The 57671-nt window shown below is 40.6% G+C and carries 42 protein-coding genes and 1 tRNA gene (2 of these 43 cut by a window edge); 31 read left to right on the top strand and 12 right to left on the bottom strand.

The window, feature by feature from the left end; genetic code table 11:
• Window positions 1–530, top strand: the 3' end of a protein-coding gene (locus N3A72_01480) for a DUF1343 domain-containing protein (GenBank protein MCX7918281.1). 634 nt of this gene lie to the left of the window's left edge; the window shows 530 of its 1164 coding nt (coding positions 635–1164); the start codon falls outside the window, past its left edge; it ends in the stop codon at window positions 528–530.
• A gap of 43 nt (window positions 531–573) precedes the next feature.
• Here N3A72_01480 and N3A72_01475 read toward each other — a convergent pair whose 3' ends face one another.
• Complete coding sequence (locus tag N3A72_01475) at window positions 574–1755, bottom strand: MFS transporter (GenBank protein ID MCX7918280.1); 1182 nt, start codon at window positions 1753–1755, stop codon at window positions 574–576.
• 448 nt (window positions 1756–2203) lie between these two features.
• Here N3A72_01475 and N3A72_01470 point away from each other — a divergent pair, with 448 nt between their 5' ends.
• Window positions 2204–3910 (top strand): NAD+ synthase, encoded by a 1707-nt coding sequence (locus N3A72_01470; protein MCX7918279.1) that lies wholly within the window; start codon window positions 2204–2206, stop codon window positions 3908–3910.
• A gap of 319 nt (window positions 3911–4229) precedes the next feature.
• On the top strand, window positions 4230–5645 hold the full coding sequence (gene glnA / locus N3A72_01465; protein MCX7918278.1) for a type I glutamate--ammonia ligase: 1416 nt from the start codon (window positions 4230–4232) through the stop codon (window positions 5643–5645).
• Window positions 5646–5923: 278 nt separating this feature from the next.
• Here glnA and N3A72_01460 read toward each other — a convergent pair whose 3' ends face one another.
• On the bottom strand, window positions 5924–6874 hold the full coding sequence (locus tag N3A72_01460; GenBank protein ID MCX7918277.1) for an HD domain-containing protein: 951 nt from the start codon (window positions 6872–6874) through the stop codon (window positions 5924–5926).
• A 328-nt stretch (window positions 6875–7202) separates the two neighbouring features.
• Between N3A72_01460 and N3A72_01455 the strand changes: the two genes are divergently transcribed.
• Together N3A72_01455 and N3A72_01450 are read left to right on the top strand one after the other, a co-directional pair.
• Window positions 7203–8648, top strand: coding sequence for a hypothetical protein (locus N3A72_01455; GenBank protein ID MCX7918276.1), 1446 nt, complete (start codon window positions 7203–7205; stop codon window positions 8646–8648).
• 299 nt (window positions 8649–8947) lie between these two features.
• On the top strand, window positions 8948–9877 hold the full coding sequence (locus N3A72_01450) for an HD domain-containing protein (GenBank protein MCX7918275.1): 930 nt from the start codon (window positions 8948–8950) through the stop codon (window positions 9875–9877).
• 14 nt (window positions 9878–9891) lie between these two features.
• On the opposite strand, the gene N3A72_01445 is transcribed toward N3A72_01450, so the two are convergent.
• Window positions 9892–12723 (bottom strand): glycosyl hydrolase-related protein, encoded by a 2832-nt coding sequence (locus N3A72_01445; protein MCX7918274.1) that lies wholly within the window; start codon window positions 12721–12723, stop codon window positions 9892–9894.
• Window positions 12724–12838: 115 nt separating this feature from the next.
• On the opposite strand from N3A72_01445, the gene N3A72_01440 reads away from it, so the two are divergent.
• A complete protein-coding gene (locus N3A72_01440; protein ID MCX7918273.1) occupies window positions 12839–14518 on the top strand; it encodes a zinc metalloprotease HtpX in 1680 nt (559 codons plus the stop codon).
• Between the two features lie 110 nt (window positions 14519–14628).
• Here the strand turns inward: N3A72_01440 and N3A72_01435 are convergent, their stop codons facing one another.
• Window positions 14629–18543 (bottom strand): SBBP repeat-containing protein, encoded by a 3915-nt coding sequence (locus N3A72_01435; protein ID MCX7918272.1) that lies wholly within the window; start codon window positions 18541–18543, stop codon window positions 14629–14631.
• 274 nt (window positions 18544–18817) lie between these two features.
• Between N3A72_01435 and N3A72_01430 the strand changes: the two genes are divergently transcribed.
• The 15 genes from N3A72_01430 to N3A72_01360 all read left to right on the top strand — a co-directional run bounded on the left by N3A72_01430 (window position 18818) and on the right by N3A72_01360 (window position 38059).
• Window positions 18818–19060 carry a hydrogenase/urease maturation nickel metallochaperone HypA gene (locus tag N3A72_01430; GenBank protein ID MCX7918271.1) on the top strand — a complete coding sequence of 81 codons (243 nt, stop codon included), beginning with the start codon at window positions 18818–18820 and terminating at the stop codon, window positions 19058–19060.
• 72 nt (window positions 19061–19132) lie between these two features.
• Window positions 19133–21472, top strand: coding sequence for a carbamoyltransferase HypF (gene hypF, locus N3A72_01425; protein ID MCX7918270.1), 2340 nt, complete (start codon window positions 19133–19135; stop codon window positions 21470–21472).
• A 32-nt stretch (window positions 21473–21504) separates the two neighbouring features.
• Window positions 21505–21732 carry a HypC/HybG/HupF family hydrogenase formation chaperone gene (locus tag N3A72_01420; protein MCX7918269.1) on the top strand — a complete coding sequence of 76 codons (228 nt, stop codon included), beginning with the start codon at window positions 21505–21507 and terminating at the stop codon, window positions 21730–21732.
• 145 nt (window positions 21733–21877) lie between these two features.
• The gene (gene hypD / locus N3A72_01415) at window positions 21878–22978 is read left to right on the top strand and encodes a hydrogenase formation protein HypD (protein MCX7918268.1); all 1101 of its coding nucleotides are present in this window, start codon (window positions 21878–21880) and stop codon (window positions 22976–22978) included.
• Between the two features lie 387 nt (window positions 22979–23365).
• Entirely contained in the window at window positions 23366–25027 is a 1662-nt protein-coding gene (locus N3A72_01410) for a ribonuclease J (GenBank protein ID MCX7918267.1), read from the top strand.
• Between the two features lie 90 nt (window positions 25028–25117).
• On the top strand, window positions 25118–27334 hold the full coding sequence (locus N3A72_01405; GenBank protein MCX7918266.1) for a DNA translocase FtsK 4TM domain-containing protein: 2217 nt from the start codon (window positions 25118–25120) through the stop codon (window positions 27332–27334).
• A gap of 163 nt (window positions 27335–27497) precedes the next feature.
• Window positions 27498–27788 (top strand): hypothetical protein, encoded by a 291-nt coding sequence (locus N3A72_01400; protein ID MCX7918265.1) that lies wholly within the window; start codon window positions 27498–27500, stop codon window positions 27786–27788.
• Between the two features lie 44 nt (window positions 27789–27832).
• Complete coding sequence (locus N3A72_01395) at window positions 27833–28177, top strand: hypothetical protein (GenBank protein MCX7918264.1); 345 nt, start codon at window positions 27833–27835, stop codon at window positions 28175–28177.
• 106 nt (window positions 28178–28283) lie between these two features.
• A complete protein-coding gene (gene hisS, locus N3A72_01390) occupies window positions 28284–29540 on the top strand; it encodes a histidine--tRNA ligase (protein MCX7918263.1) in 1257 nt (418 codons plus the stop codon).
• Window positions 29541–29753: 213 nt separating this feature from the next.
• Window positions 29754–30479: an amidohydrolase family protein gene (locus tag N3A72_01385; protein ID MCX7918262.1), complete on the top strand. Its 726-nt coding sequence runs from the start codon at window positions 29754–29756 to the stop codon at window positions 30477–30479.
• 61 nt (window positions 30480–30540) lie between these two features.
• On the top strand, window positions 30541–31284 hold the full coding sequence (locus N3A72_01380; GenBank protein ID MCX7918261.1) for an amidohydrolase family protein: 744 nt from the start codon (window positions 30541–30543) through the stop codon (window positions 31282–31284).
• Between the two features lie 183 nt (window positions 31285–31467).
• Window positions 31468–31558: transfer RNA gene (locus N3A72_01375), tRNA-Ser, on the top strand.
• Between the two features lie 211 nt (window positions 31559–31769).
• Window positions 31770–35882, top strand: a complete 4113-nt coding sequence (locus N3A72_01370) for a PAS domain S-box protein (GenBank protein MCX7918260.1) — start codon at window positions 31770–31772, stop codon at window positions 35880–35882.
• 66 nt (window positions 35883–35948) lie between these two features.
• On the top strand, window positions 35949–36602 hold the full coding sequence (locus tag N3A72_01365; protein MCX7918259.1) for a response regulator transcription factor: 654 nt from the start codon (window positions 35949–35951) through the stop codon (window positions 36600–36602).
• A 314-nt stretch (window positions 36603–36916) separates the two neighbouring features.
• Entirely contained in the window at window positions 36917–38059 is a 1143-nt protein-coding gene (locus N3A72_01360) for a PAS domain S-box protein (protein ID MCX7918258.1), read from the top strand.
• Window positions 38060–38084: 25 nt separating this feature from the next.
• Here N3A72_01360 and N3A72_01355 read toward each other — a convergent pair whose 3' ends face one another.
• Complete coding sequence (locus N3A72_01355; protein MCX7918257.1) at window positions 38085–39038, bottom strand: sugar phosphate isomerase/epimerase; 954 nt, start codon at window positions 39036–39038, stop codon at window positions 38085–38087.
• 474 nt (window positions 39039–39512) lie between these two features.
• On the opposite strand from N3A72_01355, the gene N3A72_01350 reads away from it, so the two are divergent.
• From N3A72_01350 to N3A72_01335, 4 genes are all read left to right on the top strand, one after another.
• The gene (locus N3A72_01350; GenBank protein ID MCX7918256.1) at window positions 39513–40514 is read left to right on the top strand and encodes a DUF362 domain-containing protein; all 1002 of its coding nucleotides are present in this window, start codon (window positions 39513–39515) and stop codon (window positions 40512–40514) included.
• A gap of 78 nt (window positions 40515–40592) precedes the next feature.
• Window positions 40593–41729, top strand: coding sequence for an AmmeMemoRadiSam system radical SAM enzyme (gene amrS / locus N3A72_01345; GenBank protein MCX7918255.1), 1137 nt, complete (start codon window positions 40593–40595; stop codon window positions 41727–41729).
• A gap of 200 nt (window positions 41730–41929) precedes the next feature.
• Window positions 41930–43039 (top strand): SpoIID/LytB domain-containing protein, encoded by a 1110-nt coding sequence (locus N3A72_01340; GenBank protein ID MCX7918254.1) that lies wholly within the window; start codon window positions 41930–41932, stop codon window positions 43037–43039.
• 58 nt (window positions 43040–43097) lie between these two features.
• Entirely contained in the window at window positions 43098–43592 is a 495-nt protein-coding gene (locus N3A72_01335) for a nitroreductase family protein (GenBank protein ID MCX7918253.1), read from the top strand.
• A gap of 44 nt (window positions 43593–43636) precedes the next feature.
• On the opposite strand, the gene N3A72_01330 is transcribed toward N3A72_01335, so the two are convergent.
• Window positions 43637–43822 (bottom strand): NUMOD3 domain-containing DNA-binding protein, encoded by a 186-nt coding sequence (locus N3A72_01330; protein MCX7918252.1) that lies wholly within the window; start codon window positions 43820–43822, stop codon window positions 43637–43639.
• A 366-nt stretch (window positions 43823–44188) separates the two neighbouring features.
• Between N3A72_01330 and N3A72_01325 the strand changes: the two genes are divergently transcribed.
• Together N3A72_01325 and N3A72_01320 are read left to right on the top strand one after the other, a co-directional pair.
• A complete protein-coding gene (locus tag N3A72_01325) occupies window positions 44189–46822 on the top strand; it encodes a glycosyl hydrolase-related protein (GenBank protein ID MCX7918251.1) in 2634 nt (877 codons plus the stop codon).
• A 96-nt stretch (window positions 46823–46918) separates the two neighbouring features.
• Window positions 46919–47842 (top strand): lysine exporter LysO family protein, encoded by a 924-nt coding sequence (locus N3A72_01320; protein ID MCX7918250.1) that lies wholly within the window; start codon window positions 46919–46921, stop codon window positions 47840–47842.
• Between the two features lie 105 nt (window positions 47843–47947).
• Here the strand turns inward: N3A72_01320 and rplL are convergent, their stop codons facing one another.
• Entirely contained in the window at window positions 47948–48325 is a 378-nt protein-coding gene (gene rplL / locus N3A72_01315; GenBank protein ID MCX7918249.1) for a 50S ribosomal protein L7/L12, read from the bottom strand.
• 47 nt (window positions 48326–48372) lie between these two features.
• The gene (gene rplJ / locus N3A72_01310; GenBank protein ID MCX7918248.1) at window positions 48373–48909 is read right to left on the bottom strand and encodes a 50S ribosomal protein L10; all 537 of its coding nucleotides are present in this window, start codon (window positions 48907–48909) and stop codon (window positions 48373–48375) included.
• A 420-nt stretch (window positions 48910–49329) separates the two neighbouring features.
• Here rplJ and N3A72_01305 point away from each other — a divergent pair, with 420 nt between their 5' ends.
• From N3A72_01305 to N3A72_01290, 4 genes are all read left to right on the top strand, one after another.
• Window positions 49330–50775: a radical SAM protein gene (locus tag N3A72_01305; GenBank protein ID MCX7918247.1), complete on the top strand. Its 1446-nt coding sequence runs from the start codon at window positions 49330–49332 to the stop codon at window positions 50773–50775.
• 309 nt (window positions 50776–51084) lie between these two features.
• Window positions 51085–52272, top strand: a complete 1188-nt coding sequence (locus N3A72_01300) for a glycosyltransferase family 4 protein (protein MCX7918246.1) — start codon at window positions 51085–51087, stop codon at window positions 52270–52272.
• A gap of 21 nt (window positions 52273–52293) precedes the next feature.
• Entirely contained in the window at window positions 52294–53175 is an 882-nt protein-coding gene (locus tag N3A72_01295) for a glycosyltransferase (GenBank protein MCX7918245.1), read from the top strand.
• A 55-nt stretch (window positions 53176–53230) separates the two neighbouring features.
• Entirely contained in the window at window positions 53231–54334 is a 1104-nt protein-coding gene (locus N3A72_01290) for a WecB/TagA/CpsF family glycosyltransferase (protein ID MCX7918244.1), read from the top strand.
• Between the two features lie 42 nt (window positions 54335–54376).
• Here N3A72_01290 and N3A72_01285 read toward each other — a convergent pair whose 3' ends face one another.
• From N3A72_01285 to mtnA, 4 genes are all read right to left on the bottom strand, one after another.
• Window positions 54377–55549 (bottom strand): phosphopentomutase, encoded by a 1173-nt coding sequence (locus tag N3A72_01285; GenBank protein MCX7918243.1) that lies wholly within the window; start codon window positions 55547–55549, stop codon window positions 54377–54379.
• Window positions 55550–55651: 102 nt separating this feature from the next.
• Window positions 55652–56488, bottom strand: coding sequence for a purine-nucleoside phosphorylase (locus N3A72_01280; protein ID MCX7918242.1), 837 nt, complete (start codon window positions 56486–56488; stop codon window positions 55652–55654).
• Window positions 56488–56748, bottom strand: a complete 261-nt coding sequence (locus tag N3A72_01275; protein MCX7918241.1) for a DUF167 domain-containing protein — start codon at window positions 56746–56748, stop codon at window positions 56488–56490. Before N3A72_01275 ends, N3A72_01280 begins: the two co-directional genes overlap by 1 nt.
• A gap of 216 nt (window positions 56749–56964) precedes the next feature.
• Window positions 56965–57671 carry the 3' portion of an S-methyl-5-thioribose-1-phosphate isomerase gene (gene mtnA / locus N3A72_01270; GenBank protein MCX7918240.1) on the bottom strand. It continues 307 nt past the right edge of the window, so the window shows 707 of its 1014 coding nt (coding positions 308–1014); its start codon lies off the right edge, out of view; it ends in the stop codon at window positions 56965–56967.

Raw genomic sequence — 57671 nt, 5'->3', positions numbered from 1 at the left:
AAACTGGTCTGCAGTTTATTCCACCTTCACCGAATATGCCAACCGTTGATACTGCACTAGTTTTTCCCGGTCTATGTTTTATCGAAGGGATCAATGTTTCTGAAGGACGAGGGACGACCCGACCGTTTGAATGGATTGGTGCACCGTGGATTGATGCGGAAGCATTAGCTGCTGAACTGAACAAACTTGACTTACCTGCGGTTCGGTTCCGCCCGACCTATTTCACACCGCATTATAGCAAGTATAAAGGCGAACTCTGCAACGGGATACAGACCCATATCCTTGACCGGAATACATTTAATGCGCCGATGATTGGGTTGTATGTCGTTAAAACTATCCATGATATGTTCCCTGAAAAATTCCAGTGGATTAAATATGAGAACTATTTCTTCGATTTATTGCTCGGAACAGATAAAGTCCGGTTAGCGATTGATAAACATCGTTCTATATCTGATTTACTTGCGGAATGGAAAAAGGAAATCAAACAGTTTCTGCCGATACGTGCAAAATATCTCCTATACGAATCGTAATCTATGAATAATTGATAATCTGAAGAATGGAGAATGTAAAGTTTTAACCAGTTTCTCTTAATACATCATTATTCTGCTTATGTATTTTCGTTGCGAGCAGGAATAATATGGCGGAAACGAACGCAACGATACTTGCGATAGCATATACTGCAGCGACGCTATGATACTTCTGATAAATCACGCCGCCGAAAAAACTACCGGTTATTGCGGATAACCCGAACGCTACTGCCCAGAATAACGTTTGTCCAGTTGCCATCCACCCAGGCGGGCTTTCCTGCCGAATGAAATGAATCGCTCCAAGATAATAGCAACCAAACCCAACCGCATGCAATGGTTGCAAGAAAATCAACAGAATTGGATTGGTTATTAGGGTATATACATACCAGCGAAACATAGAAGCAACGGCTGCGGCGATTAAACATTGTAACGGATTTACTTTCTGAAAAATTTTATCTGCATAAAGGAATATCGGGATTTCTGATATCGCAGCAATCATCCAAGCGAATCCGAGCAAGGTAGTACTTCCACCGAGCTGGTCAATATATATCCCGAAATAGACAACGTTTGCGGTTCCGGTTGCCATTAAAAGAAATACGCCAAGGAGAAATAAAATGAACCGATGGTTTTTCCGTAGAATTGTTAACCCATGGATGAACCGATATTCTAAATGTGACTGATATTTGGGAATACGAAATGAAAGGATAACATTAATCACCATTACGAACGCATAGATTGGAAATATCCAGAGCAATCCAAAATTGTGCGTTACTTTCCCAATTAAGGTTACGAACGCAGCGAATCCGACCGAACCCCAGAGTCGAATTTTCCCATAACTTAATTTATTTGAGCCTACGAATTCGAGCGCAGCAGTATCTGCAAGGGGAATAATTGGCGTGCTGAAAAACGTGAAAATAATAGAAACCAGAATTAACGCAGCAAAATTCTGGAAGAATATGAAGAATATATTAGTTATCATCGCCATGAGGATAGCGAAGGATAACAGCTGGCGCGCCTGTTTGGTTTTATCCGCAACAAAACCCCAGAGCGGTTGAGCGAATAGAATAACTACCGGTCCAGCAGCGGCAATCGTTCCGATTTGCGTTCCGGTTAACCCGATTTTTTTGAAATAGAGATTAATATACGGTGACACCGCAGCAACGCTGATGTAAAAGAAAAAATAGAAGGTTCGCAGCGCATTATAGTTCCGTTTGGCTATCGCATCCATATTTCCCCAAAGTAGCGTTTGAATTTGTTCTCCCTTACTTATTTTGAACCCAGTTTTATAACGGAACAAGGATGAACGAGCTCGAGCTCGTTCATCCTTATTCCGAATTCAGTTTCTGGTTAATCAAGGGATGAATTTAGTCAAATAGTGTATCGAGAAATGCTGGGGATGTAAAGAAAAAGTTTGAATGAAGGTTTACCAACGATTCTACCCGACCCCAGAATCTAATGGGATAAACTAGAGTCAAGAGTTTGATACCTTGAGGTGACTTATCAAACCATGGCTGAAGCTATTTACCTCTCAGCTCGTTGACTCTAGTTAGTCTGGGGTGGCTATTGACGAAATCTGGGACTTTCCGATATAGTAAATATACAAATTTACCGATTGAAAAGAAGAGCGAAAGTTTCGAATCTTCTTAATTCGTTGCATTCGCTATATTCGATACTCTATGCCTTCAATAAGAGTTGGGTTGGCTCAAATCAATGTTACGGTCGGTGCGTTGTCAGAGAACGCACAAAAAATTATCTCGTGGATTGAACAAGCACAAAACCAGCAGGTAGATTTGTTAGCTTTTCCGGAACTAGCGCTGACCGGATATCCGCCAGAAGATTTATTATTCAAACCGCAGTTTATTGAAGATAATCTCAAATATTTAGATAAAATTGCTTCAACAACCAAAGATTCAATAAGTGTTATTATTGGTTTCGTTGACCGGCAGGATAAGAACATCTATAACGCCGCTGCGGTAATCGCTAACGGCAAGATTGCCGGTCTTTATTATAAGATGCGACTGCCGAACTATGGGGTATTCGATGAGAAACGATATTTCACAGCCGGAAAGCAAAATAAACTATTTCTCATTAACGGAATTAAAGTCGGGTTGGGAATCTGCGAGGATATTTGGTGTGAAGATGGACCCTGGGCGGAACAAGCGGATGCTGGCGCTGAATTGCTCGTTAATATCAACGCTTCACCCTATCATCAGGGAAAACCGAAGCAACGGGCAGAAATGCTTTCTGCCCGAGCGAAAAGTAAACAGGTTTATCTCGTGTATAATAATCTCATCGGCGGACAGGATGAACTTGTATTTGATGGACAAGGACTCATTTTTAATCCGGCAGGGAAACTGATAGCGCGTGGGATAGCGTTTCAAGAAGAAATGCTCATTGCCGATTTGAATATCGGCAATGATGAACCAAAGACTAAGAACCAAGTATCAAATATTGAAACAATTCAAATTTCAACTTCTCTACCAAGTAAAAAGCGAAAACCTATTAAGCCGAAACTCGCCAAGCTGTTGAAGCCGGTTGAAGAAGTATATCAAGCGCTAGTTTGTGGAACTCGGGATTATGTAACTAAAAATGGATTTAAAAGCGTAGTTATCGGTCTTTCCGGCGGGATAGATTCAAGTCTGGTTGCGGTTATTGCCGTTGATGCGCTCGGGAAAAAGAATGTTACTGGCGTGTTTATGCCCTCAAAGTATAGCTCAAAACAAAGCTATATTGATGCGCAGAAACTCGCTTCAAATCTCGGGATTCGGTTCATCCAACTGCCTATCCATCAGCCGTTTGATGCGTTCTTATCGGTTCTTGCCGAACCGTTCAAACATAAGAAACCGGATGTGACTGAAGAGAACTTACAAGCGCGGATTCGCGGGAACCTGCTGATGGCGCTATCGAATAAATTCGGTTGTCTGGTTCTAACCACCGGCAACAAAAGCGAAATGAGTACCGGATACGCTACCTTATACGGCGATATGGCCGGTGGGTTTGCAGTGATTAAAGATGTTCCGAAAACGCTCGTATATGCATTATCGCGCTATCGCAATAAAGTCGCTAAAAAACAGCTTATTCCTAATTCGGTTTTAACGAAAGCGCCGACCGCTGAACTGAAACCAAACCAGAAAGATTCGGATACGCTACCGCCGTATGAGATTCTCGACCCGATTTTGCAAGCGTATATCGAAGAAGATAAAAGTCTAAAGGAAATCATTGCGCTCGGATTTGACTCGGAAACCGTGCGTCGGGTTATTCGCATGGTTGATTTGAGCGAATATAAACGGCGCCAAGCGCCGCCAGGAATTAAAATAACGCAGCGAGCGTTCGGTCGAGACCGGCGGATGCCGATAACCAATAAATATCGAGATACTTTTTGATACTAGATTGTAACCCTATTTTTTATTCAGAAAGTTTTTGGTTAGCAAGAGGACGAGTTTTCAAACAATTTTGTTGTATATCTAACAAAAATGTATTAATATGTGAGGTTTTTATCTAGTTAAAAAAATTTAGGATTAGGCTAAGTATATTGTAACTATAATTTTATCAAATATTTAACCGTTTAACGTATTTGAGTAATATAGTTGGCATTACGATTGCTCTATTATTATACCAATTTAATCTAATAATGCTAGAATTCAGATGAGGTCAATGTGACATTCGGATTTTAGCATTTTTATCTCATTTAAAGGAGGTTCTATGACCCCAAAAGAAGTAATCGAATTAGCTAAGAAGTACGATTTGAAAATGGTAGATTTAAAATTTGTTGATTTACCTGGTCAGATGCAGCATTTCAGTATGCCGATACATAATCTCGATGAATCACTTTTTGAAGACGGCGCCGGATTCGATGGTTCATCAATTCGTGGGTATCAGGAGATTCAGGAAAGCGATATGCTCCTAGTCCCGGACCCGAAAACCGCGATCATTGATCCGGTTTGTGAGGTGCCAACCTTATCAATTATGTGCGATGTTCGCGACCCAATGACCCGCCAGCCATATACTCGCGACCCGCGATATATTGCTAAAAAAGCGGAAAAGTATCTTGAATCTACTGGTATTGCGGATACGAGTTTCTGGGGACCGGAACTAGAATTCTATATTTTTAACGATGTCCGGTTCGACCAGAACCAGTATAGCGGATATTATTTCTTAGATTCAAAAGAAGGCGCTTGGAATTCCGGTCGAGATGAGAAACCGAACCTCGGCTATAAACCGCGGTATAAAGAAGGATATTTCCCGGTTCCACCGACGGATAGTTTGCAGGATTTCCGGTCGAAAGTCGCAATGAAAATGATAGAAGCAGGAATTGATATTGAAGTACATCATCATGAAGTTGGAACTGCTGGTCAGGGAGAATTCGATATGAAATATGATACTCTGGAAGCGATGGCGGATAAAGTGATGATGTATAAATATGTCCTGAAAAACATGGCGATTAAGTCCGGATTAACTGTAACCTTTATGCCGAAACCGATTTTTATGGATAACGGTTCCGGAATGCATGTTCATGTTAGTCTCTGGAAAAAAGGGAAGAATATGTTCTTCAGCCCGAAAGGATATGCGCAATTATCTGAAACCGCATTATATTTTATCGGCGGGTTGCTAAAACATAGCCCGGCGTTGTTAGGATTCTGCGCACCAACTACGAATTCATATCGTCGTCTGGTGCCCGGATATGAAGCGCCGATTAACCTTGTTTATTCACAACGGAACCGGAGCGCTTGCTGTCGTATCCCGATGTATCTACGGAGCGAAAAAGCGAAACGAATTGAGTATCGTTGTCCGGACCCAAGTTCGAACCCCTATCTGGCGATGGCAGCAATTTTGATGGCGGGACTTGATGGCATCCAGCATAAACTCGACCCCGGTCCACCACTGGATAAAGATATTTATAATCTACCACCAGAAGAAAAGCAGAATGTTAAATCTGTTCCCGGGAGTTTGGAAGAAGTACTGAAAGCGCTGGAAAAAGACCATGAATTCTTGCTGAAAGGCGACGTATTCACGAAAGATGTTATCGAGACCTGGCTAGAATATAAATGGAAACATGAAATCGACCCGGTTCGGCTACGGCCACATCCATACGAATTCTATCTCTACTACGATGTATAGAAAGTAAACGCAAATAGCGCAAATTCAGCGAATTATTGTTGTCCTCTCAAAGGCGGTTCTAATATAATGGTTTAGAACCGCCTTTTCTTTTTTGCTTAAGAAGAAGTGACTTGATTTATCAAGCCCACCATCCCACCAAATGAAATCGAACTCATACCCAAACTCCAGACTCCGGAGTTTGCTTTCTCATCCTAATAATATTTATAAAAAAATAAGTGCTGCAATTAGGTATATAATTTAGTTTTTGGCTTTATATGTTCAGGAGAGGTACTTTTCGGTTACAGTTCTTTTTCTTCAGCGAATCCTTCAGAAACCAGAACCTGCCGTAACGCATCTACTACCTGCGGATGGAACTGTTTTCCGGCATTCTTGCTAATTTCTTCATACGCCTGCCAAGGCGCTTTCCCGGCACGATACGGTCGGTCGGTAACAATTGCATCATACGCATCAGCAACCGCGATAACCGCTGCACCGAGCGGGATTTCCTGCATCGTATTCGCATCGAATTGTTTTTCGGTATAATAATATTTATGATGTGCAAGTACTAACGGTACCGCTTCTTTCAATACTCCGGCGACTAGCGATAATAACTGCGCGCCTTTCTCAGTTTGCGTATTAACAGTCTCTTTTTCAGCCGAAGTTAATGTCGCGGCTTTATTAATCAAATCCATACTGATTTCCGTTTTTCCAATGTCGTGAAGTAACGCCGCAGTTCGGATATTTTCCACATCATATTTCGATAATCGCAAAATATGTGCGATATCTTCCGCTAGATGCGCTACGCGAATTGAATGCCCTTTCGTATATCGGTCAGAAGATTCAAGATATTTCGCGAGGATCTCAACGACACCGATATACGCCTGTCGTAGTTCTTGAATTTTCCGTTCTTTTTCTTCATAAAGATATCCCATAGCAGCGCTGGTTAGAATTAAAAAACTCGCCCAAGCAAGTAAACTAACAATAACATACAGGCGCATGCCAGTATCCGCAAAAAATGTCTGCGGGAATAGAACAGCTATCCAAGCAACAACAAGCACGCAGAGTATCGCGGTTAATACCGCAAACCGTTTCCCGAGATGGTAACCAGCAACGATTATTGGTAGATAGAAAAAATTCAGGAACCCGATTTTATAGGGAACAAATACATTAATTAATACCGCACCAAGAAAAATTGAAATAACAAGAATCCGGTCGAAATAACGAGTAATAAAAAGGTTAGTCCGTTCCATATAACGTATCCCTATTAAAAATAGATGACTTTTTGCTTAAGTGAGTATACTATATCAGCAGAAGTTTTGCAATGAGCAAATTCAAATTGTGTATGTGTGAAGACTCAATATACTATGCATAAAGTCCTATAACTCAATCTGGGTTTGATACATTAATCTTTTACATTATAATTATAAAACCATAGAATCGTATGGTAATATTATCTAGATATTATAATTCTAGAATCGGGGATAAACCGGTGGTTGCCATTAGTAATCTATCGTTAATTCTAAACAAAGATTTATGGTTTTAAGCAAATTAATGCTTCGTCTGCGATAATTATTAACTATGAAATTTATTACTTCTAAAAACAGCAGGAACATATTGCAGCAAATATACAAAAAATTAGATTATTCTGAACTAGCTCTGGTTAAAAATCCGGCGTATATTTATGCTCCAGTAGAAATATATCCGTTGGTTCGAAAACGGAAACGAATGTTACCAAAACTTGTTGGCGTGGTTAAGGATATGGATGGAACGACTACGACCACGGAAGCGTTATGTTTGCATTCTTTGGAATGGATGGTTCGGCGGATTACCAACCGCATGGATAAACGTGACTGGCAAGGACTCGACAGGGAGAGAGATTACCCGCACATTATCGGGAATTCGACAACGAAACATATCGAATATCTCATTAAAAGATATAGAACAAAAATTCTACCGGAAGCGTTCCGAAAAGCGTATCTAGAATCCGTTATCTGGACACTCAATTTCGGGAAAGATGAACGTAGACGGAACGAGGTTATCGCTACAGTTTCCGCGTTCGGATTAGATGGACTGTTGCAAGAAAACGAATTACGGTCAATCCTTGCTTGCTATAGAGAATATCAGGACGAACATGCTAGTGCGTCTCGGTATTTAGAAAAAAACGGGTTACCCTCGTCTCTTCTACAGAAGCTCTTGAACAAATACGGTAAGAACCTTGCGTTCACCCGATTTTCCGACCAGGTACGTGCAGCGTTGGATATTTATTATCAGCGATATCACACCATTTTGATGGAAGTTGCTGCTGGTCGAGGAAAAGAATGTGCACGTGCTGTGCTTGAAAATAACCATCAGCGACTTATCGAACCGATGCCGGCAGTAGGAATATTCATTGCGCTGATTAAAGGATGGCTGGGTGAAGATATAGCCCGATTTTATCCCTACCTAGCTACACATATTCTTGCAAAATCACCCCGATGGAAAGAAAAAGAATTGTTTAGGTTCAAATCGCGATTAGCGCAACTCGGTCGGTATTTTGTTCAGCATCCGGTGAAAGTTGCAGTAGTAACCTCTTCTATTGCTTATGAAGCGGATATCGTGTTAACTGAAGTATTTAATGTTATCCGAGAGCAAATAACGGATTGGGAACTACCTGATAAAAAGAAAAAAGAGTTGATTAACCGATTCAGCGATTATCGGGGAGTATATGATAGCTGTATAACCGCAACAGATTCATCAGAAATCCGGCTTAAACCGCATCGGGATTTATATAGTATCGCGTTACATCAACTTGGTATACCGAAATCGGAATATCAATATGTTGTCGGATTTGAAGATAGCGAATCCGGAACGATAGCGATTCGCGCAGCTGGTATTCCAATTTGTGTGGCTGTTCCATTTGCTGAAACTGCCGGCCATGATTTATCCGCTGCAACGTATATCCTTCATGGACAACTACCAGAAGCTATTCTTGCCTATAATTGTTTTTTAACTCCGAAAGTCTTTTATAAAGAGATTCGGGGTTAAAACCCTAAGATTTTCTTATCCATTTTTCTTCGAACTCAAGCTCGGGGGCGCTATCTACTTTTTCCTTGGAAGAGTTAACTCGTATCTACAATATAAAACTTTATTTTGAAAATTCGATATTCGAAATTGTTATACCCTGTAGGAAAATCGCGTCAACCTTGCGAAAATAAAGTAAGGTTTTTTGAAGTAAAAACTCAGGAATTTCCCGATAGACAGATGTTATATAATATGCTACACTACCCTGACTTATATCACAGAATTGTACCGTTGAATGTTAAAAATTCATAGGAGGAGTTTACATGTTAGAGTTAGTCCTCGGTTTTGATGTTTTTAACTTGGATAATCAGAAAATCGCTTCAGCAGGACAACCATTAACTCCGCAGTTTTTTCATGAACTGATGCACAAACGAACGAATAATTCACCGCCGATAACGTTTGCTGATTATCCGCAATATATGGATGATTTATGCGATTTTGTTCTTCAGCCGCCGTACGATCGGATATTTGATACCCCAGAGATATGCCGAAGTATTGCTGACCGGCTAATGCATGCGCGAATTTTCCCAGTGGTAATCCAAACCTTAGATTATTTTAAACAGTATGATTTCTATACTTATCGACATTCATTAATTGTTGCGGCATTAGCGACGCGAATGGCATTTGATATCCAATCATATTATAGCTATTCATTACAAGCGGCATCAGTTGTTCCAGGACATGATATCGGGAAATACTGTATTCCACTTGAAATTTTGCAAAAGCAAGAGTATCTTAACCCACAAGAAATTCGACGGTTACGGGAACATGCGGTTTATGGTTGTATTCTATTGACGTATTATCTCGGCGAGCATGACCCGACCAGTTGCCAGATTGCCTATGAACACCATGAATATATTAATGGTAAAGGCTATCCGCGGGGAATAAAACAGAATAATGAACTCTTACAAGTAGTGACCGTTTGCGATATGTTTGACGCATTAGTATCACCTCGGCCATATCGCAGTGAACAATATACTGTTCGGGGAGCGCTTGAACTGTTATGTGAAGCTGCGTTAACTGGTAAAATAAATTTAAATTGTGTTAAACTGCTGATTTCGTACATGCGTGCAGATAAACCACCGATTGATAAGATTACTATCTCAAAAGAAAAACGGACGAAAGAACCAGAAAATAATAAATATAGTCTAGGCGCAATATTGGTTTCAGCAGAAGGAACGAGCCCATCCTGAAAACTAATCTGATGTTATATAACCAGGTGAACAGATACGACTTTCTTCGGGGAAAGTTTAACTGGTATTCTCCCTTCTTTATCTACCGAGAGTTGACTAATCTTCTGCTCGTTGAAATCGGTTATCATCGCTTGCCGGATAGGTTTCATCAATCCGATGATTCCTTGAACCTCTTTTTCTGTTGGATTATAAATGCGGAGAATAAATCCATCACCGGACTCTGCTTGTTTAAATGCACTTAGAACGGTATGGTTCGGTATGGTTAGAAAACTTAATGAGAGCGGTAATCCATCTGGTTTCCGGTGCATTGCTTTTCCGCATTGCGCAATCCGACTCGGATGGTTGAACTCCATAGCTTCTTGCATGACCCGGTTCTGTTCCCAGGTTCCTTGATGCGGATATATCGCATAACGATATATCTGCTTTCCTAAACATTGCGTTCCCTTCATCTGGTCACGATAATCAACCCCGCCTTCTTCAAGTAACGCTAGTTTTAATGAAAATGAACGGAGCAGGGTTAAGGCAACGGTTCGCTCTTTATCATCAATCACCTCATATTCTTTAATTCCATCATTGATAATCGCTAGACTTCGTTTCGGGCTTGAAAGAACCACGAACTGGTTCTGCGGTTTCTCCCGCATATACGGTTCATTCCAATCGCTATCATCCGGATTGAATATCGGACGTTCAATAACATCAAACTGTCCGTCAGCATAATGTTTATCGGTTTTAATGCCGCTCGGGAACAAAACGCGCAGACGATGATATTCAACCGTATTATCTACCGTGGTTTCTATTTCGACTCGCTTACTTCCTCGGTATAATGTGACCAGCGAAGTGATAGGAACTGGTTTGACCGAAGTACTACGCGCAGTTTGTGTTTCATTTAGTGATTCTGGTAGCATTAATACGAGATTAATGGCAAAGGTAGTTTTCAACGGGCCGGACTCAATGAGAATAATGTCTGCAGTCTGATTCAAAGAAGTATACACTTTATCCGCTTGCGGTGGTTTGGTCACCCACGGTGAACCAGCTTCTCCGCGATCTTCAAAATAATGCAGGTTGGGGAAAACATTTCCCGTCTGCTTATCGGTTATAGTTATCGTTCCGTTATTATTGAGCGCTACTTTCAGAAACTCGTTTTCCATCATATTCGGTTCTGTCGCTAGGGTACCGAAATTCCGTTTTATTGAATCGTTAAGAAGAACCTGGTAAACTTTATATCCACAGGACGGAAGACTACCGGATTGGAAATGGCAGGTAATCCGTTTCGTCGGGAACATCATCGGTGTATCAATCATCGTCTGCAAAACAGGATATCCGGTTTCAATCATTTGCGTTTGTATTGGCATTTTCTGACCGGTCGATAAATCAAGGATATCGATTGATTTCCATTTCCGAGTTCGAGGGATATCAATCGTAGCGGTTAAAAGTTCTTTTCGTTCAAAAGGCAAGGGGTTAAATGCTACGAGCAGTATCGGTTCCTGATTTTCTATGTTACTTTTTTGTATTTTTGTTCTTGTGTTCTTTCGTTCTTTGGTTATTATAGCTGAAGTATCAATTTGTTTCACTATTTGCTGAAATGCGCGAATGAAAACATTCTCAGATATTTCTAACGATTGACGATACCGATACATCATATCTTCATGCACCCGGTCTACACTGCATCCGCCAATCGAGTCATGGCCATGGTTGCCGAGCAGATATTTCCACGATAAATCTAGGAATCTTTTCGGATACTTAGCACCGATTAACGCCGCACAGGATGCAACCGGTTCCGCATAGTTCAGCAGCATCCGTTCTGTTTTCGTATTCATCTGTTTAATGTACATTCGCGCTGAAGTTACATAACCATACAGCACTGATATTGACGGCGTTTTGTATCCATACCGCATCTCACCTTTGATCATCACCAGGTCTTTAACTGCTGATTTTAGTTTGGCGACATATTCCGGTAGATTGCTATGCAGAACAGTATCATTATCTAACGCGTTATTGCAATCATTAATCAATTTCGGTTCTAATGGATGCGGAGCGGAACTATCATGTCCGTTCATCCAAACCAGATATTTGGTTGTGAAGTCATTTTTTTGCATATCGCGCAACTGTTCGCACCATTGTTTTAGGTTCCGTTTATGATACTCAATCGGCTGGTCTAGCAATTCAAAATCTGCATCGATTCCAGCCCAGCGGTCGTTCATCCGAAACGGTAATCCGCCGGAATCCCATTGATATTCTCTGTCCCACGGTTCGCGATTAAACATCGCTCGACGATATACGAAATACCAGAAGTTATACCTTGGCCAAGATGAAAATCGCGATGCTAACACTTTCGTTCCGTCCGCTCCTTCCCAAATAAATTCAGCATACGGCGCTTGTTCATTACTTACTCCACGATAGAATAGAATAGTATCAATTCCGAACCCGGCATAAATCTGCGGCAGTTGTGAGATTTGTCCCCAAGAGAAAGGAGTATATCCAACTTTCATTACGTTCCCGAATTCTGCAGCTAGTTTATGTCCAATTAATAGATTACGGACTAACGATTCGCCGGAAACTAAGAATTGGTCGGGCAAGGTATACCAGGGACCGATAAATAACCGACCGGATTGCACGAGCGATTTAATTCGTTCTTTATTCTCCGGACGAACTAATAAATAATCTTCCAATAGGATAGTTTGCGAATCAAGATGGTAATATTTATAGTCCGGATTTGATTCCATAATATCCAGCAACGAATCAAGCATTTCTACTAGATAAAATCGGGTCTTTTGCAATGAATATCGCCATTCGCGATCCCAATGGGTTTGCGAGATGACATGGAGCTCATATTTCTTTTTCGGCATAGAGAGATTCCTCCTTGACTAGCTAATACTCCGAATAATGATAAGGGATAATGCGGAAAGCGGTCAACCATTTTTAAACTTTTCAAACGTCGTGTTTTCGTGGTAAGATTTGGTTATGTCCTTTACGCATTTGGATATTAAAGAACAGCGGACGAAAAAAACGGTTCTGCTATTTATAGTATTATTTCTTTTTTATTTTGTTGGCTTCTTCATTCTAACAGCCATATTCCAACTCGTTTTTGTGATATACTCCATAGAAGAACGAGAAACTGCATTTCAATTCCGATTTCTATCAATCTTCTTCTGGTCGTTCATATTCGCAATAAGTGCAGCGGTAATCCATTGGTTATTTTCGGTTTCCGATGGAATGACTCGTATTTTAACGGGACTTAAAGCGCAAGAACTAGATACTTCTGACCGATACCATGAACGGATGAAGAATATTATTGAAGAACTTAAAATCGCTACTGGTAGCACTGCAAAAAACATCCGCGGGATGGTGCTGCCGACAGTTGCGGTAAACGCGTTTGCAGTTAGCGATTTTCGCGGGAACGCGGTGCTAGGTGTAACCGAAGGATTACTTGCACGGATGAACCGCCGACAGTTAGAAGCGGTGCTCGCGCATGAAATGGCGCATATCGTTAATAAAGATGCGTTGCTGGTAACTATCGCTTGTTCATTATTTGCGGTATATGCGCAGATATTAACCGCAGTTGAAACTGCAGCGGATGAACTTGGCGACCAGGATAGATATATTTTCCGCATCAATAATCAACGCGGATTCGCACCATTTTTAATCATTCCGGTTCTCTGGCTGATAACCCTCGGGACGATGCTGTTAAACACGCTCATTTCCCGCCAGCGGGAATATCTCGCGGATGCAACCGCAGTCGAGTTAACTCGCGACCCGCTATCGCTTGCTGAAGCGTTATATAAAGTTTCAACTTCATGGCGCGGAATTGGATATACCGACAGTACTCTCTCTCCGATATTCATTCTCCCCGCGGAAGATACAGAGTTAGAATCCAGCGAGAACTGGTTTGCGAATCTCTTTTCAACCCATCCACCGGTATCAAAGCGATTAGAAATTCTGTTAAATCTTGGGAAAGCAGATTTTAGTGTATTCCAACGACAGGTTGGGACTGGGTTTCCCATCCAGCCAGAAAAAGGAGAGATGCCTTCTTCAGTATCGGAGACCACGTGGTGGGTACGAACGGAATCAAACCAATGGCAAGGTCCGTTCACCGCATTACAACTCACTTCGAATCCTTTTATTACTCCAGAAAGCTGGGTTAGTCGGGATAAACAGGGTCAACTAATTAGAGCAGGAACCGACCCCGTATTATCCGACTTATTTAGATTACGATTGGAAGGGAAACTGTTGTCTCCATATCAATGCCCGAAATGCCGACAATCGTTAACGAAAATTGATTATGAAGGAACACAGGTTAACCGATGTCATTTTTGTGGCGGAACACTGGTTGAAGAACAGAATCTATTTCGTATATTTGCGCGAGAAGAGAAACAGTTTTCTGAAGAATTGAAATTGAAAGCAAAAGCATCTACCCGGCAATGGCTATTAAGTCGAGCGGTTAAAACGATGAAATTATCCGACTTAGTCACTGCCGCATTCCCAGCAATCACATGTCCGAAATGTAAAACTGAAATGGTGCGAATGCCGTACACGTTACAATATTTTATTGTTATTGACCGCTGTTATTCCTGCAAATTGATTTGGTTTGATAAGGAAGAATTAGAACTCCTACAGATTCTGGTCGAAAGTCGCGAGAAATAGTTAATAAAGACTCTGCTGACCGCTGAGAATCACTAAAATAAATATTCTCTAAGCATAAACACTGCTGCGCTTATCAGACGATTACCGCATGCAGGCAGCCACTGCTTTTTCTAATCCTGTTTTATTTCAACAGTGTCGAAATAAATCGATTGGGTTGGTTTTCCAGAAGGATTAATCGCAACGAGTTGTAGGGCATTATAATTTGTTGATGGAATATAACCAAACTGGAGTTGCTGCCAGCTGCCCTGATTCCATTTCCCGGGTTGGAGTATAGCGTTAGCGCTTTCGATGATTTTGGTATATCCCGCATCCTGACTATAAACATATACATATATTTTTTGGGTATTAGATTTTGACGTTGCTGCGCTATATACCCAAACCGACGCGAGGGCGCTATTATCCGTATTGAACAAACTGAACAACTGGCTGATTTTCGCTTTTTGTCCTCCGGCTTGGATTCCTTTCAGAACTCCGGTTTGACCACTCCAACCACTAATCCAACTCCAAGTTCCTGCAGAAGTCGCATCGCCATAAATCTGAAAGAGCCATCCGCTGGTGTTAGAAGTGAAACTTGCGTTATTTATGGATATAGTATTCGTTGGTTGCATGGATCCGGCAGTAACCCAAATATCATCGATATATAAACTACCATTTACTCCGCTGGATGGATTGATGCCAACCACCTGTACTCCAGCGAATCCGCTATGTAAATAGAACGAGATTTCTAAATTCCGCCAGATACCTGCTCCGATAAACGCACCTGACCCTGGCGCTAAAACCTGATTTGCGGTTGCAATAATTGAACTATCGCTGGATAACTCCTGCAAATATAAATATACTTTCTGCTGTTTTGAAACATCAGGTATATCTGTTGCGACTTTAACTGTAGCGGTATACCAACCAGTACTAGGAATAGAGAAGAGTTGGGTAAGTTTCCCTTTTTGCCCCGGCGCTTGCTGGAGTTTAAGTACTCCCGGTTGCCCAGAATAATTACTTAACCAAGTTAGTGTTCCCGGCGAACTTGCATCACCGTATTTCTCAAGATACCATTTTGAAATATCACTACTTATGGTAAATGCGCCATAACTATTGATAAATCCTGGCAAAACCGCGGTATCAATCCCGACGGCATAAATCTGCGCAATGGTTATATCCGATAAAGTTGCCGTAACGGTATTTTGAGTTCGATTCACTGATTGCGGTTCAGCGAGTTTCTCCCAGGTTCCTAAATCTGTCCGCCATCGGTAGAGTCGCAGTTGCGGTTCGTAACCATTAAGCACATCGTTCGTAAACTGTCCGTTCGGATCAGTATAGTCCTTATATTCCATAGTTAGTTTCGCTGAAGTAGTTATGGTTCCTAGCGTGATGATTTTAAGTATCGCATGATTTGGCCAGTCATAGGTTTCACCAGCGCCAACTTGTGTTAATATTACCGTCGTACCAGAATATGCAGTTGTATAATTCGTTAAAACTAATTTATGTTTGGTATACATTCCGGCCGTTCCGATTGTTATCGTAACGGATGTACCTGCAGTAAAATAGAGTATATCATCATTTTTTTCTACCCAACTTGAGGTTAGAGTAGATAACTTTTCAAAGTTAAAACTTTCTGTCTCTTCAGCTAAAACTGCGTCGAATCCGAAATAATCTTTGAATGCTGGTGCCGGCAGGACAACCGCGGTTTTTGCGCCTACCGTTGGAATAGCGATATTTGCATAGACAATAGTTGTATTCGCAGCAAAATCAAAATTGCCGGTAGCATCAACCATATTCATTCGATTAATTTTTATTGCAACGGTTTTATTTACGGTGTCAATTACTTGTAAACCAACCGTCTGTGGAATCTGTATCCATTTTTGCTGAGTATCTTTCCATTGATGAATGCGCATTCCCTGCTCGAGATATCCCAATTCTCGGCGGATATCCGCATCTTTATATTCAATAACTACCGTTGCCGGTTTACTGGAGTCGAATGATAACGTTGCGGGACTAAACGATACCGCTGATAAATATCCAAAATTATTGCCGGGCTTTCCGGCAGTAATGGTTGTATTCGTTGGTAATGACCCGGCGGGGATAACCAGTTTATGTTTCTGATAATAATCATTGATAGTAGTAGCCACATTTGCCATTCCACCATTTGCCGCTATTATCGCTGTTACTTTATTACTCACTGCATTTAATATATCTACGCCAGAATCATTTATACCTAGAATTCCGCCATCAACCGCGTCGGTGCCGCCGATATCTTCAATCGCATTCTGTGGCATTGTTGCCGATATATCTATACCGGATGGTGCACCAGCGGTAACCGTGTTCATCGAAAATATGCCATTAATCTGCAATTTCGCTCCTAAACCGAGGGTTATTATAACTTGGGTATCGTTTGCAGTATTAACCGAAACCGTTGCTCCGGAACCCAAGCTATCTCCAGCAACCGGTAGATAAAAACTTGATGTCGATGCGGTATTAACCCGCATCCGATTATCGAATTGTAATGTAATCGTATCCCCTTGGTCAACTAGACTGTTGTTATTAATATCGCTATAAATCGCTCGGTCTATACTCGNAACCACACTTACTTTAATAGCATATACATCGCCAAGTCCGGTGTAGGTTGTATCATACGCACCATTTGTAGTTGGAAAATCCGTTGAACTTGTTGGTCCAGCGATATATGCGTTTCCGTATTTATCAAGTCCAATGCCAAGTCCGATTTCTACCTCATTACCACTTCCGCCAATGAATGTTGAATAAACTAATGCGGTTCCATCGGTATTGAGTTTACTAAGGATAATATCAGAAGTGCCGCCGTTATAAGTTCTATCATACGCATCAACGGTAGTCGGAAAATTCAGTCCAGCAGTATACCCGGTGATATAAGCATTTTCTTGATTATCGAGCGCTAAACCCCAACCCTGTTCATCATTCGTTCCGCCGAGATAGGTTGAATAAAACACAGTTGAAACCGAAGCATTTAATTTGGTGACAAAAATATCTGCAACTCCATTGAAGGTTACATCAAACGACCCTTGCTTGGTTGGGAAATCAACGGATTGTGTCATTCCGACGAGATAGATATTTCCGCTATTTGCTACCCGAACATTAAACGCTGCATCATACTCTGTTCCGCCGAGATAGGTTGACCGAAGCAATGAAGAACCAGTCGGATTCAGGATACTCAAGCATCCATCGCCGCCACCGCCGTTATATGACCGGTCAATCGCTTCACTGGTAGTCGGATAATTCGAAGAATTAGTTGCGCCAGCAATATACGCGTTTCCAACGGTATCAAGCGTTATAGCGTATCCAGCTTCATTACCGGTTCCGCCGATAAATGTCGAATAACTCAATGCAGTCCCACTATTATTCAGTTTGGTAACAAAAATATCCATATTCCCGTTATGCGTCTGGTCATAGGCGCCAGCCGTTGTTGGGAAATTCGTTGATTTCGTTACGCCAGTTACATACGCATTTCCGGCATTATCTACTGCGATACCCCAACTGTGGTCGCTATTATTTCCGCCAAGATAAGTTGAATATACTAATGCAGAACCTGACGGATTTAGCTTACTTACGAACGCGTCATCATTTCCCGGCGGATTATTTATTGAGATATCATACGATCCAGCGATAGTCGGAAAATTAACAGAATATGTTGCGCCGGTAATATATGCGTTGCCAGCGGTATCGATGGCAATCGCATAGCCATAATCATCCTGACTTCCGCCGAGATAGGTTGCGTAAAGTAATGCGGTTCCGCTCGGATTGAGTTTGACTACAAAAACATCACTCGTTCCCGGGAGACTATTAAACGTTTGGTCATACGCACCGCTCGTGGTTGGAAAATCGTTCGAATAAGTATCTCCAGTAATATATACATTCCCATCAGGGTCAACCGTCATCGCCCAGGCATAATCATAATTCGTTCCACCGATATAAGTCCCATACATTAATTCACTTGCTGAAGCGAAACTTATGAAAGAAAAAAGAATGAGAACGGTTTGCAGTTTCCGATAAAGCATAAACTATAATCTCCTTTATAAATCAATTCCCTGAATTTTGAACTTTAATGAGACACGAGTGATGTAATATCACTATGTAACTATATGCCTATTTAGAGAAGATTGTCAAGTAAATAATAAGCGATATCTAGGTATCGGTTCCAGTGTACCATTAAAATCCGGAAATGTCTGATTTTATGTATGTTGCAAGTTTGAATCATTCATGGTTTGCTGAATATGGTATAATATCTAAAGAATTATTGGATACATTTTTAATTTTTATATATTAACGTTTATGCATGAGTTTGGAATAGCAGAGAATATTTTAAAAACGGCACTTGCAGAAGCAGAAAAACATCAGGCGAAAAAAATAGCGGCTATCTATGTTACCCTCGGGCAACTAAACTATCTGAAACCAGAAACCTTGCAAGGAGCATTCGAAATCGTAGCGAAAGAAACGATTGCTGCAACCGCAAACATAGTTGTTACCGAAGTGCCAGGAACCGAAATCACCATCACCAACCTGGATATTGAATAGAAGCTAACTGCAATTAGCGCTCATTTTATTTGCATTTCTGCACAACCGAGCGTCTTCGCGGTTTGTTTTTTTATGAATAGACGTTCCCGTATCGTTCTCCAAGGCGTGGTTCAGGGAGTCGGTTACCGCCCGTTTATTCATCGGTTAGCAATTAAACATGGGGTTGCCGGTTGGGTGATGAACACCACGCAAGGGCTGGTTATTGAAGCGGAAGGTTCAGCGGAATCGCTTACGGCATTTATTAAAGAAGCTACTACCACTCATCCGCCGTTAGCCCATATTGAACGATTTACGATTACCGATTTGCCACAATTAGGTGAAACCGAGTTTATCGTTCGTCCGAGCGAAAAAGCGGATGATAAACTTGTTCATATCCCAGCGGATATCTGCGTCTGTGATGATTGTGTTGCGGAACTCCTTAATCCTGCCGACCGAAGATATCGCTATCCGTTTATTAACTGCGTCAATTGCGGTGCTCGATTCACTATCATCCGTGATATCCCGTATGACCGCAAGCAGACAACCATGCAGAAGTTTCAAATGTGTTCACGTTGTGAAGCAGAATATCACAATCTCCATCATCGAAGATATCATACGCAACCGAACTGTTGTCCCGAGTGTGGTCCTCATTATACCCTCCTAGATAAAACTGGTAAGAAGATTGCTACTTCTGATGCGATTATTATGACGATTCAACGCTTGAAACAAGGAGAAATCATTGCGGTTAAAGGAATCGGCGGATTCCATCTGGTTTGCGACGCAACGAATGATACTGCGGTTCGACAGTTACGTGCTCGAAAAAAACGAGAAGCAAAACCGTTTGCGATAATGAGCGGAGATATACCGACTATTCGGCGATATTGCGAAATATCTCCGGCAGAAGAACAATTATTATCCAGTGTGCAGCGGCCGATAGTGTTATTGAGGAAAAAGAAAAAAGTTAATTTTATTTCCGAAGCAGTAGCTCCAAACAATAATTATTTCGGTGTGATGCTACCCTATGCACCGTTACATCATCTCTTATTTCAGGATAATAATTTTATTGCGTTGGTTATGACCAGCGGGAATATCAGCGATGAACCGATTGTTATTGAGAATAAAGTTGCACTAAAAACCTTTGTTGACATGGTAGATGGTTATCTTGTACATAATCGTGATATCTATCATCGCTGCGATGATTCGATTGCGATGGTGGTCAATCGGAAGCCGATTGTTTTGCGTCGCGCTCGTGGATATGCTCCGATACCCATCCGGTTAGCGACACCAATGCCAGAGATTCTCGGTTGTGGTGCGGAATTGAAGAATACCTTCTGTTTGACTAAAGGCGAATTTGCGTTTATCAGTCAACATATCGGCGATTTGAAATCCGCTGAAACGTTTGTGTTCTATCAGGAGACAATAGCTCGGTTTGAAAAATTATTCCGGATTAAACCACAGGTTATTGCCTTCGATTTACATCCGGATTATTTATCTACCCAATTTGCAGTCGAAAAAATCGCTAGCCAGACTCAACGAATGCAAGGGGTTCAGGTTCAACATCACCATGCACATATCGCTAGTGTCATTGCTGAAAACCAAGTAGATGAGAAAGTTATTGGCATTGCGATGGATGGTACCGGATACGGCACCGATGGCAATATCTGGGGTTGCGAATTTTTGCTCGCTGATGAACGGGAGTTCGACCGGATAGCGCATCTTGAATATATCCCGTTACCCGGCGGAGATGTTGCTGCTGCAGAAAACTGGCGGATGGCATTAAGTTATCTCTATGCTATCTACGGAAATGACATAGCGAATCTTGATATTCCGCTTGTGAAAGCAATGGATGAAGATAAACTTCAACTTATAATTCGGATAATCGAAAAGAAAATCAATGCACCGTTATGTTCCAGCGCAGGACGATTATTTGATGCGGTAAGTGCGCTGATAGGGATACGATTGACTGCAACTTATGAAGCGCAACCTGCGATAGAACTTGAAATGGCTGTTGATGAAAACGTTCCTGAACAATATTCATATAGAATAAACGAACAAGAAAATCAATTGATGATTAGTTGCAGGCCAATGTTCGAAGAAATCGTTACTGAACTCAAACAACGAGTTCCAACTTCGGTCATTGCGGCGAAGTTCCATAATACGGTCGTTGCGTTTGCCGTCGATATCGCGCAACGAATTCGAAACCAAACCGGATTGAATTCGGTCGCGTTAAGTGGCGGAACGTTCCAAAATCGGATTATAGTATCTCGATTAATCGAACGATTGCAAGAATTAAAGTTTAAGGTGTATACGCATCAGCAAATGCCACCGAACGACGCTTGCGTTTCATTCGGTCAAGTGGTTGTTGCTAATGCTCAAATCAATCAAGAAAGAACAAAGGAAGGTGAAAACGAAAGAACAATACGGATGTTTTGAATTTAAGTTCTTCCGTTCTTACGTTTTTCCGTATGTGTTTAGGTATTCCGGGGAAAATAATTAAAATTGAAGGGTTAACTGCAATAGTTGATATTGGTGGAGTCCTCCGTCCGGTATCGCTGCAATTGGTTGAAAATGTTACGGTTGGCGATTACGTGCTTCTCCATTCTGGGTTCGCTATCCAAAAAATGGATGAACAGGATGCGAAAGAAACCTTAACTCTACTTCGGCAACTTGCAGAACTTGAACCCAATACATAGGGTAAACTAAATCCAAGTTAATTCACAATCAGGATCGAATTCAAAGCGAGGCGGAACCAGTGTGCCTTTAACCCACACTGGTTCCGCGCCAGTATCAATTCGCGTGCGACAGTATAATTTAACTCTATAAAAACCAAGTTCCTGTATGAAATTTACCGATGAATTTCGGAATAGAACAATCGCAAAAGGGATTTTAGCGCAAATTGCCCGCTATTCTCAGCAAATTGGGAAACCAATTCAGTTAATGGAAGTTTGCGGAACACATACCGTTACGATATTTAAATTTGGAATTCGAGACCTATTACCGAAGAATATCAAACTTCTCTCTGGTCCAGGCTGTCCAGTCTGTGTTACCACGCAGCAAGATATTGATACTGCGATTTCGTTAACTGAACTCGAATCAATTATTTTTACGACCTTCGGAGATATGCTCCGCGTTCCCGGGACGAATTCATCGTTGCAAGAGCAAAAAGCTAACGGTAAGGATGTTCGCGTTGTGTATTCCTGTTTAGATGCATTAGAAATCGCTAAAAATAATCCGGAGAAGAAAGTAATCTTTTTCGCGGTCGGATTTGAGACAACGTCGCCAACGGTAGCTGCTACGCTCCAGCTAGCTGCACAGAGTAAGATTAATAATTTTTTCATTTATCCGGCACATAAACTTATTCCTCCGGCGATGCGGGCTCTGCTCGAATCGGGAGAAGTGAATATAAACGGATTCATCTGTCCGGGGCATGTGAGCGCCGTTATCGGCGCTAAACCATATCAATTTATCCCAGAACAATATCGAGTCGGCTGCGTTATTGCGGGATTCGAACCGTTAGATATTCTGCAGGCGATTGTAATGTTACTCCATCAGATTGTTGACCAGAATCCATGCGTTGAAATTCAATATCAGCGTGTGGTTAAACCAGAAGGAAATCCGAAAGCGCGTCAGATGTTATATGAAGTTTTCGAGCCAGCGGATACCACTTGGCGCGGGTTGGGAACGATTCCTAATAGCGGATTGAACTTAACCAAACCATATTTACGGTTTAATATTTTAGAAACAGTACCTAATATTCGTCTGTCATCTGCCGTCCATCGTTCTTCGCCATGTCGCTGCGGTGAAGTACTTCGTGGAATAATCACCCCGCCGGAATGCGCGTTATTCCGAAAAAAATGTACTCCAGACAACCCGATTGGACCGTGTATGGTTTCGAGCGAAGGAACCTGTGCGGCATATTATAAGTATAAGAGAAACTGAAAAAAACAGAGAAACGGAAAAATCAATTGCGATAGACGTGAGTTTCTTGCAAAACACGCAATCCGATCAAAATGAATGCAGGTCACTTTGATTTTCTGCAATAGGAGCTATTCATTGCAAAATCCATTTATTTTCAGATGGAGTATATCTTGCTCTATTTTGGAATTTGAAAACAACATAGAAACGATAACTTCATTCGAAAATGCTGTCTGTATATTCAGCTAACAAACAGGGTTCGCTTTTTTTGTTTCCTATGCTATAATCATTAGTGATATCTAGGTAAAATGAGTTAAATGGTACAATCACCAATCTATTATATAAGAACGAAAGAACAAAAAATTATCTAGATAGTTTGAAACAGAAAAATTTGTTAGTTTAATTTACGTTATGGAATCTTCTTCAATTCGGTTCATTCCGCTAGGTGGATTAGGCGAAATCGGAATGAATATGATGGTATTCGAATCCGCAAACGATATCATTGTAATCGATTGTGGTGTGATGTTTCCGGAAGAAGAGACCCCCGGCGTAGATTTAATCATTCCGGAAATAACCTATCTGCTAGAACGAAAAGATAAACTTCGTGGAATTATTCTTACTCATGGGCATGAAGACCACGTCGGTGCGTTACCATTTTTCTTACAGCAACTTAATGTTCCGCTTTATGGAACGCGATTGACTCTTGGGCTGATTGAACCGAAACTGCGGGAATTCGATTTACTTGACCAAACACAACGGAACATCGTTAAACCACGCGACCAGATTATTCTCGGTGATTTTCGCATTGAGTTTATCCGGGTGACGCATAGTATCGTTGATGGTGTCGGATTAGGGATTCATACTCCAATAGGAACCATTGTGCACAGTGGCGATTTTAAAATTGACCCAACTCCGGTTGATGGCGAGTTAATGGATTTGCATAAGTTTACTGAGTTAGGTGAACAAGGAGTACTCTTATTATTATCTGATAGTACTAACGTTGAACGGGAAGGATATACCCTGTCCGAAAAAGATATTGGCGATACTCTCGATACGATTTTTGCTCAAGCGAAAGGTAGAATTATCGCGGCAACCTTCTCCAGCAATATCCATCGAGTACAGCAGATTATTGATAAAGCATATAAATATGGCCGGTCAGTAGCAGTAACTGGGAAAAGTATGACCAGTAATGTTCGTATCGCTGCTGACCTTGGGTATTTATCTATTCCGGAAAATACTTTCGTTCAATTTGGAGATATCCAACGGATTCAGCCGGATAAAACGGTGATAATAACTACTGGCAGTCAAGGGGAACCGATGTCAGTTCTGGCGCGACTTGCGATGAATGAACATAAACAGATTAAAATTAATCCTGGGGATACGGTAATCATTTCCGCTCGGGTTATTCCGGGAAATGAAAAATCTATCGCCCGAACAATAAATCATTTATTCCGACGTGGTGCCGAAGTATATTATGAACGGGTTTCAGAAATCCATGTTTCTGGTCATGCTTCGCAAGAAGAACAGAAACTCATGCTCAATATGGTTCGACCGAAATATTTCATTCCAGTTCATGGTGAGTATCGCCATTTATTTTATCATGTTCAACTAGCACAACAGATTGGAATCCCCGCCAACCATACCCTCATTGTTGAAGATGGTGATATAATTGAATTAACCCCGAATTCAATTCGGAAAGTCGGAGAGACCTCAGCGAACCGCGTTTTCGTTGATGGGAAAGGGGTTGGTGATGTCGGAGATACGGTGTTACGTGACCGATTGCATCTGGCATCCGACGGAATGTTCATTATCGTAATCGGCATCAATCGGTTAACTGGCGAACTGGTTGCGGAACCAGAAATTGTCAGTCGTGGATTCGTATTTATGGAAGAAGCCGGCGATTTAATTGCTGAATCCCAAGAATTGGTTAAACAAATTCTGGCTGAAATTCCAAAAGAAAGTAAAACAGAATGGGCAATAGTTAAAAGTGAAGTGACGACTGGGATTCGCCGATTCTTATATAAGCGAATAGAACGACGGCCAATGATTTTACCGGTTATAATCGAATTATAAATAAACATATGCAGACGGATCAAGCCACGGCTCGATGCGGATAAACTCGTCCGTTTATATCCGATACCATCCGTCTGGATCGATTGGGTAATGAAGTTTTTCCCTGAATTAGAAAAGAAAACTAAAAATGAAATTGTCGGTATAATCTTGTTTTTCTGTGCGTTGATTATTCTATTAAGTCTGGCAACGTATGATTTGCAATACAATTGGATTGGGCTCATTGGTGATTTCATTTCTCGGTTGCTCTTTTTTATTTTTGGAAATTATGTTGCGTTCGTTATTCCGATATTGTTATTCCTTTGGGGTGTAAGTAAGTTCAAACAAGCAGAACAGCCGACGAATATAACCGGTAAACTTATCGGTGGAATTTTGGTTATCATTTCATTATGCACGTTATTAAGTTTACCCTATGCGGGAGTATCTGATAACCTGTATCAGAAACAGAAAAATTTTGATAATGGCGGCATAATCGGAGCATTTATCACCTCTGGATATCCTTATTCTTTGCAGATAACCCGTTTGTTTGGGACGATTGGCGCGTATCTCCTTGCTAGTATGATTTTAGTAATTGGTACCATATTAAGTACCGAATTTTTATTCTCTGAATATGTGGTTCTTGCGAAAAATAAACTGCAAACTGCGTATCTGCAATGGCGGGAGAAACGAAAAGCGTATAAATCTGCTCACCCGTTAATCAAACCAACTCTGCAACCGCAGACAACCACTCCTCCGTCTCCACCGCAAGTTTCACCACCACCTAAAATAACCGTTGTTGGTCAGGATAAATCGGCAAAGAAAGGAGTTAAACCGGAAAAACCGATACCTGCTGAAAAACCGGCTAGTAAAGATGGATACCAACTTCCACCGATTGATTTGTTACAACTTCCGACCGGAGAAGAAGAATCGCGAATTCAAGAAGAAATCCTGCAAGAATCGAAAAATCTCGAGGATACCTTACTCAATTTCGGAATTGAAGCGAAAGTGGTTGAAGTGAGTCGCGGTCCGGTCGTTACCCGATACGAGTTACAGCCGGCACCCGGAGTTAAAATCAGCAGTATTACCAGTTTACAGAATGATATTTCGCTCGCTATGAAAGCGCATCATATTCGCATTGTTGCACCGATACCGGGGAAAGCGGCAGTCGGTATCGAGATTCCGAATCGGACTACAACCCCCGTTCTTTTACGCGAAATATTAGATTCTGAAGCGTTCCGAAAATGCAATTCGAAACTTGCGTTAGCGCTCGGGAAAACGATTGACGGTGAACCGTATGTAGCGGATTTAGCGAAAATGCCACATTTACTCGTTGCCGGAACCACTGGTTCCGGGAAAAGTGTATGTATCAACGCAATGATTGCTAGCATTCTCTATAACGCTACGCCAGATGAAGTGAAGTTTATTATGATTGACCCGAAACGAGTTGAACTCTCAATGTTCAGCGAGATTCCGCATTTGTTAACTCCAGTAGTCACGGAAGCCAAAAAAGCATGTCTGGCATTAAAATGGGCGGTACGTGAAATGGAACGAAGATACAATCTTTTTGCGGATGTTGGAGTTCGGGATATAACCGGATACAATGCACTGTATGAACGACAGAAATCATTGGATAAAAATGCGCCAGATTTATTACTCCAACAGCCAATGGAAAAACTCCCCCTAATCGTTATCATCATCGACGAATTAGCAGATTTAATGATGGTCGCGCGAACCGATAATGAAGATTTATTAACTCGATTAGCCCAGATGGCACGTGCGGTCGGAATTCATCTAGTACTGGCAACACAACGGCCTTCGGTAGATGTTATTACCGGTTTGATTAAAGCGAATTTCCCATCGCGCATAGCGTTTCAGGTTTCAACAAAAATTGATTCGAGAACCATTCTCGATGGTTCCGGTGCAGAAGCGTTACTCGGTCGCGGCGATATGCTTTTTTCTCCTGGCGGAACGCCAAAACCGTATCGACTTCAAGGTTCGTTCATTTCAGATGCTGAAATGGAAAAGCTGACTGAATTCATTCGGAATCAGCGGGGTCCAGACTATGCGATTACATCATTTAGCGACCTTGTAGCAGAAGAAACAGAAGAAAAAGAAGGAGTAAATGGCATTTCGGATGCACTCTACGAAGAAGCAGTCCGTATTGTTCGGAAAACACGACAGGCATCTGCGTCAATGTTACAGACTCAACTTGGAATCGGTTACCCTCGAGCACGAAAGTTGATCGAACAAATGGAACGCGACGGTATTGTTGGTCCGATGCGGGGAAGCAAACCGCGCGAAATTTTGCTACCATTTGATGATGGATCATAAAACTCGTTAAATAAACAATCGGATAGATAGATTATATTAGAAAAAGCAAGGATAACAAACAGAACGAGATGACTTGTTTAGCTGATATAACTACCTTTGTAATGTAACCATGTAACTATATAACTCGATTTGAATCGAATTTTTGGTTTTTTCCCATAGTCTTATGTTAATATATCTATGCGATAGTTGCGGTGAAGAGATAAAACAAAGTGGAACTCGATATACTTTTAAAGCGGAATTATATGCGGCGAAAACACCAGTCGTGTTCACTGAAGAAGACCGACATCGGGATTTTCGAAAAGAGATTGAACAATTGATCCAGCAGATGGAAACGATGAATCCTGAAGAGCTGAACGACGAAGTCTATATTCATTATCAGTTTGATTTATGTAAATCTTGTCGGGATAAACTATATCAGCGGTTTAAATCCGCCCAACCATTATCCTTAAGATAACGATCTCAACTATTTTAAGATATGGTAATGAGAGGAGGTAAATTATGGCATTACGTATCAAACGAAATCCTTGTCAGGTAAATATAGTTATACCAGATTATCGAATTCAAGGAACGATACACCTCCACCCGATGATGCGGTTTAGCGATTTTATGAACGCGGCCCCGGAATTTATTCCGATTACCGATGCAAAAATATTTGCGATTAGCGACGACCGATTAATCTCAGAGCCGAAATTATTAGAAATTCGACGCGACCAGATTATTTTCATCTATCCCCTAGAAGCGGTTCCCGTTTTAGAAGAACTGGAAGAGGTCGCTGAAGTAAAAGAAGATTTTCCGGATAAATCGCTGGAATCAATGTATATTGATTTAACTAAGAAACAGTAAATTCTACGTCGAATTTTAAATTTAGCATTTTACATTGTAAGTTTGCATTGCTAATCTAACCTCAATGTATCATCGCGGGTTGTATTGTGCAATGCTTTTTTATTCTATGTCAATCTCAGCACCTCGCGGAACAAAAGATGTACTCCCACCCGAAACTGCAATATATTACTTTATTGAATCAACTGCGCGACAGATTTTTTCATTATACGGATATGCGGAAATCCGTACCCCGATTTTTGAATATACCGAATTGTTCCAAAAAGGAGCAGGAGAAGCAACGGATATCGTCTCTAAAGAAATGTATACTTTTCCTGACCGGAAGGGGAGATTGTTAACACTCCGACCTGAAGGAACGGTTGGAGTAGTCCGTGCATTTCTAGAACATAAACTCGGCAACCAGGCGCCGATAACGAAACTCTATTATCTCGGACCGATGTTTCGTTACGAACGCCCACAAGCAGGTCGGTTCCGGCAACATACACAAATTGGTGCGGAATGTCTTGGAAGTCTCGCGCCAAGTTTAGATGCAGAAGTGATTGCGATGTTCCGTCAATTCGTTACTGCGCTTGGCTTAACGAAATTTACGGTGTTAATCAATAGTATCGGGTGTAAACAATGCCGACCGAAATATCGGCAGGTATTACGTAACTATTTGCAACCGCATTTAGAAACCTTATGTGCAGACTGCAAGATTCGTTTTGATCGAAACCCACTGCGTGTGATGGATTGTAAGGTTGATTCCTGCCAACCGATAGTATCGAAAGCTCCGAGTAGTCTAGATTACCTATGCGGTGAATGCAAGAACCATTTTGCAGATGTTAAAAAGTATTTAGAGATATTAAAAGTAGAATATCACATTGCCCCGAGGTTAGTGCGTGGCTTGGATTATTACACCCGGACAGTATTCGAATGTCAGGTTGAATCGCTCGGAGCGCAGAATGCAATTGGCGGCGGCGGACGATATGATGAACTTGCCGAAATTCTCGGCGGACCAGCCATTCCCGGATTAGGATTTGGAACAGGAGTAGAACGATTAGCGCTAGCGTTAGCGCTTCAGAAAGTTACACGACAGATGCAGGAAGAGATACCGATTGTTTTCATAACTCTCGGTCAACCTGCATTCGATTACGCGATTCCGTTAATTGCGGAATTACGGAATGCTGGAATTCCAATTCAACTTGATTATCGGCAGGGAAGTATGAAATCGCAGTTGCATTTTGCGAATCGGCTTGGTGCAAAACGAGTGGTTATTCTCGGCGAAACGGAATTAACCAATCAAATCTGCATCGTAAAAGATATGACCACCGGCGAACAGAAAACCATTCCTCTTGCCAACCTGAAAACGATACTAACCAGTTGTTAAAATTAAGTTTGTGAATTTTTTAAGACTTTAGGATATAAAATAATTTAGCGTAAGCAATAATAAGTAGTTAGACATCAACTTGCCTTCTTGAAAGCTTACCTACTAATGTTGTTAGAAAGATTAAGGATGATGGTAAATAGAAAAGGAGTATAGTTGCAGAGTAGTTAATTCTCAATTATACTATTTTTTCAAATTTTGAGTTAACATTTGCTTATGTCAACAGAAATAATCGATGGAAATACTTTTTTTGGATTCTATCCGAAACGGAATCTGGATACTTCAGTTACGCAGTTGTTGAATATGATGAAAAAGAATAACATATCCCGCGCGATAACTATATCTCTGCAGAGCATCCATTATGATTATCGGCTCGGAAATCAGGAAACAATTGAAGTAGCCCAAGCCAATCCGAATTTAACTCCAGCGTTTAGCGTTGACCCGCGAGAATATTTTGGTTGTTTCGATGAAATCAACCTGCGTGCAAGTCAGGGATGCAAACTCATTCGGCTATTTCCGGAGGTGCAAGGATGGCATTTCGATGCTGCGCCGCTTCCGAAAATCTTGCGGGCGATTGCGGATGCAAAGTTAATCTTGATGGTCGAATCCCGCGCCTGGGGTGTAGCTACGAAATATGCGGAACTCGCACAACGATATGGTTTCCCGATTATTTTAACTGGAATATCCTATTTTAATTTCGGTGAAGCACTCGAGTTGCTCAAAACCGTTCCGAAGGTATATCTTGAACCCCGAATTCTCGATACTCCAGACGGCATCGATTTAGCGGTTAAAGAAGCCGGCGCTGACCGGCTGATTTTCGGCTCACATGCACCGTTTGATTATATCGAGCCGGCGCTGATGCTGATTGAGCGCTCGCATATTTCGCAAGAAGAGAAATCGTTGATTCTCGCTGAAAATATTAAAAAACTTTTACAAATTTAAAAAGCATTTGATTTTTTCATCTGTATAATCTGTTGCTAATAATCGGTATAATTTCTTTTTTATGAAAAAGATTGATATACATGCACATTATGGATATTGGCCATTTCCGATTTTAGCAGAATCAGAATCGGATGCATTGCGAATAATGCAAGAAGCCGGAATCGAGAAATGCATTTTTTCTTCTGCGAAAGCAGTCCAATATGATTTCGTTGCTGGAAATGCGGAATTAGCCCCGTTACTTGACCGTAACCCTGAATGCTATGGTTATATAACGTTGAATCCAAATTATCTTGTGGAATCCGAGAAGGAAATTGAGAAATACCATACGCATCCGAAATGGGTTGGAGTAAAACTGCATCCGTCATATAATGGTCATCCGATAGATTCAGCAGCAAATATCAAGCTAATTACAATGGCGGAGTCAGCGAACCTCCCGCTTCTCATTCATACGTACGATTTTGGAGATGCAGCACCACGGCGGGTTCTGAGTGTTCGCGAGCGATGTCCGGATATCCCGATAATCATGGCACATATGGGCGGGAATAACTGGAAAGAAGGGATTGACGTCGCTGAAAAGACGGATAAGGTTTATCTCGATATCGTCTGTAGTGTTTTCGACTATGATAAGGTCGGAGAAGCGATTGACCGGGTCGGGGTTAATAAACTAGTTTTTGGAACCGATTTAACCTTAATTCATCCGGCAATCGCTATCAGCATGTTCGAAGCTATAAACTTAACCGAGGCTGATAAAAAGAAAATCTATTATACTACCGCATTAAAAATATTCCCGAAACTCGGCAACTAGATTCACCGAAAGTTCTACCTTCCTTGTCCGTCTTAATCATTAAAAGGTATAATTAATACATATTTAATGGTATATAGTTAAACCACGCTAAAGCACGGAATAACGAAAGAACTGAAAAAAATTAGTTCTTCTATCCTTTTGCATTTTCTTCCCTCCGTCAGGTTTATCTAAGGGTTAGGGTGCGGAGAGATGTCCGAGTTGGTCGAAGGAGCACGCCTCGAAAGCGTGTAGGGTCTCGTTGCCCTCGTGGGTTCGAATCCCACTCTCTCCGCCAGTTTTCGTCGAAAACGAAAATCAGGTTGCCGGTTGAGCTTTCCGAAAGAACCTACTCCTATATAATTCACATTGAGCAATTTTCTTATCTCGATTTAATTTTTTCACATTTTTCCCCCTTGACGTAACCTGCAAGTTATGTCTACAATTAAGAACCGATTGTGAGTCGTTTTAGCTAATAAATTCATCCATCATAAACGAGGTGAGAAAGTATGGATAGTAAAACTGCTAAACAATTGAATCAAAAAAATCCTGTTCCGGATTTTCATCAGGAAAGTACGGTAAATCGTGACTTAGTATTGATAACGCTTGGCGCGATTATCGTATTCATTATTGTAGATGCGTTGATTGTTTATACCCCGCTCGTTGCGCTGCTCGAACATACTGGATATCTCCAGATTATGCGAATCCTTATCATACTGATGCTCTTGGGAATAGGATTGAGTATCTTTTCATGGCGACGTTGGCGAGAGTTAGAACAGGAATATCGTCTATATCAACAAGCAACTGATGTTATCAAGCAAAAGGAGGCAGAACTTCGTGCGCAATATCAAGGGTTCCCAATACCAACCTATACTTGGCAAAAACAAGGGGACGATTTCGTTCTGGTTGATTGTAATCACGCTGCGGAAAATTTTACCCAAGGTGGCATTCGCCAGTTTATTGGAAAAACTTTGCGTGAATTAATTGGTAATCGACCAGAGATACTCGCTGATTTTGAAAAATGCTTTGCTGAAAAAGGTGTTGTTAAGCGTGAAATCACATATCATTTTCAAAGTATTGGTGAAACGAAGATTTTCAACAGTAGTTACGTCTATATCCCTTCAGATATTATTATGGTTCATACCGAGGATATCACGCAACAAAGATTAGCGGAACAATCGCTGCGCGAGAGTGAAATGCGATATCGCACGATGGTCGAAAATGTCAATTTTGGCGTATTTCGAAACACGGTGCAAGGTCAGTTCATTTTTGCGAACCGCGCAGTAGCTGCAATGCATGGTTATGATTCTGTCGAGGAGTTTATCCAGGTTCCAATCCCTACACTCTATCAGAACCCTGAAGAACGCCAACAGTATCTTGAAGAACTAAGGCAAAAAGGGGAACTAAAAAATAGAGAGGTTCGATTACGAAAAAAAGATGGGACAATATTTTGGGGTTCAGTAACCGCGCGAGCGCAGTTTGCACCCGATGGAACTATTGCATGGATTGATGGCGTTATAGAAGATATCACACTTCGCAAACAGATGGAGTTGGAATTATTACGGAACCAGATTTTTCTTGATTCGGTCGTTGAGAATATCCCGAATATGATGTTTGTTAAAGAAGCGGAAAATCTCCGATATGTTCGAATTAACCGCGCGGGGGAAGAGTTACTTGGGTATAATCGAAAAGAAATCCTTGGGAAGAATGATTTTGATTTGTTTCCTATAGAAGATGCAACATTATCTACCATTAAAGACCAGGAAATACTTGCTGGAGAAAAACTGGTTGATATTCTTGAAGAACGAATTGAAACAAAGTATAAAGGGTCGCGGATTCTGCGAACGAAAAAAGTACCGATTTACGACCCAACCGGCAAACCGAAATATCTTTTAGGAATTTCGGAGGATATAACGGAACAAAAATTAGCGGAAAAACGCCTACGGGAAAATGAAGCTATATTATCTACGCTCATGAATACATCACCAGATTCGATGGCTCTCCTCGATACAAACGGGAATGTTTTGATGCTAAACAATGCCGCGGCAAGACGGCTTAAAAAGTCGGTTGATGACCTTATCGGAGTAAACATTTTTGATGTTTTTCCGCCAATAGTCTCCGGAAAAAGAAAACAATATTTCGAAACGGCTATTCGAACCGGCAACGTTGTTCGATTTGAAGATGAACGAGATGAGATGGTATTTGATAATCAATTTTGTCCAATATTAGATAGTACGGGAAAAGTAGGTCAAGTTGCGGTTTTCGCTCGAGAAATTACTGAACAGAAACGGAATGAACGAATTCTCCGTGCTTCAGAAGAAAAATTCGCTACCGCATTTAATTCCAGCCCAGCATTAATGGCAATTAACGACTTAGAAAACCAGGCATTTCTTGATGTCAACGAAGCTTTTCTCAAGACGCTCGGATATCAACGAGAAGAGATCATCGGGAAAACTCCGGTTTCGCTTAATGGTTTTCCTAATATCACTGAATATTACGATGCGTTAACATTACTGAATGAACAAGGTCGATTTCGTAACGTGGAAATTAAAATGAGGACGAAAACGAAAGCAGAACGTATCGGATTGTTCTCCGGTGAAATAATCGAAGTCGCAGGTAAAAAATGTATTCTTACCGCTGCATATGATATTACTGAACTCTATAATGCCAAACAAGCTCTTCAGGAAAGTGAACAGCGGTATCGGTTACTGTTAGATTTAGCACCGTACCCGATTATGATTCATCGAAATGGGATCATGGAATATGTCAATCAAGCGTGCTGTAAAGTATTACATGCGAATTCTCCTGAACAAATTTTGGGGAAACCACTGCTCGAATTCGTTACACCAGAATTTCAACCGTTAGTTCGAGACCGTATCCGAATGATGCTTGAACAAGGAAAAGAAGCGCCGCTTATCGAATTAAAACTCAAGGGGATTCATGGTGAAGTAATCGATGCAGAAATTGCGTCTATACCTATTCAATATCTCGGTAGTCAATCAATTCTGGTTGTCGGTCGTGATATAACGGAAAAAAAGAGACAGCAAGAATTCCAACAAGCGATAACAGAATTAGGTGAAAAAGTCGGGGCAGCTGTTACTCCGGAAATGGTGGCCCAAGAACTAGTTGCAACCGCAGATCAATTTTTCGGGTGGGATTCCTGCGCGGTCCGGATATATGATGAAGAGACAATGACTGTTTCGAATCTCTTAGCGTATGATATTATCAACGGAAACCGCGAATTAGTTACTGCAACTTTACCAGCACAGTTCAGTCCGATGACCAATAAAGTTTTTGAAGAGGGAGCAAAACTATTGACAGAAACAGAAATAGCGCAACTTCCGGAAGGAGTATTAATTCCGTTTGGTGATGTTTCTCGATTTCCGAAAACTATGATGTTGGTTCCGATACGAAGACAAAATACTAATATCGGGATTGCTACTATTCAAAGTTATATACCGAATAAATATACCCAGAATGATTTAACGCTGTTCACGCTTCTTGTGAATTATGCTAGCGGAGCGTTAGATCGAACATTAGCGCGAGAGAAACTTCGGCAAAGAGAACGGCGATATCGGCGTGCGATCGCGTTAGCAAATGCTGTTCCGTTTGAGTTAGACCGCACAAGTATGACTTATACTTTTATAGACGAAGGTATCAAAGAACTGACCGGATATTCTAATAAGGAGATAACTATTGAACGGTGGAAATCATTAATCCAGCACGTAGAATTATGTGGAAAACTTGCAGGGATGCCTTTGGAAGAAGCGATTGAACGTTCAAGGCTCGGTGAGATTACTGAATGGCAAGCAGAAGTCCAGATTACAACCCGATCTGGGCAAATGAAATGGATTGCAGAAACGAATGTTACCGAACTAAATTCGTTTGGGAATCCTGTACGTACCCTTGGTATTCTACAAGATATAACGGTTCGAAAACTTGCTGAAGAAAATATGAAGCAGTATCAGGAAGAATTACGCAGATTAGCTGCAGAACTTACGCTGACCGAAGAGCGAGAACGGCGGCAAATAGCACAAGCATTGCATGATAATATTGGCCAGATATTAGCGTTATGTAAAATCAAATTAGGTGAACTAGAGGTTGCTCCGGCGATATCAAAACTGAGCGATGAGATTCGCAGTCTAATAGAACAAGCGATTCAATATATCCGAACCTTAACCATTGAATTGAGTCCTCCAATTCTTTATGATGTAGGGTTTGAAGCAGCAATAAGATGGCTTGCCGAACAGATACAATTGCAGTATAATATACCAATTCGGGTAAAGATTGAGCTGAAATCGCAACCGTTACCGCATAATTTACAGGTTCTATTATATCAGCTAATCCGCGAGTTACTCGTTAATGTTGGGAAGCATGCACGAGCACGTCATGCTAAATTAACGTTGCAACAGGAAGGACATGTGCTTAATATCCAAGTAGCTGATAACGGCATTGGCTTTTCAATATTTGAATTTGATATAAATTTAATGAAAGCCGGAAAATATGGATTATTTAATGTTCAAGAGCAGATTAAAAATATCGGTGGGAACATGCAGGTGATGTCTGCGCCTGGAAAAGGTACTACGGTAACGTTATCGGTGCCTTTGAATCAGGTTGAATAAGTGAAATAGGTGAACCGTAATCTATAGTAATTGTGTTTAGCCATAATTTGTGTAATCATATTTAAGATGAAAATAAAAGTTCTGTTAGCGGATGATCATACTCTAGTTCGGCAAGGATTATGTTCTTTAATTGCTCGAGAACCGGATATGCTTATTGTCGGGGAAGCATATAACGGGAGAATCGCAGTGCAATTGGTTCACGAACGACGGCCGAATGTTCTTGTTATGGATGTTGCAATGCCGGATTTAAACGGAATCGAAGCCACTCGCCAGATTCTTACTAAGTATCCGGAAGTGAGAATTATCGGTCTCTCAATGCATTCCGACCGAAGGTATGTTATGGAAATGTTAAAAGTTGGCGCAGCAGGATATTTACTTAAAGATTGTGCATTTGAAGAATTAATTACAGCGATTCGTACCGTAAACTCGAATCAAATTTATTTAAGTCCACCGATAGCGGATATAGTTTTAAAGGATTATATCTATCGGTTAAAAAACAATGATGCTTCCGTGTATTCGATTCTAACAGCCCGAGAACGAGAAGTACTTCAGCTTTTAGCTGAAGGGAAGAGTACAAAACAAATTGCAGCATCATTAAAAATTAGTATTAAAACCGTTGAAACCTACCGTCAACAGATTATGGATAAACTTAATATCTATTCAATTGCAGACCTTACCAAATACGCGATTAAGGAAGGACTGGTTTCTCTAGACACATAAACCAGAATCTTACCTGAGGAGAACACAGAGTTCGCAGAATAGCATAACTGCATAATTACCTAGTTCGTAATTTTAATAATTAGTTTTTTCTGTAGGTTTTACGTGTTCTGCGCTTGAATTTTCAGTCAGGTTTTTCGTAATGCCAACTCAGGGATTCCCCGATTTACAACCCCGCATATATACAATAGAATTGTGTATTATAAATCTTATTAAATAGAACAAAAATATTTAAAATATCTCCAAGGAATAGAGTTAAGCAGTTAAATAAATTTAATTTTCGTGTAATTTTTATGTAGATTATTATAATAAGATTTATGGCTCATAAAGAGACGTTGAACGTAAACAACTATTTTGAGCAAAATAGTGAGAATTATTTACTATTAATAGATAATTTAGCGGATGGGGTGGCATTAGTTCAAGATGGAAAACATATTTTTGTTAATCAATCATTTGCGAAAATCTTCGGATACGCGCGAGAAGAATTGATTGGGACAGAATCAATATTACTGATTGCTCCTGAAGAATTAGAAAGAATGCGTGAACAGTTTGAGAAACGACGTCAGGGAGACATGCTACCGTCGCATTATGAAACGGTTGGAATCCGTAAAGACGGACAGCGAGTATATCTTGAAGTATTCGGTTCTATGATAAATTATGCTGGAAAATTAACTAATCATGTTACGGTTAGAGATATATCCTATCGAAAGCAAACAGAGGAGAGAATCCAACAATTAAATCAGCAGCTGGAACGACGTATTTTAGAATTATTAATAGCAAATCAAAGTTTAGCTGAATATGATTATACTATTTCTCACGAATTACGTACTCCTTTGCAGAACATTAAAGGAGCTTGGCATATTTTGAATGAATATTATTCATCCCAGGTAGATAGCCAAGGAATAGAATGTATTCGGTTAATTGAAAAGAATATTAAAATTATGGAAACGCTGATTGAAAATATTCTCACGTATGCGAAGTTTGGCCGAGCTGCGCTCCATTTTCAAGAGGTTGAATTATCGGAATTAGTCCAATCGTTATATGCAGAATTAAGCCAACAGCAGCCGGAACCACACCGGAAACTGGTTATGCATATGTTACCAAAAGCATTTGCTGACCCGGTTATGTTACGGGAAATATTATTCAATCTTCTCGAAAATGCATTTAAATTTACGCAACACACACCGCAACCAATAATCACCATCGGTGGTCGAGAAGAAGCAGACCAAGTAGTTTTCTATATTAAAGATAATGGAATAGGATTAGCCAAGGAAGATATTGAAAAAATATTTGATATTTTCCATCGCGGGAATAATTCCGCAGAATATACCGGGAGCGGGTTGGGATTAGCGATTGTTCGTCGTGCGATTCAGCGCCATCAGGGTCGTATTTGGGCAGAGAATAACGCTGATGCGGGTTTAACGATTTATTTTACTCTTCCAAAACCAGCAGAAGGATAACTCCAATTTTTTATCTTGCAGGATTTTACTCCTTTTTTGGAATATTAAGTTTTGTTAGGATATCAAAAACTCGATTGAGACAGACTTGCGACGCTTCTTCACCAAGCGAAGAAAATTCCGTTCCACCCGGAAGGGATAACTTTGATTCCGATAATTCTTTTTTCGGTCGCCAATGGGTTTCTAAAGATACCCCACCGCGATAATTCAAGTTAATGAGCGCCTGCAGTTGCCCCTGCCAATCGATCCATCCCTCTCCTATTGGTACGCATTTTGGTTCTCCACCTTCAGGTAGGATTTGTTTTAAATTTTGCATTTTGTATTTAGCGTTTACCCGGATAGCATCTTTGATATGCAGGTGAATAATCCTTGTAGCGATATAGTTAAACCCATTGGGATAAGGTGGCTCAGTTACTCCAGCGAAAATTTCATTGCACGGGTCCCATAACGCATAAACTGATTGCGAATGAGATCCTGTGTATTTCAGATTTGAATCCAATATCTCCATAAATTGGGCAAGTTCTTGACCGGTTCCAACCAAACAAGAATGTTCATTTTCAATTGCAAGTTTTATATTCTCTTTTTTGGCTAGTTCAACCGCTGAACCAAATCGGTTAATGAGCAAATCCCAATGTTGTTCAAGGGAAAGATTTTTTTTCCAGAAGGTAAAAATGCGGATGATATTAGTATTCAACTGATGCGCTAAATTGATACACCGTTTCAAAAAATCTAGATGTTCCTGATATTCATCTGCTTTATCAATATGACATTTAAAAACTGGTGATGCAATACAGGTTACCTTCAATTCCGTTCGTTTCAGTAGCTCTTTTATTTTCCATATATCAGATGTATCCAATGCTTGTGGTGGTTTATCCCACACCGAACGAAGCTCAACGAAATCAAGATTATTCTTTTTTGCGAATGCTACCGCTTGTTCGAAATCTTGCGAAATTTCGTCAGTTATAATCCCTAATTTGAACATGGTATACCCTAAACGTAAAAACGTACAAACATGTTGTTCGTTCTTCCGAGTTTAGTGTTACAGTTTTTTAGTTCATGGTGGTTAAATATGGTTCCGACGTGGATTGTCAATTATCGATTGTTAAGAAACCAAATTACATTAAAACCTATCATCAATTCGCATGATGTGATTTTATATATCAACAACTAAAATAAGATACATTTATTTTTTTTGTCAACATAAAAATAGGTTTTGTGAATCTTAGAACGAACAGCAAACAGTATAATCGGTTTTAAAGTTATTCCTCTGTATTAATTGAAATTTACCGCAGGAAGTGATACTATAAATATGATAGAATTAGTTGAGATAAAATGTGTGTAATTCATTGGTAAATGGTTGTAAATATTACCGGTTACGGTATTTAAAATAGCAAGAATTCATCAATTTATATAGCGTGGTTTAATATTTGCAAACCTAATGTAACATTCGTTTCTTATGGAACAAACCAGACGTGAATTTCTCCGTAATTCAATGCTAACCAGTATTGGGCTGGTTACTGGTGGAAATAGTCTTTTATTTAGTTTGTTCAGTCAACTTTCGCGGTTAAAATCGCGAGTGGTTATCTACAGAAATGATAAAGTGTTTTCTAAACAGGGCACACTCGATTTTCAGGTGCTGCAGCAGATGGTGAATCAATCTATTCTACGCTTAACCGGTTTAACTACACTGCGTGATGCTTGGGGTAAGTTTTTCTCACGTCGAGATATCGTTGGTATCAAAGTTAATACGCTCGCTGGCAAACAATTATCAACCCATCCGGAACTAGCACTAGCGATAGCGTATAGTTTACGTGATGCAGGACTACCAGCGAATCAGATAATTATTTTTGACCGGCAGAATAATGAACTTCAGACCGCGGGATATCAACTGAATTATTCTCGAACTGGTATCCGTTGCTATGGAACCGATACTTCTGGCATCGGCTATGAACTAGAACCGAAAGTTTATAATAGTATTGGAAGTTGTTTTTCTCGAATCCTGACAGAACAATGTACTGCGCTCATTAATGTTCCGGTTTTGAAAGACCATGGTATAGTTGGAATTAGTGGAGCAATGAAAAATCTTTATGGTGTAATTCATAATCCGAATAAATACCATGATAACCTCGGAGATCCATATATTGCTGATTTGAACTGCATGCCTACAGTTCGAGATAAAATGAAATTGGTTATTTGTGATGGGTTGGTTGCGCAATATCATGGTGGCCCCGCATATAAATCACAGTATGCGTGGTATTATAATGGAATAATCGTTTCGACCGACCCGGTTGCTCTTGATTATCTATGCTGGCAAATTATTGAACAAAAACGAAGAGAAAAGGGGTTTCCCTCGTTGAAAGAGCAGGAACGTGAGCCAATCTGGATTGCGACCGCTGCGGAGAAAGAGAGAAATCTGGGAACGAACCAACCGAATCAAATTGAAGTGGTATACGTGTAAAAAAGCTAGTCGGTAAAGAGCGTAAAAAAAATTTACCATTCGTGATTGTATTTTTGTTTCTTAACGGTTAGAGAAGTTATGAATAAGCAAAATAAAATAACCCGCCGACAATTTGTTACAAGAACAGGACAGATATTAGCCGCAAGTACTCTAACTCCACTATTATCGCCATTGATACCATCAGCGGAAACAGTGCCGTTGTTGTCGAAAAAAGAAGCAAAGTATTGGAAAAGATTACCGGAGAAGCGAGTCGAATGTATGCTATGCCCGCGTGCGTGTAAAGTTGATGATATGGAACGTGGGTATTGTGGAGTTCGAGAAAATCAGGATGGAACCTATTATACGTTAGTTCATTCGAATCCCTGTTCAATCCATATTGACCCGGTTGAAAAGAAGCCGTTTTTTCATTATTTACCTGGAGCGCGAACCTTATCTTTGGCGACCGCAGGATGTAATGTTAATTGTGCGTTTTGCCAGAATTGGGAAATATCCCAAGCACGACCGGAACAAACTGATAATATTAACCTGCCACCAGAAGAAGTTGTACGACAAGCGGTAGATAATGGATGTCCAATTATTGCGTTCACCTATACCGAACCGGTAGTGTTTATAGAGTATTGTTACGATATTGCGAAGCTTGGGAATCAATCAAACCGTAAATCGGTCATGGTAACTAATGGCTATATTAACCCTGACCCGATGAAACAACTCTGTACCGTTTTAAGTGCAGTAAAAGTTGATTTAAAAGCATTTACCGAAAGGTTCTATAAAGAGATAGTTGGTGGGAAACTACAGCCAGTTCTCGATACCCTGAAGTTGTTGAACCAACTCAAGATATGGTATGAAATTGTATATCTAGTTGTTCCGACGCTGAACGATAATCCGTCAGAAATCACGGCGGTGTGTGCTTGGATAAAATCAGAATTAGGTGTAGATGTTCCGCTGCATTTCACGCGTTTTAATCCGATGTATAAACTGAAAAATCTTCCACCAACTCCAATTCCAACGTTGGAACGATGCCGGGATATTGGTCGGGACGTAGGGTTACGTTATGTTTATATCGGGAACGTACCAGGACATGAAGGTGAAAATACCTATTGTCCGAGTTGTAAAAAAATCGTTGTTCAACGAATCGGATTTCGTGTGCTTCAGTTTAATATTAGCGGCGGAAAGTGTCGGTTCTGCCAAACGAACATAGCCGGTGTGTGGACATAATCATTTGCCGCAGAGTATGGAGAGAGTGCAAAGAGGTTATCATGCAAAATCCAAATAAATCGTTCTATCTATTAATCAAAATAAAAAAAATATTTATTTGGATTTTTATTTTATATTTATGTGAAATTGGGATATTGACATTGGGAAGTCCCCGTTGTGGGGATATCTTGGTGGTGAAATGTTTTGGAGGTGAATTAAATATGTCAGGGGATACGGCACGTGTATTAATTCTGGAAGACGTAAAACAGATAGAGCTTGGATCAACGGTAGATATGATTATCTATGATATGGAAGATAACATAGTTGATACATGCGATAAAAACCCGATTATGATCCAGGTCAGTGGAATAGGATTTGCTGTAAATGGGAAAAAAGTGAATCAATCGAGTTTAAAAATTGTACCTGTAAAAAATACTGGTGATACTACTCAACAGAAAACGGTTCCTTTGCTCATTGTGAATGGCAAGAAATATCGTGGTGAATTTAGACTTTACAATACTGGTAAAACTATGCAAGTGGTAAATGTTCTAGATATAGAGGAATATCTTTGCGGAGTCGTTCCGCGTGAAATGCCATTTTCTTGGCACATTGAAGCGTTGAAAGCGCAAGCGGTTGCAGCACGGACCTTTACCTACAACCGCTTGTTTACCCGAAATGCGAGAAATAAAAATTATGATTTACTACCGACTATTGCCGACCAAGTGTACGGTGGATATACTGATGAACGGGAATCATGTAATCTGGCAATTGCTGCAACGTGTGGCGAGATTTTGGTATATAACGATAAACCGATTTATGCTTGTTATCATGGGAATAGCGGCGGGCAGTTGGAAGATAACGATGATGTTTTCGGAGGACGAATACCCTATCTATGCAGGAAACCGGATAAATATGCGGTTCCCAGCGCTACCTATCATTGGTCAAGAACCATATCGGCAGCAGAAATCAGAGCTCGATTACATGATAATGGTTTAGCCATAGGTACAATTAACGACATCGAATTAACTACCGTAGCTGATTCTGGTCGGGTTCGAGAGATAACCATAGTTCATTCGCTTGGGAAAACAAGATTGTCCGGACCAGAGTTTCGGAATAAAATGGGAACAACATGCATTCGGAGCACGCTATTTACTCTTGAAAAACAAGGTGAATCCTATATATTTCGAGGGACTGGAAGTGGACATGGTGTAGGAATGAGTCAGTGGAGTGCAAAAAATATGGCAGAAGCTGGAAAGGATTATCAGGAGATACTAGCTTATTTTTATCCGGGGACAACGTTAATAAATATACATAATTCCAAATTGCAATAATAAAATGAGGTGAAGTACTTATTTAAAAATTTTACGATTTAATTACTGGAGGGGAAACATGGATGCTATTGAAGCTTTAAAAACAAGGAGAAGTATTAGGAAATATTTAGACCGGCCGGTCTCAAAAGAATTAATTGAACAGTTAGTTGATGTCGGTCGGTTGGCAGCGACAGCGAATAATTTGCAACCGTGGGAGTTTGTGGTGGTGACCGACGCTAATATGCGTCAGCAGTTGGCGGATATAACCGAATATGGTAAGTTTATCAAAATTGCACCGGTATGTATTCTTGTGTTTAGTAAAGATACTAAATATTTTTTGGAAGATGGTTCAGCCGCAACCCAGAATATACTAGTTGCAGCGCGCGCCCTCGGTCTCGGTAGTTGCTGGGTTGCTGGGGATAAAAAACCCTATGCGGACAAAATCCGCGAATTACTCGGTGTTCCGACCGGATATAAGTTAATTAGTTTAATAGCTATCGGATATCCAGCAGAAACACCGGAAGCAAAAAATAAACGGCCACTATCATCGGTTATCCATTGGGAGAAGTTTTAGCTCAAGGATAAAAGGATAAGTACGCCGTTTATCATTCATGTTCCTTATTTTATTTTTTTGTCAACTTTTGCTGTTTGTTTTGCGGATAGAGCCGCGGCCCGTTTTTTCCAATACTGTTGCATATACGCTTTCGGGTCGTTAGAATAAATTCCGCCTTTCCAATTCGGATTTTTATCTCCCTTTTTCGCTTCACTCATCTTTTTGCGAGCAGCTTCAGAGAACTTTTTCATAAGGTTCTCGCCTCCTTTCAGTTAATTCCTAAGGCAGAAGGCGAACTCAATGAGGATAAAAATTCGTCTTTGTCTTTAATATATTAGCATACCTAGTATAGTGGAATTTGTCAAGGGGCAATTTGAAAATAATAAATAATAATCGAAATCCACCTAAAGATAACATTTGACTATAGGATTGTTGTTTCTATAGGGCTAAACATGTATTAGACAGAAACAAAATAGAAAGTAACATATCGAGGATATAATTATTTGCAGGAAACATACAAATTTGCATATAATGTCTACCAAAAATAACACCTTTGTAAACGCTGATTATATTTATATAATCGGTAATAACTAAGTGAGATAAGGAGGAAAATAAAATTGGGATTAACGAAAGAAGTCCATGTTGTCAGCCATACTCATTGGGACCGGGAATGGTATTTAACGTTTCAGCAGTATCGGATGCGGTTAGTTGATGTTATTGACCAAGTACTCGATTTGTTAGAAAACAATCCTGAATATAAATACTTTACCCTAGACGGTCAGGCAATAGTTTTGGAAGATTATCTTGAGATAAGACCGGAAAATCGATCTCGGGTTGAGAAACTGGTTAAATCCGGCAAACTTATGGTCGGTCCATTTTATATTTTACCTGACGAATTCCTGATTAGCGAAGAAGCCCATATCCGTAATCTAATACTTGGTCATAAAATTGCTGAAGAGTTTGGTGCAGTAATGAAAGTGGGATATATCCCTGATCCGTTTGGTCATATTTCGCAGTTACCACAAATACTGCAGGGGTTCGGCATAGATAATTTTATTTTTACCCGAGGATTGAATGATACCCAGCAGAGTGAATTTTGGTGGCAGGCACCGGATGGAACAAAAGTATTAGCTATATTCCAACCAGGTGGTTATTGCAACGGCAGATGGTTAAGTATCGAAAACAAGGAGCATTTAGACCGATTCAAGCATGTATATCGTGTGCTTTCGGAAAAAGCAACTACTCAGAATCTTTTAGTAAATAATGGCTGCGACCATCTTCCACCGCAACCAGAACTACCTGAAGTACTAAAAGGATTCCGCAAAATATTTCCTGATGCAAAGTTTATGCATAGTACTTTTCAGGCATATATTGCACAGGTTAAAAAGGCAAAACCGAGATTAAAAACTATCTGTCAGGAACTACGGGGTAATAAAGAGCAATATTTATTATACGGAGTCCAATCGGCAAGGATGTATCTAAAGCAACGGAATGACCGCATCCAAGTTGAATTAACGCGATATGCAGAACCATTTTCTGCGTTTGCCTGGTTGCTCGGAGGTGAGTATCCGCAGGGAGCGTTATGGCGTGCATGGCGATATCTGATGCAGAATCATCCGCATGATTCGATATGCGGGTGCAGTATAGATGCGGTACATCAGCAAATGCTAACTCGATTCGACTGGGCACACGAATTAGCCAGCGAAATTAGTAATCGAGCGAAAATCAGTATTGCAGACCAGATTGATACCCACGATTTGGATAAAAAAGAAATTGCTTTCGTCATATTCAATCCACTCAATTGGGAACGAACAGAGGTGTTCCAGACAGAAATAAACTTTGAATTACCCGATATTGGCAAATATAAAGGGGTTCGAATATTAGATGAAACAAATACTGAGATTCCAGTCCAACTATCAAGTGTGAATCTTGATATTAAAACGTACCTACATCCGAAAAAACATCCGCATCAGCCGCGAGTATATAGTATGAAAGTTTCTATTCCAGTCGAAAGAATTCCTGCTTGCGGATATAAGACGTATCGTGCTATACCACTCATGGTCGATACTATCTTGCAAGGGAAACCACTTGCTCATAATAACATCCTCGAAAACGAATTTCTCCAAATAGAAGTTAATCCGAATGGTTCTTTAAATATTTGGCATAAAGAAACTGATACCGAATATAAAAATTGTCTGATTTATGAAGATGGAGCTGATGCTGGGGACGAATATAATTATTCGCCTCCACGGAAAGATACCATTATTACCACCGAATCCAGTTCACCGCAAATATCATTAGTTGATAATGGTCCATTAGCTGCTACAGTTAAAATTGACGGAGTATTACACCTACCTCAATCATTAACTGCGGATTTCCAAGAACGGGTATCGGAAACAGTTGCCTGTCCCCTCACAACGTATGTAACGTTAACTACAGGTTCACCACGCATAGATATCGTTACTGAATTTGAAAATAAAGCGAAAGACCATCGGCTTCGCGTTTTATTCCCAAGTGGGATCAAAACAAAATATTCGTTTGCTGAAGGACATTTTGATGTTGTCCAGCGAACAATCGGTCTACCGAACGATATCACTGCATATAAGATCGAGCATCCACCAACAACCCATCCGCAACTAGGATTTGTTGATGTTAACGATAGTAAAATTGGATTAGCAGTTATCAACCAAGGTTTGCCGGAATATGAAGTGAAAGATGACGCGAAACGAACAATAGCATTAACTTTGCTTCGTTGTGTTGGTTGGTTAGCCCATTGGGATTTATTAACTCGAGAACTGCCAGCAGGGCCGCATTTACCGACACCGGATGCGCAATGTTTAGGGAAACATCGGTTTAAATTCAGCATCCTGCCTCATTCGGGCAATTGGTTAGATGCAACAGTATATCGTCAAGCAGCACAGCATAATGTTGGGTTTAGTACCCTGCAAACTGATAGTCATCAAGGGCGGTTACCCAAATCAATGGGGTTTCTTTCTGTTGAGCCAAAAGAGTTGGTAGTTACTGCTATCAAGAAATCTGAAAAAGAAGATTTTGTTATAATTCGATTCTATAACATCGGAGAGAAAACGGTACAGGGAACAATTGGTTTCGGGAAGACAGTTACTCAGGTATACTTAGCCGAATTAAGCGAGAAACGACTTCAGAAGCTTGAGATAACGAATGGGAAATCGGTTGAACTCTCGGTTCCAAAGAAGAAGATTATCACACTTGCAGTACAATTTGCCCCATAAAGAATCAGTTAAGAGTAAGAGTTTAGAATTTTGAAGAATTCTATAGTTTCTTCTTTACTCTATCTCTTACTCTTGACCACTACCATTTAACAATTCATGTTGCTTATTATTACATCTCTTATCCTCGGAATGTTCATTGGCTACTTCCATTTACTATCTAACAAGGTGATGCGATTAACCAAGCCGGTCAGTTTAATCGGATTGTTCAGCTTAATTTTCCTGCTTGGTGTAAAAGTTGGAAATGAACCCCGAGTAACTCAACACTTAGGTGAAATTGGGGTTCAAGGGTTGGCTATTGCATCCAGTGTGGTTATAGGAACCTTGTTATTTGCAATCCCAATCGAACTCTGGTTGAGAAAAAAAATCATTGTTAGTACCTCTCTTTTTCCGTCGCCGAGGGAAAATAGAGAACTCCAGATAACCGGGCTGATACTATTCAGTATGGCATCGGGGATTATTGTCGGTTATAGTCGGATTTTACCACAGATGATGTTAACTCGATTAGATGATTTATCTTGGTGGTTATTAGCGTTTTTACTGTTATTAGTCGGCATAGATATGGGCATGACCGCTATATGGAAAAAAATCTCACAAATCGGATTGCATATCCTCATTTTGCCATTAGGAGTTATTGGTGGAACAATGCTCGGTGCGATAATGGTTGGAGTAATGCTCCAGATGCAAATGAATGAAGTTGCCAGCGTAGCCGGTGCATTTGGTTGGTACACATTATCAGCAATAGTTCTTGATAAACTGCATAGTCCGCAACTTGGTGCGTTAGCGTTTTTTGCTAATGTTCTTCGTGAGTTAATAGCTTTTATTTTTATTCCGGTTTTTGTTCGGTTACATCGCCCGATTTCCGGTATTGCTATCGGTGGAGCAACGACCATGGATACAACGTTAGTTCTAATAGACCGAGTTGCTGGTGCGGAATATGCAGCGCTTGCTTTCGTTCAGGGATTGGTACTTTCGGTTCTTGTACCTTTTCTTGTTCCCTTGCTAGTTAAAGGAGGAATTTAATTTACTAAATCCCAAATGTAATGACGTTAACCTACTTGGTGGTAAGCATGATAAAGCGTCCTGAATAGGTGAAGTTCAGGACGCTATCTATCCTCAATTAATCTGTTATTTAATTTCTACTTTAGCACCTTGCGCTTCAAGTTTCGTTTTGATTTCGTTAGCTTTTTCCTTAGAAACTTTTTCCGCTACAGGTTTCGGCGCTCCTTCAACCAGGTCTTTTGCTTCTTTCAGACCGAGGTTAGTTAGTGCGCGTACCTCTTTAATAACTTGAATCTTCTTATCTCCACCGGAAACGAGAATAACATCAAACTCAGTTTTTTCTTCTTCAGGAGCAACGGCTGCCGCACCGGCGGCTGGTCCTGCCATAACGGCGACTGGAGCTGCTGCCGATACACCGAATTCAGTTTCTAACTCTTTCACCAACTCTGCTAACTCTAAAACATTCATCTTTTTTATTGCTTCTTTAATTTCATCTTTCGTCATACTCTTTGTTTATCTCCTTTATTGTATTTTGTATTCTTAGTACTTGTTTATGCCGCTGATGCCGCGGTTTCTTTTTGTTTCTTAATTTGGGTTAAAACAGTAACCAATCCGCTAATTGGACCGTTTAGAACCCGCAAGAATCCAACAATTGGTGCTTGCATACTGGCAAAAACTTTGGCTAACAATTCTTCCCGACTCGGAAGGTCAGCGATAGCTAAAATTTCCTTTTGGGATAATTTCTTACCATCAAGTATTCCACCTTTAATCACTAGATTTGGATGGTCTTTCGCAAAAGTTTTTAATACTTTTGCTGATTGTGCCGGGTCTTGCGAGCTAAACGCTGTTGCTATTGGTCCGATAAAATACGGAATAAAATCCGGTTTTTTCATCTGTTCAAATGCTTTAACTTGCAAAGTATTTTTGATAACTTTGAATTCACAGCCAGCTTTCCGGAGTTGATTCCGTAACTGGGTTAGTTCTGCAACGGTTAACCCACGGTATTCCGTAAAATAGACACTCTTCGCCGTAGTATATTTTTCAATCAGTTGTTTAACAATTTCCTGCTTTTCAGGTCGAACCGCCATTTCATCACCTCCTTAAAACTTCAGTAACCTGAATGATAACGAATCAGTCAAATATTCCAATAAGGATTTATTTGCATCATTCGATATCATTCAGCGTATTCGAGCAAATAAAAAAACCCTGTCGAAGTAATAACCGAACAGGGTTAGCTATGACGTATCCCTACCACGATAGTCTGCGTAGGCTGAATTCTCATTTAATTCCCTTTTTCGGGAAACCGACGGTCTTCGACAGTAAATTTTTTTGTTAAATTTATTATTGCAATATATAATACTATACAATAACATAAATGTCAATTGTAGTAGCTTAAACGTCTTTCCGGATGTTTTGGCATAAACATTATAGCATTGGATATTAAGCTGGAATTAAGATTTTGATGTTTGACATTATTACACTTATCTATTGTTGGAACTATACACCATATGAGAGTTTTTCTCGGTAATGCTCCATGGCGGAAAGAAGGGTTTTATGGAGTTCGAGCAGGTTCACGATGGCCCCATTTTGAACGCTGCGGTTCTGGGTATATGCCGTTTCCATTTTTTCTTGCCTATGCAACCGCGGTGCTTGAACAAGCTGGAATTGAAGTGCTTCTTGTTGACGGAATAGCGGAAGAATTATCCGAAGAACAGTTTATTACTCGCATTGAACAATTTCAACCGCACCTTGTCGTTTTAGAAGTTTCTACCAGTAGTATTGATATTGATATTACCATCGCTAAAAAGATTAAACAAAAATTGCCAGCAACGAAACTAACCTTTTGCGGGCCGCATCTATATATGTATCAGCAGAATTTTCTGGAAGAACATCCCGAACTAGATTTTATTTTACAGGGAGAATATGAGTATACCTTACGAGAGCTGGTGCAACGGTTGCAGAATCAGCAGGAGCTAAGTTCGGTGCTGGGATTAATTTACCGGCAGAATGGAACGGTTATCGTTAATCCGCGTCGACCGGAAATCGAAAATCTTGATGAACTACCCTGGCCTTCCAGAAAAATGTTGCCTATGTATAAGTATTGTGATTTAGGGAATATACTTCCGTTACCGAGTGTACAGATGTGGGCGAGTCGCGGTTGTCCGTATCAATGTATCTTTTGTTCCTGGCCACAGATAATGTATGGCGGACATAAATATCGAGTTCGGAATCCGGTAGATGTCGTTAATGAAATGGAATGGTTAATTCAAGAGTATGGATTTAAATCCGTTTATTTTGATGATGATACGTTCAATCTCGGAAAGGAACGGATGCTCCGTATTGCAGATGAAATAAAAAAAAGGAATATGAAGGTTCCCTGGGCGATTATGGCGCGTGCGGATACAACCGATTTCGAAACTTTAAAAGCTATGCGAGATGCAGGAATGGTTGCGTTGAAATACGGGGTCGAATCTGGGGTACAAGAAATAGTCAATGCAAGTCAAAAGAATCTGGATTTAAATAAAGTAGCGGAAACCGTCAAACGAACCAAAGAATTAGGTATTAAAGTTCACCTAACTTTTTGTTTCGGACTGCCGGGTGAAACGAAAGAAACCATTAAACAGACTGTTGCGTATGCATTGCAGCTAGACCCGGATACGGTTCAATTTTCTATTGTCACACCATATCCGGGCAGTAAATATTTCGATATGCTTGACAAGCAGGGATATATCCTTAGCAAGAACTGGGAAGAATATGATGGATATCATCGAGCTGTAATTAGAACAGATAACCTAACCCAGCAGGATTTAGAAGATGCGGTTCAATATGCGAATCGCATGTGGGAACGGCATCGCATCAGGCGGACATTACGTCCAGAATATTTCTGGTCGAATATAAGAAAAGCAATTCGAGACCCGAAAAAAGCAATACAAAAAATCAAACAAGCGTTATAGAACTTTAGATTGTATCACGAGCAAAAAGATGCATTAAGTGTCGGCTAATATTCATTCATATGCTGAAAAAACGAAAATGTAAGGCTATACTATTACTTTTGCTCTTTTGTTTTTCTGGGATAATGTTTTTCCTCATAGGGTTATTCGGAAAGAAACGGATTATTCCTAAAAGCTAGCCGTAATCCATAATATGAATAGCACCGGTTACCGAGGGGAGTATTAACATAGGTTAGCAGCTTACATTTTCTAGTTAGGTTTTATTATTTGATATCCATTTGATATTCAGATTGCGACATTTAGCATTTCATTATGCATATCGTGATGCTGCAGCGGTTTGATATCTATACTGTTCCCGGAACGGTTCGGATGATAAATTTAGCGACCCAATTCGTCTCACAGGGACATCAGGTTACGTTATGTTATTATCCTGATTTCATGCGTCGAAAAGCCTACCCGCCGATTCGAAAAACCGACCCTGTGGGAATTGACATTATTCCGCTCGAACCTAGCAAATTAGCGTTATTTCGCAATATTCGAACCGTTTGCCGATTAGCAAAATCTGCAGATATAATTCATTTCCAAAAATGCTTTCCTGATGCGGCATTACCCGCACTATTCGCAGCATATCTCTACGATAAACCAGTTCATTATGACTGGGATGACCGCGAGTCAGCGCTTGCTACGGACTGGAGTCAATCGAAGTTAGTCAAATTCGCTTTAATCATATATGAATGGCTGATTCCGAAACTGGTTGATACGATAACCGTTTCAACGGAGATGATTCGGAATCTAGCGGTTCGCTATGGCATCAAATCGGATAGAATCTTCGCTGCGCCGGTCGGTGCGGATATCACACTATTTAATCCCGAAGTTGATGGCTCAAGAATAAAACAAAAATATAACTTAGGTTCACCTGTAATCATCTATCATGGTCAAATGGATTTAGGAACTTATGCTGACCAATTGGTGCATGCTGCACCGCTTGTTCTCGAGAAATTCCCTACCACGCAATTTCTTATTGTTGGCGGTGGAGATAAACTTCCACAATTAAAGCAATTGGCTGAGAAATTGCAGATCACCCCCCATATGATTTTTACTGATTATGTTCATCAGGAAGCAATCCCGGAATATATCGCTGCTGCGGATATTGCTGTAGCGTGTTTTGAAGATAACGAGATTACCCACGGGAAAAGTCCTTTAAAAATTGCGGAATATCTTGCGATGGGAAAGCCGATTGTTGCCAGTCGGGTAGGAGATATTCCGAACATGCTAGGTAATGCTGGAATATTAGTTAATCCTAATGATGTTAAAGCTTTATCTGGGGGAATCATTGAACTATTGAATAATCCTGATACGATGGCAGAATTAGGGAAACAAGCGCGGTTACGCGCAGAACAAATCTATAATTGGACAAAAATCGCTAACACTTTTTTATCCGCATACGAACTGGGAAGGAAAAAATACGAAGGACAAAGTACGAACCAATTTAGTACTTAGTACTTGGTATTGAGTACTGTTGTGGACGTTTCTCTATACATCCCTTGTTATAATGCAGAAAAATATATTGAACGGTGTCTTCAGAGTATTCTGCAGCAAACTTATTCGATTAAAACTATTTTAGTGGTTGACGATGGGTCAACGGATAATACTATTGATATCGTTGCACAATTCCCGCAGGTTAAGCTAATCCGGCATAAAGTGAATCGCGGACTTGCTGCCGCACGCAACACTGCTTGGCAGAATCTCGACTCGGAATATATCGCAAATCTAGATGCGGATTGTGTTGCTGAACCAGATTGGCTAGCAGCGCTTATGCAAAACTTTACTAACGAACCTATATCAAATACTGTCAATTCTTCGTCTGTCTCCGCAAAACTTGCTGGAGTGGGAGGAAAACTCGTTGAATTGAATACCCATGGGATTGCGAACCGGTGGCGAATTGCGCATATGTCCCAGCATTGGGGTGACGCCCGTATTCATAATCCAAAATGGTTGTATGGGAGCAACAGTGTTTATCGGAGAACCGCGTTACTTGCGGTCAATGGATATCGAGAAAATTATCGGACGAATTATGAAGATTTAGATTTATCGCAACGTCTCTATCAACACGGCTATTCATTGATTTATGACCCTCGCGCTAAAGTAACCCATTTGCGGGATGATTCAATTCGGTCTATTCTATATACACGATGGCGATGGACCGCAGTAGATTTAGACCCGCCTGTAACCGGGAGAAAGTTAATTCGTAGTTTAGGTAGGAATATCGCTCGTGGACTCGTTTACTGTTATCGCGATACCAAAAGAAGCGGAATAAGTTCATTATTATTGTTAGATTTAGCTTTAGGGATATATTCCTGTTATCTCGATATTAAAAGTTACTTCGGTAAACAGGGTAAATGAGTTAATTGCATTGCATACAGTATTTTTTTGACGGTTGGATTGGGAATTTCATTCTATGCGTTCTGTTTGTCATTTATTCGATTTGAATATCGATAAAATTACTACCCAGGAAGTTCTGCAAAAATTAGAAGAGTTTATCGCCTCGAGAAAACCACACTTGATATCGTATCTGAACGCGCATTGTGTTAATCGAACCTTCACCGATGAAGAATATCGACAAATAATATTAAATTCTGATATCTGCTATGCAGATGGAATGGCATTAGTTTGGGTTTCTCATTTAACGAATGACCCATTACCAGAACGAGTTAATGCAGGTGATTTTTTACCCGATTTATGTAAGCTCTGTGAATTGAAACAATATAAACTCTATTTTCTCGGGTCAGAACCTGGCGTAGCTGAAGCTGCAGCACAGCAATTAAAAAAACAGTTTCCGAATCTTAAGATAGTCGGAACCTATCACGGCTACTTTACAGAATCGGAAGAACAGAGTATCATAGCTGATATAAAAAATAAACAACCGGATATTTTACTAGTCGGATTCGGGGTGCCACGTCAGGAGAAATGGCTAGCGAAACATTATCGGGAATTGAATGTTCCGGTCGCTTGGGGGGTTGGTGCATTATTGGAATATTATGCACTGAAAACCCCGCGTGCTCCGCGGTGGATGCGACAATCTGGGTTAGAATGGTTATATCGGTTATATCTCGAACCGCGACGGATGTGGCGCCGATATCTCGTTGGAAATATGGTATTTATTATGCATGTTCTAATGTTAGTTCTGGTTGATATTCTTTCCGTAGCTATTTCCTGGATTTCAGCATATTGGATTCGAGAATATTTAGCGGAACTGTTCGGCAAACATCTCAATCCATTCATCTATTATCTCTACGCATTACCATTAATCATTGGGCTCTGGATTATCATTAGTGCTTGGTATGGATTATATCAGAAACATAAAGTCGGTGCAGAATTTCATGAATTTTTGGCTATCGCAAAAGCATCGTTACTCGTTCTGCTCATTTCGATGGCAATCGCATTTATGATTAAGGAATGGGATCTCGCGCGGTCGGTTGTTCTCTTATCCGGTATCATCAATTTTTTCCTGTTATTGATAACGAGAAAAATCAACCAGAAATTTAATGGGAAAAATATATAGGTTTGGGTTACCATAGGTTAAATTATACCATCGAGCAATAAATCAGATGAGTTCTTTTAGGAAACTTCTGCCAGCAAGGTTAGTCTTCAATTGGAAAATTTCCGCTATTGTTCCAGCAATATCAGCGAAGGATGCGCGCGTGCCAAGGTTAACGTTTCCTTTTAGCGACGGGCTATAGACCAAAAGCGGTGAATATTCGCGGGAATGGTCGGTGCTAGGAGTAGTCGGGTCATTACCATGGTCAGCAACGAGAAATAGGATATCCGTTGGTTGCATTGCATGCATTATTTCCGGAAGTTTCTTATCTACTTCAATCAATCCATGATAGAATCCGGCGCAATCGTTCCGATGTCCCCAGAGCATATCGAAATCAACCAGATTAACCAAAATGAGCCCTGAGAACGATTGATGGATAACCGCAAGCGTAGTTTCAATACATTCCGTATTACCATGCGCATGGATTGAGTTCGTTAACCCTTGATTTGCAAATATATCTTCGATTTTTCCGATGCCAAACACTGTATATCCTGCTTCTTTTAAATAATCTAACATTGTCGGTTGCGGTGGCGGAAGAGAAAAATCTTTTCGTCGTTCAGTGCGATAAAATTTCCCCGGTTCACCAAGAAATGGACGGGCAATAACTCGCGCTACCCCATGCTCTCCTTGGAGAATCTGCCGCGCAATTGTACATATTCGATATTGCTCTTCAATCGGAATGATTTTTTCATGTGCAGCGATTTGGAATACGCTATCCGCAGAAGTATAAACGATAGGATACCCGGTTTTGAGATGTTCTTCACCGAGACGCAAGATAATTTCAGTTCCGGAAGCAGGAACATTCCCGAGGATACCGTGTATCCCAGTTTCAGATATAAATTGGTCGATAATTTCTTTCGGGAATCCTTGCGGATACACGGGAAACGGTTTGGTAGAAATAATCCCAGCAAGTTCCCAATGGCCAACCGTAGTATCTTTCCCCGCAGAGCGTTCTGCCATTTTGCCATAACTCGCTAGCGCAGGATTAGCCGGTTCAACTCCTAATATAGGAGCGATATTGCCTAATCCGAGTTTCTGGAAATTCGGGAGCTGCAATCCACCGACAGCTTTTGCGAGATTACCCAGCGTATTACTCCCTTGGTCATTAAATCGAACTGCATCAGGAAGTTCGCCGATTCCAACACCATCTAAGACAATTAATATAACCCGAGTTAACAGCATAGACGAAATATCAAAACAAAGCTACATGGTTAATCATTTTATATTCCCTTAGCATTCAGTCCAGCTTTTGCAGGTATGATATCGTTACGAAGGTGAGAATTAGCATTTGATATTTTTAATTATCCCAATAATAAGTTTACTTAACGTGCCTGATATCCGGTTCGCAACTTTAAGTACTTCCGTATGCGATAACGGCTGGCTATATTTCCCATGCCAGACATCAGTTATCGCTACAACCCCGAGCACCTGCAGTCCGATTTGATTTGCGACAATACATTCTGGAACGGTTGACATTCCGATAGCATCAGTTCCGATTTTGCGAAGCCATTTCAATTCTGCGTTCGTTTCATAGTTTGGACCACTAACCGCGGTATATACCCCTTGATGCAATGTAATGTTGAGTTTTTTTGCCGTTGCTCGCGCTAATGTAATTAATTCCGAATTATATGGTTCCGACATATCTGGAAATCGCGGTCCGAACGCCGGGTCATTGAGTCCGATGAGTGGATTATCTCCTATCAGGTTGATATGGTCAGTTATCAGCATTAAGTCGCCAGGGTGATGGTTCGGATTTAATCCACCAGCTGCACAGGTTAATATCAACGTTTTAATTCCAATCGCTTTAAGAACGCGAATCGGAAAGGTTATCTGGGCAAGCGTATATCCTTCATAAAAATGCCAGCGCCCCTGTAGAACTAGTAGGGGTGTTCGATGGAGCTCACCGGCAATAAGCTGACCGCTATGTCCAGGAACAGTTGAAACCGGGAAATACGGTACCGTTTTATAAGGAATAATTTTCTTATTCTTGATAGCGGTAGTAATGGATTCACCTAATCCCGAGCCGAGAACAATCGCTATTTTGGGAGTTGGTTTAATCCGTTTCTTTACATATCGGGCGCTAGATTCAATTTGTTGAATTGTAATACGTGGATTCATTATTTCCCCTTTAATTTAGCATAAAGTTCTAGGTCGGTTATTCCATCAATTTCAATGACTTTTATTCGGGATTGGGTTCCGGTGACAATCCGAATTCTAGATTTCGGAATATCGAGTTTTTTCGCTAAGCAAGCGATTAACGCTCCATTCGCTTGATTATCAACCGGCGGTGCCGTAACCCGAACCCATACCATACCTTCTTTAACTCCGATAATTTCATTGTTCCGTGCTCGCGGCTGTAATTTCACTGTTAATTTCATTCTATATTGTAGGGTATCACTGGGGTTGAGTGGGTATTGCTTTGAGCAATACCCACTCAACCCCCCAAAATTCACTTAGAAATATAGCACCGAACGAGCTTCGACCGAGTTCCGATATGCATCGGAATAAACTTCAGCTCAGAGTTCTAACCTTGTAGGGTTAGCCATTTTTTATACTAAAAGCATTATACCTCTTCAGCTCAAATCAGATAGAGACTAAGTAAACGGCGGTTGACGAAGTCCTTCTTCAGTAATCCAGCCGGTGATTAATGCAGCTGGCGTAACATCGAACGCAGGATTATATACCTTAACATTGTTCGGTGCAATTCGTCGGTTTCCCCATTGCGTGATTTCTTCCGGAGCACGTTCTTCAATCGGGATGTATTCACCATCCGGAATATTGTTATCTATGGTCGAAGTCGGCGCAACAATGTAAAATGGTATCCCATGGTATTTCGCTAATACCGCTAGGTTATAAGTTCCAATTTTATTAGCGGTATCACCGTTGCGCGCAATACGGTCAGCACCAACAAAAATATAATCAATTAGTTTTTTCCGCATTAACGATGCAGCCATATTATCGCAAATTAAGGTTACATCAATTCCCGCTCGCATTAATTCCCAGCAGGTTAATCGCGCACCTTGCAGGAGTGGTCGGGTTTCATCGGCATATACTTTGATAATTTTCCCTTGTTCCACCGCACGATAGATGACCGCTAATGCGGTACCATATTCTGCGGTCGCTAATGCGCCAGCATTGCAATGGGTTAATATCGTGCATTCTTGCGGAAGTAATTGGGCGCCGAAATCACCCATCTGCTGGGAAGCACGTTTCTCATCTTCAAGAATCATTTTCGCTTCGGTTAAAAGTGCGATTTTAATATCTGCAACTTCCATATTTTTATTCTGCTCAATAACCTGCT

This window comes from bacterium (assembly GCA_026416715.1).
Taxonomy (GTDB): domain Bacteria; phylum UBP4; class UBA4092; order JAOAEQ01; family JAOAEQ01; genus JAOAEQ01.
This window is presented reverse-complemented; position numbering and strand designations above follow the sequence as displayed.

Excerpts from the sequence above, each read along its gene's own strand:
- N3A72_01475 (MCX7918280.1), bottom strand. The coding sequence starts at position 1,755 with ATGGATGCGATAGCCAAACGGAACTATAATGCGCTGCGAACCTTCTAT.
- N3A72_01470 (MCX7918279.1), top strand. The coding sequence starts at position 2,204 with ATGCCTTCAATAAGAGTTGGGTTGGCTCAAATCAATGTTACGGTCGGT.
- glnA (MCX7918278.1), top strand. The coding sequence starts at position 4,230 with ATGACCCCAAAAGAAGTAATCGAATTAGCTAAGAAGTACGATTTGAAA.
- N3A72_01460 (MCX7918277.1), bottom strand. The coding sequence starts at position 6,874 with ATGGAACGGACTAACCTTTTTATTACTCGTTATTTCGACCGGATTCTT.
- N3A72_01455 (MCX7918276.1), top strand. The coding sequence starts at position 7,203 with ATGAAATTTATTACTTCTAAAAACAGCAGGAACATATTGCAGCAAATA.
- N3A72_01450 (MCX7918275.1), top strand. The coding sequence starts at position 8,948 with ATGTTAGAGTTAGTCCTCGGTTTTGATGTTTTTAACTTGGATAATCAG.
- N3A72_01445 (MCX7918274.1), bottom strand. The coding sequence starts at position 12,723 with ATGCCGAAAAAGAAATATGAGCTCCATGTCATCTCGCAAACCCATTGG.
- N3A72_01440 (MCX7918273.1), top strand. The coding sequence starts at position 12,839 with ATGTCCTTTACGCATTTGGATATTAAAGAACAGCGGACGAAAAAAACG.
- N3A72_01430 (MCX7918271.1), top strand. The coding sequence starts at position 18,818 with ATGCATGAGTTTGGAATAGCAGAGAATATTTTAAAAACGGCACTTGCA.
- hypF (MCX7918270.1), top strand. The coding sequence starts at position 19,133 with ATGAATAGACGTTCCCGTATCGTTCTCCAAGGCGTGGTTCAGGGAGTC.
- N3A72_01420 (MCX7918269.1), top strand. The coding sequence starts at position 21,505 with ATGTGTTTAGGTATTCCGGGGAAAATAATTAAAATTGAAGGGTTAACT.
- hypD (MCX7918268.1), top strand. The coding sequence starts at position 21,878 with ATGAAATTTACCGATGAATTTCGGAATAGAACAATCGCAAAAGGGATT.
- N3A72_01410 (MCX7918267.1), top strand. The coding sequence starts at position 23,366 with ATGGAATCTTCTTCAATTCGGTTCATTCCGCTAGGTGGATTAGGCGAA.
- N3A72_01405 (MCX7918266.1), top strand. The coding sequence starts at position 25,118 with ATGAAGTTTTTCCCTGAATTAGAAAAGAAAACTAAAAATGAAATTGTC.
- N3A72_01400 (MCX7918265.1), top strand. The coding sequence starts at position 27,498 with ATGTTAATATATCTATGCGATAGTTGCGGTGAAGAGATAAAACAAAGT.
- N3A72_01395 (MCX7918264.1), top strand. The coding sequence starts at position 27,833 with ATGGCATTACGTATCAAACGAAATCCTTGTCAGGTAAATATAGTTATA.
- hisS (MCX7918263.1), top strand. The coding sequence starts at position 28,284 with ATGTCAATCTCAGCACCTCGCGGAACAAAAGATGTACTCCCACCCGAA.
- N3A72_01385 (MCX7918262.1), top strand. The coding sequence starts at position 29,754 with ATGTCAACAGAAATAATCGATGGAAATACTTTTTTTGGATTCTATCCG.
- N3A72_01380 (MCX7918261.1), top strand. The coding sequence starts at position 30,541 with ATGAAAAAGATTGATATACATGCACATTATGGATATTGGCCATTTCCG.
- N3A72_01370 (MCX7918260.1), top strand. The coding sequence starts at position 31,770 with ATGGATAGTAAAACTGCTAAACAATTGAATCAAAAAAATCCTGTTCCG.
- N3A72_01365 (MCX7918259.1), top strand. The coding sequence starts at position 35,949 with ATGAAAATAAAAGTTCTGTTAGCGGATGATCATACTCTAGTTCGGCAA.
- N3A72_01360 (MCX7918258.1), top strand. The coding sequence starts at position 36,917 with ATGGCTCATAAAGAGACGTTGAACGTAAACAACTATTTTGAGCAAAAT.
- N3A72_01355 (MCX7918257.1), bottom strand. The coding sequence starts at position 39,038 with ATGTTCAAATTAGGGATTATAACTGACGAAATTTCGCAAGATTTCGAA.
- N3A72_01350 (MCX7918256.1), top strand. The coding sequence starts at position 39,513 with ATGGAACAAACCAGACGTGAATTTCTCCGTAATTCAATGCTAACCAGT.
- amrS (MCX7918255.1), top strand. The coding sequence starts at position 40,593 with ATGAATAAGCAAAATAAAATAACCCGCCGACAATTTGTTACAAGAACA.
- N3A72_01340 (MCX7918254.1), top strand. The coding sequence starts at position 41,930 with ATGTCAGGGGATACGGCACGTGTATTAATTCTGGAAGACGTAAAACAG.
- N3A72_01335 (MCX7918253.1), top strand. The coding sequence starts at position 43,098 with ATGGATGCTATTGAAGCTTTAAAAACAAGGAGAAGTATTAGGAAATAT.
- N3A72_01330 (MCX7918252.1), bottom strand. The coding sequence starts at position 43,822 with ATGAAAAAGTTCTCTGAAGCTGCTCGCAAAAAGATGAGTGAAGCGAAA.
- N3A72_01320 (MCX7918250.1), top strand. The coding sequence starts at position 46,919 with ATGTTGCTTATTATTACATCTCTTATCCTCGGAATGTTCATTGGCTAC.
- rplL (MCX7918249.1), bottom strand. The coding sequence starts at position 48,325 with ATGACGAAAGATGAAATTAAAGAAGCAATAAAAAAGATGAATGTTTTA.
- rplJ (MCX7918248.1), bottom strand. The coding sequence starts at position 48,909 with ATGGCGGTTCGACCTGAAAAGCAGGAAATTGTTAAACAACTGATTGAA.
- N3A72_01305 (MCX7918247.1), top strand. The coding sequence starts at position 49,330 with ATGAGAGTTTTTCTCGGTAATGCTCCATGGCGGAAAGAAGGGTTTTAT.
- N3A72_01300 (MCX7918246.1), top strand. The coding sequence starts at position 51,085 with ATGCATATCGTGATGCTGCAGCGGTTTGATATCTATACTGTTCCCGGA.
- N3A72_01290 (MCX7918244.1), top strand. The coding sequence starts at position 53,231 with ATGCGTTCTGTTTGTCATTTATTCGATTTGAATATCGATAAAATTACT.
- N3A72_01280 (MCX7918242.1), bottom strand. The coding sequence starts at position 56,488 with ATGAATCCACGTATTACAATTCAACAAATTGAATCTAGCGCCCGATAT.
- N3A72_01275 (MCX7918241.1), bottom strand. The coding sequence starts at position 56,748 with ATGAAATTAACAGTGAAATTACAGCCGCGAGCACGGAACAATGAAATT.